Source organism: Pedobacter sp. WC2501, from assembly GCF_052682415.1.
Genome location: NZ_JBQZFI010000001.1, coordinates 1554566 through 1612236 on the forward strand (window position 1 = coordinate 1554566; position 57671 = coordinate 1612236).

The window sequence follows — 57671 nt, forward strand, 5'->3', positions numbered from 1 at the left end:
TGTAATCTCGTCGTAATGCGCTGTGGATTTTAAATCCGCCAAAGTCTAAACTTCAAAGACGGGATTGCAAATCCCAACTATCTGGATTTAAAGATGTCTCCATTTCGCTGCGCTCCAGTTGAAAGGACGATTCTCCTTATTACTGGTCAGAAAATACCCTTACTTTTGCTTCATGCAATTACAAGTACAAAACAGCCAGTCAGCTGACATCAATACCATTTTCGATTTTTATGATATGGCTATTGAACATCAAAAGAAAGTGTTTAACAAGCACTGGCAGGGCTTTAGCAGAGAAATGGTGCAAACAGAAATTGATGAACAACGCCAATATAAAATTCTTGTAGATGGAGAGGTAGCCTGTGTATTTGCCGTTACATTTAACGACCAATTAATTTGGGGAGAGCGGGATCACGAAGCGATTTATATCCATAGGATTGTAACCCATTCTGAATTTAGGGGTTATTCTTTCGTGAAGGAAATTATCAAATGGGCTAAAGATTACGCCGCAAATAATAACATTAAATTTATCAGAATGGACACCTGGGCCGATAATAAAAAACTGCTCGAATATTACACGGGTTGTGGTTTTGATTATGTTGGTGAAGTAAATATGGAAAAAACCGAAGGGTTGCCGAAACACTATGAAGGAATCAGTTTAAGTTTGTTTGAGATTGTGCTGTAGCGTATTGCAAGGTGCATCAACGATATTTTGTTCGTCGAGATTTGTAATCTCGTCGCACTGTTTTGTGGATTTCAAATCCACGAAGGTCTAGATTCCAAAGATGGAATTTCAAATTCAGATTGACGGGAAGAATGTTGTTCTAATCAGATCCTGAAATAAATTCAGCATGACGATCGTAAGAGGATGATTTCTATATTGGCAATCTGTCCTTTCGGTAAATCGTATTCTATTCCGTGGTTTTCCCTGTCTCGGTGACAACATTAATCCTTGCCTGCACATTATTCAACTCAATTTTCCAGCTTAACATATCGTCTACTTCTCCAATATGGATAAAGTTGTTTTTTTCTAAAATGGAATAAGAGGCCACATTGTCTTTAGTCGTGGTTGCATAAACCGATTTCACTTTAGGTTGCTCCCTGGCCCATTCTATTAATCGGCCAACAGCTTCAGTCATAAAGCCCTTGCCTCTAAATTCCTCATAAGTGCCATACCCTATTTCAATTTCGCCATTTGGATCTGGTTCGCCAACAAAACAAATATCACCTACCATTCTATGGTCTGGTTTGGATATGATGGTCCATAAAGTATGGTAGAGATAATCTTTGTCCTTATCGAAAACGTTAGGTAAAATTGTTTGTTCCAAAGCTTCCTGAAGTGAAGGAGAAATGTTTTTTTTGGTTGGTAGAAGGCCAAATTCTTGTTCTAAAGAGTGATCATCTTTGATATATTTTAAAAGCTGATCGTGCGTTAATGGTTTTAAAATGAGGCGTTCGGTTTCTATCATGCTTGAGTTGTTATATAGGATAATATAAAACTTTGGGTTTTGAATAAGCTAAATTTTACAATAAGCTTTTATAAAAAAACGTCTTGTTTTTTCGAAATACCTAATGTCATTAATAAACCTTTATTACCTGGCCTGATATGATGCCCAGTACACTTTTCTCATAAGCTTTAACCACTTTTTCCATGCTAACCGGAATTTCCCCGGGAAAAGAATCGAAATATGCAGGAGAATCTTCAACCACATTAGGGCTAATGGCATTTATACGAACGCCATTTTCAAGTTCTGGAGCTGCAGCCAAAACAAATGCATTTAAACCTCCATTTGTGGTGCTCAATGCTGATCCTGAAGCGACCGGATTTTCGGCCAATATCCCGGAAGTTAATGTGAATGAACCACCTTTAGTGATATAATGCTGACCGATAAGCACCAGGTTAATCTGTCCCAATAATTTATCCAATAAGCCACGCTTAAATACCTCACCCGTCATCTGATTTAAAGGCGCAAAGGGAGCTTTACCGCTCGTACTGATCAGGGCATCGAAAGCACCAATCTGCTCGAACATATTTTTAATCGATGTTTCATTGGTAATGTCAACCTGGACATCACCCTTGGTATTTCCTACACGGATGATCTCGTGTTTTTGCGTAAAAGCTTCGGCTACTTTTTTGCCCAGTGTGCCTGTTGCGCCTACAATTATTATTTTCATCTAAGCTGTTTAATGTGTAATTACTGAATTAGCATCGTTATTAAACATCAGGGGGTATTGAAATGTTTGTATGGTGCCAATCCTGCAATACCATTTCGGCTTCAAGGTCAGCAATTAATTGATCGATATGAGATTGCATTACATTTGGCATGCAGATGATGTGCGAATTTCCCTGTTCAGCTGCCAGCTGCCATTTTTTACAGATTGTTGCAGATGGGGTAGGGAAGTTTACAGTAATGGCATTCGCATTTCGCCACGCAGCAATACCAATCTCTTTAAGTCTGTTTTCTGTATAAGCTGCAATTGCTAAACTGTGCATGGCCCTGCTTTTCAAACCTGCTATACCCAAACGTTTAATGGTGTGCCATAAAAATAAGGGGCTATGGCCATTTCTCGATCCGGTAATGGTGGTGTCAATACTTCCGATGTAAGCCACCGAACGTGCAATCCGATCGCGGTTCGATTTTTTTGCCACCACGACTCCACAAGGCATGGGCGAGCCAAAAAACTTGTGGCCGCTAATGGCAATGCTGTCTGCCCCATCTTCAAAATCGAATGCGGGTCTGGGTTCAATTAATGCGCTATAGGTGCCAGAAAGTGCCGCGTCAGCATGAATATAATAATGTTGGATGGCCAGTTTTTTTAAGATGCCTTTAATTTTGGCCACATCATCACGTGCCTCTGTCATGGTGGTGCCAATATTGGCCATAATAATAACAGGCATGTGGCGGTTCATCCTTATGGTATGCTCAAGGTCTTCGTAATCGATTTCTCCGTTTTCCTGGGTGCGGATAACGATGTTTGACATATTGAGTAAATGCAGGTTCTTTTGTACACTATAATGCGTCGCTTCAGAATAATAAACCATTCCTTTCGAATGTAACTCGCGGGCAAGGTATAAGCCGTAGAGGTTACCTTCTGAGCCACCATTGGTAACGTAACCCCACCAGTTATCTGCAGGCGCACGAAAAAGTTCAGCAAAAAACTGAACTACTTCTTTTTCGAGTTCACGGGAGCCAACGCCATAGGTAGAAGTAACGAAAGGATCGCCAAGGTTGTTCATCGGATATTTTAAAAAATCAGAAAGTGCCTGGTAATCAAAATCTTTAGATACCGGATAACCTAAGAATAAATCGGTTTGTTCCTTAACCTTTTCTAAAAGGTTATCTAATACTTCTTGATCTTTTGCTGTTAATCTTGCTTCCATAAAATGATATAATCTGGAAACAAAACTAAATAAAACAAAATATAGTATTATTTATTGTTTTTGAATTGAAATATTATGTTGATTTATATTTTATTTTCGAAATTTAAAATTGATTTCGATGGTTAATTCTGCTCCAATAACGTATAAAATATGGCTACTGAAGGTTAAGGAGTGCTTGTCTTACCGCATTATCGGTTTGGTTTGCTGCTTTGTAGTAACCCACATCGCCCAGATAATAGCGACAAAGCAAAGCTTTGAGATCATTTAAAATCACATTTTTCGAATTGTACAGTTGAAAACGATCTATTGTGATGTTTTTGCGTTGAAGAAATCCGATAAAGTCCTTAAAGTCGTTATCGTTTATGGTGAAGATATTGATATTCTGTTCTACAAAACTGGCGCTGTACTTATTGGTAAGTACATTAAACACATAATCAGAAAGTATTTTCTTGCTCACTAAATTACTGTAAAACTTATTGTAGCCATTTGTATCTAATTTCACAAATATATCAGGCTGGATACCGCCAATTGGTTTAACTTTTTTGTTCGGCTGAATATTTACACCCTCATTTTTCTCAATAGAATCCTGAAAAGAGGTACGGTCTCCGGTAAGTTCTCCATCCATCATACGTTCATCCAATTCGTGTTTGTAGGCGTCGTAACCTTTTTTATAAGATTTTTGGATACTCCGGCCAGATGGAGTATAATATCTTGCAATGGTTAAGTTCAGTGCAGAGCCATCGCCAAAAGCAAATTGTTCTTGTACCAGGCCTTTTCCAAAAGAGCGGCGGCCAACAATAATCCCGCGGCCCAAATCCTGGATGGCTCCAGCTACAATCTCACTGGCTGATGCGGTATTTTCATTAATCAGTACAGCGAGTTTGCCATTTTGAAAGGCCCCTGTGCCGGTAGAGAAATAATCGGTACGAGGCTCATGTTTACCCTGTGTATATACAATGAGTTTGTTCTCGCCCAAAAATTGATCGGCCAGGCCCGTTGCTGCTGTAAAATAACCACCCCCGTTATCGCGCAGGTCAAGAATCAGTTTTTTCATGCCCTTTGCTTTCAGGTTATTGGCTGCAGCAGAAAAATCGTTGTCAGTATTGGCGCCAAACTTACTGATCCGAACATAACCAGTTTCGTTGTTAATCATATAGGCCGCATCAATACTGCTTACGTTTACTTTACCACGGGTAACCATAATGCGGTTACTTTGTGGCGCTCCCGGGTGTAAAAGCACTACACTCACACCAGTTCCGGATTTACCTTTAAAACGACCTGTAAGTTGATCTTTGGGTAGGTTTCGGCCACTTACTACTGCAGTATCAATACTCAGGATCTTATCGCCCAGTTTAATTCCCGCCTGGTACGCTGGCCCGTCTTTAACCACACCGGTAACCATCATAGTATCGTTAAGCATGTAATATTCTATGCCTACGCCTTCAAAATTTCCTTCCAGGTTATCGGTCATATCTTGCGCATCAGTCGGAGGCAGGTAAACACTATGTGGATCGAGTTGGTGTAAAACACTATCGATAGGTAAGTTTTGAAGCGAATCGGTATTGATGTCATCAACGTAATTGCCGTTGATGATGTGTAAGATTTCGTTTAATTTTTCGTCGCTGTTATTGGCTAATTGAGGACTTTTTTTAACGCCAAAGCCTTGATCTTTAATGAATTTTATGCCCAAAAACATCCCCACTATTAAAATTACAGAATAGCTTACAGCGATCAATATGTTGTTGCGGGTGTTTTTTTTCATTGGCGTTAACGCAAATTTATGAAAATTAGCGGGTTGATATATTTTTTAACTGCATTTTCATGTCTTTTGTTTATAATATTTAACATTAATTAATGCAATGAAGTGATTGGTTAAAATTTATGTCAGATTTTTTGAATTTATAGCGTAGTTTTTAAAAAGAATTTACCGAATTTTATCAAAATTAAATTTATGAATAGAGTTACCGAGCAAGAATCTAACTATGACCACATTGATCAGATGTCGGTGTTAGAAGTTTTGCAGGGCATTAATAACGAAGATAAAACTGTAGCGTTTGCAGTCGAAAAATCTTTGCCTCAAATCGAGAAATTAACATCGGCCATTGCCGGGCGAATGAAAAAAGGCGGTCGTCTCTTTTACATAGGTGCAGGTACAAGTGGTCGTTTAGGTGTTGTAGATGCTTCAGAATGCCCGCCTACTTATGGGGTTCCTTTTGATTGGGTTGTAGGGATTATTGCCGGCGGAGATACTGCGATTAGAAGGGCGGTAGAATTTGCTGAAGATGATGCCGAACAAGCCTGGAAAGATCTTAAGGAATTTGACATTAACGAAAAAGATTGTTTAGTTGGCCTGGCAGCTTCAGGTACTACGCCATATGTAATCGGTGGGCTAAACACAGCACGTAAGCATGGTATTTTAACCGGCTGCATTGTTTGTAATGCTGGCGGACCTATTGCTGCAGAATCGGATTTTCCGGTTGAAGTGGTGGTTGGCCCTGAATTTATTACCGGCTCCACGCGCATGAAATCCGGTACAGCGCAGAAAATGGTATTAAATATGCTAAGCACTACCGTTATGGTTCAGCTGGGGCGTGTAGTTGGCAATAAAATGGTCGATATGCAGCTAACTAACCATAAACTGGTAGACAGAGGTACACAAATGGTGGCCGACGAACTGAATATTGGCTACGATGAAGCTGCCCAATTGTTAACCCGTTATGGAAGTGTGCGAAAAGCTGTTGAAGCAGGGCACTAAGAAATGAGAGAAGTATAGATTGAGTGAATGAAAGAATTAGTGAGTGATAGCATGTAAGAGTAGCATTAATCATTACCTCATTCAAAATTCGCTCATTCAATAATTAAAAATTATGCACGAAATTGAGCCTTATTACCAGTGGAGAGATGATTATATTTCGGCAGAAGATGAGCGTTCGCCATTTTACAATACCGAATATTCGGAACTTTACTTCGATAAGCAGATTTATAACTTTTTACTGCACCCACAATGGGACGAGTTTGGTTCGAATACGTTATACATGAAGGTGTTATACGCTGATTACGACCGCAGTTATGCCATTATCGAATTTATCGGCGAGTGGAATGATGCCATTAACAACGATATTATGCTGATGAAGCGCGATATTTTAGAGCTGATGATGGATGAAGGCATTAATAAATTTATTCTGATCGGTGAAAATGTCCTGAATTTCCATGCCTCTGATGATAGTTATTACGAAGAATGGTTTCAGGAAGTAGAAGATGGCTGGATTGTTGGGGTGAATTTTCAGGAACATGTAATTACCGAGTTTCGCGATAATAACATCGATTATTACATTAACTTTGGTGGTGCATTTGATGACTTGCCCTGGCGAACATTAAAACCACTCCAGTTCTTCAAAAAAGTTGAAGAACTGCTGACAAAAAGATTAAACTAAATATTTATTTTTATATAGTTAAATACACAAAATTTAAAATGGAACAACAAAATTATCAATATCAGGACAACAGTGTTTTTGTACAGGAAAAATCTGTCTCTAAAAAATTCTTTGCAAACGTTTTCTTATGGATGTTTGTGGCGTTGAGTTTATCAACTGTAGCTGCCTATTTATTTGGTACGAATGCTGAATTAATGCAATATCTCCGCGTTATAAATCCTGAAACGGGAAAAGTAAGCAATACTATTTTTGGATACATTGCAATGTTTGCACCGCTTGGCTTGGTTTTATTAATGGGATTCGGATTAAGTAGATTGTCATATAGTGCGTTAGTTGGTGTGTTTGTTCTATATTCAGTTTTAACTGGTATAAGCTTAAGCTTTATTTTACTTGCCTATACTGCTGGTTCGGTGGTGAGCTGTTTTGCAGGAGCCGCAGGCATCTTTGGAATTATGGCATTTATGGGCTACACCACCAATATCGATCTAAGTAAATTTGGACCGATTTTAATGGTTGGCGTAATTGGTTTAGTGATTGCCAGTGTAATAAATATGTTTGTTCAAAGCGAACAATTCAGTTTGTTTATGGCATTCATTGGTATTGCAATATTTACGGCATTAACCGCTTATGATGTACAAAAAATAAAAAGAATTGGCGAAGGGATCGAAGCCAGCGGCGAACAGGTTCTTCAGATCGAATCTAAAAAAATGGCTATTGTAGCTGCCTTGTCTTTATACCTGGATTTCTTAAATATCTTCCTTTTCTTGCTTCGTATTTTCGGAAGCAGAAAGTAATCATTAACAGAACAATATTCTTAAGGCCGCGCAGTTTTGCGTGGCCTTTGTAATTTTATTTGGTGCCGAAGCGATAATTTTTGGAATTGATGTTGCTTTGTTGCATTTTTGTATGCTTATTAAGAAAGACGGAGGGATTAGACCCAACGAAGTCTTAGCAACCTGTAACCATACAAGGTGCTAAATTCTATTCTGCAAATAGCAGAAACAGATAAGTTTAGGATTACGATTCACGTACCAACTTTTTAAATAAGCTTTTTTTGAGATTTGAGATGGGAGACATGAGATTTGAGCGATAAGTTGTGCTTAATAATTCTCATATAGCATATCTCAATTCTCATATCTAACAATAAGAATGAGCATAAGAGAAGAATTAGAAAAACGTATTTTGGTGATTGATGGTGCAATGGGCACTATGATTCAGCGATATACCTTAACCGAGGAAGATTTTAGAGGGGAACGATTTAAAAACCATCCCTGTGATGTAAAAGGCAATAACGATTTGCTCAACATCACACGGCCGGATATTATTAAAACAATACACCTGGAGTATCTGGCCGCTGGTGCCGATATTATCGAAACCAATACGTTCAGTACGCAGCGCATTTCCATGGCCGATTACCAGATGGAAGACCTTTCTTACGAAATGAGTTTTGAAGGTGCATGCGTGGCAAAAGAAGCTGTAAACGAATTTATGGCTGCAAATCCAGACCGTAAATGTTTTGTTGCCGGTGCTATTGGCCCAACCAACCGGACCCTTTCCATGTCGCCAAATGTTAACGATCCTGGTTTTAGGGCAGTTTATTTTGATGAACTCGAAGCAGCTTATTACGAACAGGTGCGCGGTTTAGTAGATGGTGGTTCTGATGTGTTATTGATCGAAACCATTTTCGATACTTTGAATGCTAAAGTGGCTATTGTAGCCATTAAAAAATACGAAGAGGTAATTGGCCGTAAACTAGAGATCATGATTTCTGGTACCATTACCGATGCTTCCGGTAGAACACTTTCAGGTCAAACTGCCGAAGCTTTTTTGAACTCTGTAATGCATGCAAAACCATTAAGTATCGGTTTTAATTGTGCTTTGGGTGCTAAAGAAATGCGTCCGCATATTGAGGAGCTTGCTGCAAAAGCAGGCTGTTATGTTTCGGCCTATCCAAATGCGGGTTTACCAAATGAGTTTGGTGCTTATGATGAGCAACCGCACGAAACAGCACATTTGGTAGATGACTTTATTGCTTCCGGTTTTGTGAATATAGTAGGAGGTTGTTGTGGTACTACGCCAGATCATATTGGCTGTATTGCTAAAAATGCCCGAAAAGCAGAGCCCCGTAAAATACCGGTTCTTGAACCATACATGCGTTTAAGTGGATTGGAGCCTGTAACCATCACCCCGGATAGTATTTTTGTAAATATTGGTGAAAGAACCAATATTACCGGATCTCCAAAATTCTCCAAACTGATTTTGGGTGGCGATTACGAAGCCGCATTGGCCGTTGCTTTACAACAGGTTGAAGGCGGTGCACAGGTAATCGATGTAAACATGGATGAAGGGATGCTGGATTCGGAAGCGGCAATGACCAAATTCTTAAACCTCATAGCTTCTGAACCGGATATTGCCAAATTGCCGATCATGGTCGATTCATCTAAATGGTCGGTTATTGAAAATGGCTTAAAATGTTTGCAGGGAAAAGGAATCGTAAACTCGATTTCCTTAAAGGAAGGGGAAGATAAATTCCGCGAAAGTGCCCGCAAAATTATGCAATACGGCGCCGCGGTTGTGGTAATGGCTTTCGATGAACAAGGGCAGGCCGATAATTACGAGCGTAGGAAAGAAATCTGTAAAAGGAGTTATGATATTCTGGTACATGAAATCGGTTTCCCGCCAGAGGATATTATTTTCGACCCAAATATCTTAACCGTTGCAACCGGATTAGAAGAGCATAATAATTATGCCGTCGATTTTATAAATGCCACTCGTTGGATCAAAGAAAACCTGCCTTATGCCAAAGTGAGTGGTGGGGTTTCGAACATCTCATTCTCTTTTAGAGGAAATAATACTGTCCGCGAAGCGATGCACTCCGCATTTCTTTATCATGCCATTCAGGCCGGTTTAGATATGGGGATCGTAAACGCGGGAATGTTAGAGGTGTATCAGGAAATTCCGCCCGAATTGTTAGAGAGGGTAGAAGATGTGCTTTTAAACCGAAGAGACGATGCTACCGAGCGTTTGGTAGAATATGCCGATACCGTAAAGTCGAAAGGCAAAGAGGTGGTTAAAGACGAAGAGTGGAGAAAAGGTCCTGTTGAAGAAAGGTTATCCCACTCTTTAGTAAAAGGAATTGTGGAGTACCTGGATGATGATGTGGAGGAAGCCAGACAAAAATATGCCCGGCCGATTCAGGTAATCGAAGGACCATTGATGGACGGAATGAACATTGTAGGTGATTTATTTGGAGCCGGAAAAATGTTCCTGCCTCAGGTGGTAAAATCGGCGAGGGTAATGAAAAAAGCGGTAGCCTATTTATTGCCGTTTATCGAACAGGAAAAACTGGATAATCCCGATCAGGATCAGAGTTCATCTGCGGGAAGGGTCTTAATGGCCACCGTGAAAGGCGATGTGCACGATATTGGAAAAAATATTGTGGGCGTGGTGTTGGCCTGTAATAACTTCGAAATTGTAGATATGGGTGTGATGGTTCCGGCACAGGAAATCATCAAAAAAGCCAAAGAAATAAAAGCCGATATTATTGGTCTAAGCGGTTTAATTACACCATCATTGGATGAAATGGTTCACTTTGCCAAAGAAATGGAACGCGAAGGTTTTACCATTCCATTAATTATCGGTGGAGCTACAACTTCAAGAATCCATGCTGCGGTAAAAGTAGCACCGAATTATTCAGGCCCTGCCATCCATGTGTTAGATGCTTCCAGAAGTGTTACTGTTTGTAGTACTTTAATGAATCCTGATACGAGAGATGAATATATTGCAGGAATAAGAGCTGAGTATGATAAAGCCCGCGAAGCACATTTAAATAAGCGATCTGATAAGCGTTTTAAAACTTTAGAAGAAGCACGAGCGAATAAATTTAAGATCGATTTTCAACCCAACTTACCTGTTCCGGAATTTATAGGCACAAGGGTTTTTGATAATTATCCCTTAGAAGAACTGGTTCCTTACATCGATTGGACACCATTTTTCCATACCTGGGAGCTCCGCGGAAGTTATCCGAAAATTTTCGATGATAAAAATGTTGGTGATGAAGCAAAGAAACTTTTTGATGATGCACAGACTTTATTAAAACGAATCCTCGACGAAAAACTATTAACAGCCAGAGCTGTAATCGGCTTTTGGCCGGCAAATGCAGTAGGAGACGATATTGAGTTGAGAGTTGAGAGTGCTGAGTTGGGAGACTCCAAACTCCAGACTCCAGACTCCAAACTTGTCAAAATTCACACCCTCCGCCAGCAGGCCGAAAAAGTAGATGGGCAGCCTTATTATGCTTTATCTGATTTCATTGCGCCGAAAGAAAGTGGTATTCAGGATTATTTTGGTGGTTTTGCTGTAACTGCTGGTATCGGGATTGATGAACTGGTAAATGAGTTCGAATCCAATTACGATGATTATAACATTATCATGGCCAAAGCATTGGCCGATCGTTTAGCTGAAGCATTTGCTGAACGGATGCACGAACGTGTACGTAAAGAGTATTGGGGCTATGCACAGGATGAAAACTTAAGTAATCAGGAATTGATTAAGGAAGAATATGCAGGGATTCGTCCGGCGCCAGGTTATCCTGCCTGCCCTGAGCATACCGAAAAAGGCACTTTGTTCCAATTGCTTGATGCAGAGAATAAAATCGGATTACATTTAACCGAAAGTTATGCCATGTATCCAACAGCGGCAGTAAGCGGGTTTTATTTCGCACATCCGGATTCGAGGTATTTTGGATTGGGAAAAATTACCAAAGATCAGATTGAAGATTACGCCATCAGAAAGAATATGCCAATTGAAGAAGTGGAGCGGTGGTTAAGTCCAAATTTAGCATATTAACCCATCGCTTTGTCATCCTGATCCGATAGCTATCTGATGCAACGAAGGATCTTTAGGTGAAGAGCGTATAATTTTGATGTTAGCAGTCATCAAAAAATAGGAACTGCCATTGTGTTTGAGATGCTTCATTAGCATTCAGCATGACAACTAAACCAGGTTATGAAGATTACAGACCATATAAAAAACGCGAAGGGTAAAACCTTGTTCTCTTTTGAATTATTGCCGCCTGTTAAAGGGCAAAGCATCCAGTGGATTTATGATGCCATAGAGCCACTATTGGAGTTTAATCCCCCTTTTATCGATGTAACCTCGCTCCGCGAAGATTACATTTATAAAGAACAGGCAAATGGTTTGCTACAAAAGGTATCTTATCGTAAACGTCCGGGTACCATTGCCATCTGTGCGGCCATTATCCATAAATATAAAGTTGATGCAGTTCCGCATCTTATTTGCGGTGGATTTACCAAAGAAGAAACCGAAAATGCATTGATTGACCTACAGTTTTTGGGGATTGATAACGTTTTGGCTTTGCGTGGTGATGCCCGTAAGGCAGATGGGAATTTTGTGCCAACTCCAGGCGGACATTGTTACGCTACTGACCTGATCGAGCACATCAAGAACCATAACGAAGGTAAATTTCTGCACGAAGATGTGGAAACTTTTAAAAGTGATTTTTGTATCGGTGTCGCTGGTTATCCGGAAAAACATTTTGAGGCGCCTAATATGAGCACGGATTTCAAATACCTTAAAAAGAAGGTAGAGGCAGGTGCGGAGTTTATCGTAACGCAAATGTTCTTCGATAACCAGAAGTATTTCGATTTTGTAAAGAAATGCAGGGAAAATGATATTAACATTCCGATTATTCCGGGATTAAAGCCGATTAGTACCTTATCGCAGTTAAATGTGTTGCCTAAAATTTTTCACATCGATTTACCTGATGAATTGACCGATGCGCTATCTCACGCTAAAAACAATAATGAGGCAAAAGAAATTGGCACAGAAGCGATGATCAAACAGTGTAAAGAACTGATCGATTTCGGTGCTCCGGTGCTTCACTTTTATACGATGGGCCGCCCTGAGCAAACCAAAAAGATCGCAAAAGCTATTTTTTAACAAAAGGAGGCTGTCTCATAAATATAGAATTGTCATCCTGAGCTTGTCGAAGGGCCTGTTTTAAATGTCTTACAAGGTGTTTCGACGACCTGTCCCGATTCATCGGGAGGCTCAACGTGATAAATTCAATTGAATACAATTTATGAGACAGCCTCCTGGTCCAAACCATAATTGAAAGCCATCCTTGCTCTCGTAAACTTGCGGATAGTATTTGGTCGATATTTCAAATCTTACAGAACTTTAACCTTAAAATTATTGTTTTAAAGCTGAGCAGCTTTATATTTGTGAAAATGAAATTGAATGGTTTTAAATATGTGGTCGTTATCTGTGTTACTTTAGCCTTGTTTTTTAAGGTAAGTAATATGATCTCGTATTTAAGCTATTCTACCGATAATGTTGAAGTTTTATCTACAAACGATGACGCTACAGAGAAGGAAGAAAAGAAAGTAGAAACCGAATATGTAGTACAACAGATTGTATTTCATGAAACGTTATATTTTCCGCTTCAAACTTCAAAAAAGATACTTATTCCTGGTCATTTTTTCCAGTTGGCATACTTCCCTGAAGTTCTAACGCCACCACCCTCCGTATAAACATATTTTGGTGTTTAGTTTTTTCTGCAAGTCCTGTGGAATAAAGAGTCTATTTTAAAATTTCAAAATTAATATATATGAAACGAGCAATTTCATTTGCAGTGTTATTAGTCGCTGCTTCTTTAAAAATCAATGCACAGGAAGTTGTGCAAAATAATGTTAAGCCGGTAGAAAATGCCCTTATTCAAGTGACTAAGTTGCAGCCGGTAAGTTTTAATTACGATAAAGCCTGGGCCGAAAAACTAAAACTATCTGCCAAACCGCAGTATGGTTTTGTAGGCACTGAAGCTAAAGACGCTTTTCCTGAAATTGTTTCTGTACAGGCAAAAAGTTATGCATCAGGCAAAAATGCATTTAAAAATGCTACTATTACCAAGGTAGATTATGAGAGTTTAGTTCCGCTTTTGGTCGCCAGTATAAAAGAGCAACAAGAGCAAATAGAACAATTAAGGGCAGAAGTAAACAGTTTAAAATCCAGAAATACAAAGTAGTTATTTTAGTTTTATAGTTGATTCAGGTCGGAGTAATGTTCCGACCTTTTTTATTTTTATAAATAAAACGATCCGACCTAACGCTTAAATTTTTATTTTTATATAGTTAACCAAATATAAATCTACAATTAAAAACAATTCTTATGAAAAAGCTTATTCAATTATTCCTGTTTTGTACAGTGATGGCTGTGTTACCTTTGCAAAATACTAAGGCTGAAAGTAATTCCAGTAAATTTTTTAGCATTGGTTTAAATTTAAGTAATGGAACTGGTGATAACGGATCTATTTACCTGTATGGGCCTACTCCTGTTAGTGCTTATTTTGGTCCAAGTGGAGGTTCATATGGTCCGTTGACGGCCGGCACCTATACTGTTATTATTTATACTGCGGCCCCAGGTTCACGCACTTTTAGATTTAATGGTCAAGCGATTACCACCACTGCGGGGAGTGCGACATTTAATAATGTTAGCATTACTGCTACAGCTTTCGCTTCTGTTAATTAAATAAATATTTTCAACCTGAGTTCGATTAATCAGAATGCGAAAATTTGTGAAGATTGTTTGGTTTGATAATTAATAGCAGGCTTTTTGGGGAAGAATGAGTAGGCAATTAGCCCTGCGATTATATTTGAGATAAAGTTAGTGAATGACCTATGTCTTGAATGTTCTATCTGGCATATGTTTTTAAGCTCATCATTAACGGTTTCTATCACTGACCTTTTACGGAGCATAATCTTATCGTTCATGGTCATCAGGCTATTTTTCATATTGTTTCTGATACTGGTAACCAGATGTATATCACTGACGAACAGTATTTTGACCAACTGTTCGGAGATATATCCTTTGTCGGCGAAAAGCTTTCCGAATACAGCTTTTAAAAAGCTTTCGTTCTTCAGTGGTTCCCTATCATCCACATTGGCCTGTGTGATGGCAAAATTTAATATCTCGCCCTTGTCATTGATCACGATATGCAGTTTAAACCCATAGAACCAGCCCATTGTAGATTTCCCTACCTCCGCTATCCCCTTAAATACCTTGTTCCTTTTTATACGCTTATTGTTGCAGACCCGAATGGGAGTGGAATCCACAAATGAAATACCCGTACAGCGACCTAAACAGCAGGTTTTAAGGAAGATCGTCATTGGCATGAGCACGCTTTGGCTGAGTTCAACAAAGCGGTTATAGGACACGGTATTGGGGAATTCACTTTGCATATGCTTTTGGAGATAGAACAAATAGAAGTGTTTGAAGCACCTGAAGCCGCTTAGATGGAAGAGCAGGCAGATAGAGATTACTTCACTTTTAGACATGGATGCAGGACGCTTGGAAGGCTTGCCCAAAAGAAAAGGACTGGTGGTTTTATCAAAATCTTTGCAGAACTCATCTACAAGACAAAAAATATCACTAATTTTAGAGTAGTCAATCATCTGTTTTTATGTTTAAATATTTGAATGTCAGACACTTAAATATAAGCATAATTACTTTGATTGACTATTTTTTTCTCAAAATTATTAATCGAACTCAGGTTTTCAAGTTGGTCCGGATTTATAGTCCGGACCTTTGTGTTGTTTGACTTTTTTGGTTAAGGATTGCAGATCCCGGCTAACTTTAGTATGAAACCGGGATATTAATCTTATAATCCGTCATTCTCGCGCAGGCGGGAATCTTAATGCCTGTTACTTGCATTAGGATTCCCAATCAAGTTGGGAATGACGAACTATCGAAATAGCAATGTATTACTTATTACCCTTTAAGCAAATAACTTTTAAATCCTTCAAAATTCACACCTAACTGATCTGCATGTGTAGGCTTACTTTCCAAAGCTTTTACCTGCTCCGGGATTTCGATTTTAGCCGCAATATCTGCCGGGAAAATATCCGGGAATTTACAGGCGTGTGCAGTAGATAATAAAACGGCCGCACTTTCATCTGTTGGGTTTTCGTTTCTGTATTTTTCGATTGCCAAATACGCAATCGCTGTATGCGGACAGGCAACATAATTTAGTTTATTGTCAAGTTCTTTAATGCCTGCTAATGTTTCATCATCAGTAAAACGGTAAGAAGTAACCACATTTTTAATTGCCTTTATATCCTGATTAAACAAGTCCATAATGCGTACCCAATTGCTTGGGGCACCTACATCCATCGCATTTGAATAAGTTTGTGTAGATGGTTTCGTTTCATATACACCACTTTCTAAAAAGCGTGGAACGGTATCATTCACATTGGTAGCGGCGATAAACTGTTTAACAGGTAATCCTAATTTGTAGGCCAGTAAACCTGCGCCAATATTTCCGAAATTTCCACTTGGCACCGAAAATACGATATCTTTAAAACCTTGCTTTTTCAGTTGGGCGTAAGTATTGAAATAATAAAATGTTTGAGGAATTAATCTAGAAATATTAATCGAATTGGCTGACGTTAACCTGAATTTTGCATTCAGTTCATCATCTGCAAAAGCCTGTTTTACCAAAGCCTGGCAATCATCAAACGTTCCTTGTACCTCAATGGCTCTAATGTTTTCTCCGTTGGTAGTTAACTGTAACTCCTGTATCGGACTCACTTTTCCTTCTGGATAAAGGATGGTTACCCTGGTATTCGGAACACCTAAGAAACCTAAAGCTACTGCCCCGCCGGTATCACCCGAAGTCGCAACTAATACATCCAGCAGCTGTTCGCCATCTTTCAAAAAATAAGCCATTACACGGCTCATAAAACGGGCACCAAAATCTTTAAAGGCCAGAGATGGGCCATGGAACAATTCGAGTACAAAGGTTTTATCATCCAGTTTTACCGCCGGGGCTTCAAAATTGATCGCATCATCAATTAAAGCCTTTAAATCTTCAGCCGGAATTTCATCTTTTAATAGTGTTGAAGCTACTTTGTAAGCAATTTCCGGTAAAGAATACTTTTCAATATTTTCGATAAAATCGGCATCAAGCTGCGGGATTTCTACCGGCATGTATAAACCTTTATCTTGCGGCATGCTGTTAAAAACGGCTTCTTTAAAAGAAACGCGTAAATCTTTATTGTTGGTTGAGTATAGTTTCATTTTAAGGTGTAGGGTTTAGGGTGTAAGGTTTAGGGTTATGGCGCCGAGTACAACCCTACGCCCTAAACCTTTTACCTTACACCTTCTTTAAATTACTCTAGGTCCTTCCGCGTTAACCGGAGAAACAAAAGCTTTGCTGTTAATATTTATTTTATGTAAGTGTTGCTGTTGCGATTTGGTTATTTTTCTTGCTGTTTCTTCATCTTTGGTCAAGGCGAAAACAGAAGGGCCAGAGCCTGAAATTCCGAAACCGATTGCGCCATTTTCCATCGCCAGTTTTCTCATTTCTTCAAAACCAGGGATCAGGATTGAGCGTGTAGGCTCTACCAGGACATCTTTCATGCTTCTTCCAATTAAGTCGAAATCATTCATGAACAATCCACTTACTAATCCGGCTACATTTCCCCATTGGGTAACTGCATCCTTTAGGGCAACCTTACTGCGGATCATCTGGCGTGCATCTTTCGTCGGTACATCAACTTCCGGGTAAACAATGGCGGCATACATTCCGGCAGGCGTAGGTAAAGAAATTACATCAAGCGGTTCGTAACTTCTTACCAGTACAAAACCACCCAATAACGCAGGGGCAACATTATCTGCATGGCCGTAACCACAGGCAAGTTCTTCACCTTTCATGGCAAAGGGAACTAATTCAGTAGGTGTTAATAAATCGCCCATTAATTTATTAATGGCGAACAAACCTGCTACGGTACTGGCTGAGCTCGATCCCAGTCCACTGCCAATAGGCATTTTTTTGTGCAGTTCAATTTCAACACCAATATCTAAACGGTTAATGTGCTGCAGGTAATGCTGAACACTTGCGCTAACTGTATTTTTAGCGGCATCCAAAGGCAGGCGGCCATCATCACCTGTAATTCTTTTGATCACCACTCCGGGTGTGTCGGTAAAACGCATCTCAACTTCATCGCCCGGTTCGTTTACGGCAAAACCAAGTACGTCGAAACCGCACACTACATTTGCAACCGTTGCCGGAGCGAAAACTTTTATACTATTTTTCATTATTAATTGGCTTAGCTCGCGTTAAGCGGTTATTTGGTTTAAATGATATTTTAAATGCATCACGTAATCTTCAATAAAATAAGAAAGTGTATGCAGTTCTGTTTTTCCTTTTCCGGTATCGCAGTTATTCTGAAGCTTTCCTTCCGGAATGTTTTCAATTACCCGGCTAATCTGATTATTCAACAACTTCCAGAGCATTTTAACATCGGCGATATCTGTTTCCTGATAATTCTGATAAAGCACCCATTCATCCTGATGATAAACAATTTTAACACCCTGCTCATACTGGCCAATAATTAGCCGACGGATATTATTCGTCGTACTATCGATCAAATGACCTAATAATTCTTTTTTAGACCATTTTGAGGGTTGTGGTTTATCATTCCATGCTTCTTCCGTGATGCTTTCAAAATCAATCATTGCCTGATCAACCAGTTTTTGGATTTCATTTTTATATGCTAAAACCGGATTCATGGTATTAATTGTTTAAAGTACCTACGTTAATGATATCGGCAAAAACACCGGCTGCGGTAACTTCAGCACCTGCACCTGGGCCTTTAACCACCAATGGACGAGATTTATACCGGTCTGTAGTGAAAGAGATAATATTATCACTTCCAGATAGCATATAAAAAGGATGAGTATCATCCACCATCTGCAGGCTGATTTCTACATTGCCATCTTCCAGTTTACCGATATAGCGTAAAACCTTTCCCTCATTGGCTGCGGTATTCTTCAGGTTTTCGAAATAAGCAGCGTTCGCTTGCAGTTCTGAATAGAAATCCTCTACAGAGTTTGCATTTAAACAGGCTTCAGGTAAAATGTTATCGATTTTCACATCGCTGGCTTCCAATGGATAACCCGCATCGCGTGCCAGGATCAACATCTTACGCATAAAATCTTTTCCGTTCAGGTCATCACGTGGATCTGGTTCAGTATAACCCAGCTCCTGTGCTTCTTTTACCGTTTCGTAAAAACCGGCTTCACCCTTGAAATTATTGAAGATGTATGAAATGGTTCCTGATAAAATAGCCTCAATCCGGGCAACTTTATCGCCGCTCATCATTAATTCTTTTAGCGTACGTATAATAGGTAAACCAGCACCAACATTGGTTTCATAATAAAAATCGACACCGAATTTACGGGCGGTATCTTTGAATGATTTATATTGGGCATAATCTGCCGAATTTCCTTTTTTATTGCAGGTTACTACTGAAATGCTGCTCTCAAAAATACCCTGGTAAAATGCTATCGGAGATTCTGCTGCGGTGTTATCGACAAAAACACAGTTGGGTAAATTTAAAGCTTTCATTTTGGCTACAAAACCGGCTAACTCTGCTTTTTCACCATTCATATCTAGTTCAGTTTCCCAATTTTCGAGGGATAAGCCGTCTGCACTAAAGATCATCTTTCTTGTATTGCTAATGCCTGCAACCTTAACTTGTAAGTCATTATTGGCTGCCAGGAATGGCATTTGTTCTTTCAATTGGTTAAATAAAGTTTTACCAATGTTCCCTGTGCCCAGGCAGAAAACATTTAATGTTCTTTTCAGGTCGGTAAAAAAAGCATCGTGTACTGCATTTACGGCTTTCGATAAATCATCTTTGCTGATAATTACCGAGATGTTATATTCTGAAGAGCCCTGTGCAATAGCCCTAACATTAATACCATTACGGCCAAGTGCATTAAACAAACGACCACTCATGCCTGGCGTACGTTTCATGTTTTCACCAACAATAGCCAATACAGCTAAATTATTTTCAACTTCTGGTAGTTCCAGTTTTTTAGCATCTAACTCCAGTTCGAATTCTTTTTTGATCAAAGAAATGGCCTGTGAAGCATCCGTGGGTTTAACCGCGAAAGTAATACTATGTTCTGATGAAGATTGAGTAATCAACACCACATTAATCTGCTCGCGCGAAAGCAGTGAGAATAATCTTCCGCTAAAACCTGCCTTACCCACCATGCCACTTCCGGTTAGGTTGATAATGCTGATCTGATCAATAGAAGAAATTCCTTTTATAGGTAAGTTTGAAGTTTTTACATCACTTTTAATATAGGTGCCTGCAAAATCCGGTTCGAATGTGTTTTTAATCACAATCGGGATTTTTTTCATAAAAGCAGGGATCATGGTAGGCGGATAAATCACTTTGGCACCAAAATAACTTAGTTCCATGGCTTCAGTATAGCTTAGCTCTGGTAAAGAGAAGGCTTTTTTCACGATCCTCGGATCAGCCGTCATCATACCGTTTACATCCGTCCAGATTTCTATTTCCGTTGCATTTAAGGCTGCTCCCCAAACGGCTGCGGTATAGTCAGAGCCACCACGACCTAAGGTTGTTGCCCTGCCTGCCGCATTACTGGCAATAAAACCAGTTACAAAAAGGACCTTATCCTTATTTTCCTGGTAAAAATTGTTGATCAGCATTTCAGTTAACTCGGTATCAACTTTAGCCTGACCGAAGTTGCTGTCTGTTTTAATCAGTTCAGAACCATTTACATAAAGCGCATCACCGAAATTTTGAGAAGCAATGTGGCTGATCATAAAAGTAGAACAACGTTCTCCATAGCTTAAAATCTGGTCTTTGGTCTGCAAGCTCAGTTCACGCAGATTAGTCACTGCCTGTAGTAGATCTTCCAGTTCGTTAAAAAAGATTTTTAGGCGTGTAAACACAGGGTTCTGTGCAGCCGCTGGTAAAAGCATGCGGATTACAGCAAAGTGTTTTGCTTCGATTTCTTTTAAATGGGCATCGTAATCTTCACCCCGCTCGGCCATTTCGGCCATATCGGTAAGCAAATTGGTTACGCCGCTCATTGCCGATAATACAACTACCGGGCTGTTCTTCTGTTTTTCTTCGCCAACCAGGCGTAAGAGGGTTTTAATGTTCTCGGCCGAACCTACGGATGTGCCGCCGAATTTGAGTACTTTCATTAGTTTATATTGGGTTTAACTGTTTGTTGCTGCACCGATCTGTGGTTTAAAATGCTCGTTTGTACAGGTTTCATTCAGCATGGTTTAAAAAAAAAGCGTCCCGACTTTCATCGGGACGCTCTCTGTGTTTTATGTTTTTTCAATTTACAACAAATTAGCCCCGCTGGTTTATACCGGTGGTAATAATAATCGTTGTAATAATCGAAGTGTTAAAATTCATCTTGTCTTTGTGTACTTTGTACACCGTAAAGTAGGAGATTATTTTTTTAAAATGCAAATGTTTTTTCAATTTTATTTCGAAATTTCTATTAAAACGTTTAAGTAAATGAAATAGCGGCATTTTCTGAACCCGAAACCAGTATTGTTTTTACTGCGATGGCTCCAACTCCCCTCCTTTTTCCAAGGAGGGGTGCCCGTAGGGCGGGGTGGTTGATCAGTAAATTTTAATCATTAGAAAATATGCTGTAGTACTTCTTTAGATAGTGCAGCCCTGCTAACCGCTTTAGTCCCGATGGTGGTGCTGTTTTGTTGTTGGTGATATCGGGAGCTGCCGCTTTTATCAGGTTTATTTAATGCGGGTTGGTGCTACTATTGAAGTGCGTTGCCTTTCCGGCGTCTAATTATTCCCTTCCATTTTCCAAGGAGGCTGCCCGTAGGACGGGTGGTAAATTGATATTTTTTACCTAAGAACTTCAGTTCGGTTAATATTTATTTATACTGACCAATTTTAAGCCTGTGAAACTAGCGCGATCGTCATGCTGAATTTATTTTACAAGTAGAAATTGTGTTTTCAATTGTCTTGTAGCTACTACGTGGTCAGCATCTTTTCTGCTAGATAGACCCTGAAATAAATTCAGGGTGACGGCTATGAGCGAAAAATGTCTGCAGTATACCTTTAATGGAATATTAATAATCGAATTGGGGTTAAGAAGCATAACTTATACTCAATCCCTCAAAAGGAGGTGTGTATTCAGAAGAATTCAAGTAGTAAAACCATTTACCAGATTTGACTTAGTGTGTTTTTTTAAATTTTTTATAATCAGAAATACTTTTTAAATTATTGTAAATGAGATATTTAAGTCATAGTGTATTTGCTACAATATGTAAAAAATTATGTTTTAAAACTCGTTTTTGTGCAACATAAGTCTTTACCTTTGCTCCACTAACTAACTTATTGTTATGAGCAAAAAGAAACTGCAAACGCCAGATTTAAGCTATTTAAATCTAGGCGAGAACATTGCTGTAAAGTACCAGTTGTCTCCAAAAGAGTTGATTGATGAAGCATTATTAAATAAAGAAGGTACAATGGCGGCATCCGGAGCGCTGGCCATTGATACCGGTAAATTTACCGGACGTTCGCCAAAAGACAGGTTTATCGTGTGCGACGACGTAACCGAAGACCAGGTTTGGTGGGGTGATGTAAACATTAGGATCAGTCCTGAAAAATTCGACCAGTTATTCAACAAGTTGACCAATTACCTTGAATACAAAAAAATCTATGTGCGTGATGCTTCAGCGTGTGCTGATCCGGATTATGCAATATCCATTCGCATAATTACTGAAACAGCTTATCAGAATCTTTTTGCTCACAATTTATTCATCCGTCCTGATGAAGATGCTTTAATAAGCAGTCCAGAGTGGACGATTATTGCCGCTCCGGGCTTTCTAGCCAATCCAGCCGTTGATGGAACCCGTCAGGAGAATTTCTCCATCATCAATTTCACTAAAAAAATGATTTTGATCGGTGGAACCGGTTATACAGGCGAAATTAAAAAGGGAATCTTCTCTGTGCTGAATTTCATTCTTCCAGTATATAAGAATACACTTTCTATGCACTGTTCGGCCAATGTGGGCAAAGATGGAGATACCGCCATCTTCTTCGGATTATCTGGAACGGGTAAAACAACATTGTCTGCCGATCCAGAACGCGGTTTAATCGGAGATGATGAGCATGGCTGGGGTAACGATTCGGTATTCAACTTTGAGGGCGGCTGTTATGCTAAATGTGTTGATTTAACAGAAGAAAAAGAGCCTCAGATTTTTAAAGCCATTAAATTTGGCTCATTATTAGAAAACACCAACTTTTTCCCAGGAACAAAAGATGTTGATTACTCCAATATTGATAAAACAGAAAATACGCGTGTAGCTTATCCAATAGATTATATTGATAATGCTATCCTGCCCTCTGTTGCCGCAGTGCCGAAAAATATTTTTTTCTTAACTGCTGATGCATTTGGTGTATTGCCTCCTATATCCAAATTAAACGTAGAGCAGGCCATGTTCCACTTTATGAGTGGCTATACAGCAAAGGTAGCAGGAACTGAAACCGGGGTAACAGAACCTCAATTAACGTTTTCGGCTTGCTTCGGAAAAGCTTTTCTTCCATTGCATCCTTCAAAATACGCTGCTTTACTCGGCGAGAAAATGAAAAAGCACCAGGTACACGTTTGGCTGGTAAATACAGGATGGAGTGGGGGAGCTTATGGTGTTGGTAAAAGGATGAAATTAAGTTATACCCGGGCAATGATCAAAGCTGCATTAAACGGGGATTTAAATCACCACCATTATAAACAACATCATGTGTTTAAATTAATGATGCCCCTAATTTGTCCGGGTGTGCCAGATCATATTTTAGACCCTTCTAAAACATGGGGTAATCAGGAAGAATATTTTTTAAAAGCTTACCAACTGGCAGATGCCTTCTCAGAAAATTTTAAGCAGTTTGAACTGACAAAAGTACCAAAAAGCAGACACGAAGCGTTAAAATTATGTTAAATGCACTTTAAAATGCATTTTTTGAGCGAAAAATTTGCAATTCGATTTTTTTTTAGTTTTTATTGTGAAAGAATTGCCTCGGCTGGGGCAATTTTTTTGTTATATACCTATGATGAATTACCGAAACAAAATTCTAAGTAACGATTTAATTGCTTATTGATTTATTAATTTGTAATTTAAAATCAATTTATAAATTTGTTTTTCGCAACAATTTCGGATATGAAACGTTGAGTGTTGTACAAAAGAAAAAAAACAGCTAAAAATTAAAAACAAGAACTAAAACTAAAATTTCAAAAAAAATGGCAAACGCACCAAAACCAACAACTGTTAAAAAAGAGAGCTCTTCTAGTGCTTCAAATGTATTTGCAACATTCGTTATTCCAATTTGTATTATCATTGGATTCTGTGTTTGGAGATTCGTATTCGGAGAGGGAAGTAACTTTATCGATGGTGACAGAGAGAAATTACCATTAGCTGGTAACTATCTCGGAACAGCTTACAAAGGAGGCCCTATCGTAGCAATCTTAGTTGGATTACTATTAGTGGTAATTGTATTCTCTATCGAACGTTTCATCGTTATTGGTAAAGCAAGTGGAAAATCTAGCTTAGATACTTTCATCCGCAAAGTACAAGGTTTATTAAGCGCAGGTAACATCGAAGCTGCAAAAGCTGAGTGTGATAAACAACAAGGTTCAGTTGCTAACGTAATTAAATCTGGTTTGAAAAAATACAGCGAAGTTGAAGCTGATACCAACATGGATGTTGAGCAGTCAATTGTTGCAATCCAAAAAGAGGTTGAAGAAGCTACAGCTTTAGAAATGCCAATGTTAGAGCAAAACTTAACAGTTATTGCAACTTTGGTATCAATCGGTACATTGGTAGGTTTATTGGGTACAGTAACAGGTATGATCCGTGCATTCGCCGGTTTAGCAAACTCTGGTGCTCCAGATCAGTCAGCGTTAGCGGTAGGTATCTCTGAGGCATTGATCAATACTGCAACAGGTATCTTGGTATCTACTGTGGCAATTATCATGTACAACATCTTAACTTCTAAAATTGACAAGTTAACTTACGCAATCGATGAGGCTGGTTTCAGCATCGTTCAAACATACGCTAGTTCGCATAAATAAGAATTTTGAAAAAATTTTTACCGGCTTTATGGAAAACCGGAAAAAAGATCATCATTATTAAAAACTAGTAAAAAATATTATGCCTAGAATTAAAGTTAAAAGAACAAGTACAGTAACAGATATGACGGCCATGTGTGATGTGGCATCATTGTTACTTACTTTCTTCATCTTAACTGCTACAGCAAGGCAACCAGAACCACTAGCCGTTTCTACACCTTCCTCAACGTATGAGTTTAAGGTACCCGTAGAAAACAATGCGATTTTAACCATTGGGCAGGGGAAAGTTTTCTTTGAAGTAGCAGGGGTCAAAGTAAGAGCGAAAACATTAGAACTAATGGGCGAACAGTACAAAATATCGTTCACTCCGTTAGAAGTACAACGCTTTTCTTCGATAGGAAGTTTCGGTGTTCCGATCCAGAGTTTAAAATCTCTTATTGCCTTGAATGGGGCTGATCGTATGAAACCAGGGGTTCAACCTGGAATACCTTCAGATTCGACTGACAATCAGTTGAACGCATGGGTGTTAAATGCCCGTAGAGCAACTAAAGAGATTAATAATCAGGATATGCGTATCAGTATTAAAGGTGATGCCAAAGAAGAATATCCGGTAGTTAAAAAGATTATTGATGTACTTCAGAAACAAAGTGTAAACAAGTTTTTATTGGTTACCAACTCTGAAGCTAAAAAGAAATAAGAAATGGCAGAATTAAACACAGGCGGGAAGAAAGCCACCCCAAGGGTTGATATGACTCCGATGGTGGATCTAATGTTTCTTTTGGTAACATTCTTTATCTTAACAACAGTAATCTCTACGCCGCAAGCGATGGATATTGCAAAGCCAGATAAAAACGAAAAGTTACCTGAGAACAGATTGGAGCTGAAAGCAAGTAAAACAATGACTATTTTGTTGGGTAAAAGCGATAAAGTAGCATGGTACATGGGAGTAGCTGGCGAAAGTGCACCAACCATCGAATCTGGTTCACAAATCGAAGATGCTATTGTTAAAAATAGAAAAGCAGCTGATGCCTCTGGCGTTGCTGGAGACTTTGTTGTACTGGTAAAACCAACATCAGGTTCTACATTCCAAAATTTTGTAGATATGATGGATGAGTTGGAAATTCTTAAAGTTAAGGTTCGTCAAATCGACGATGATAACATCCTTGACAATGAGAAGCAGTTCATGAAAGAAAAAGGAATTTTATAATCAGTAAAACCAATTTTATGTCGAAGTTAGATATATTCAGAAAAGAATGGCTTGAAGTGGTTTTTGCAGATAAAAACAAAAACTATGGTGCGTACCAATTGCGTAAAAGTAATGGTGCAAATACCACCAAAGCCTTAATTATTGGATCTATTATCTTCCTTGTATTATTTTTCTCTCCAAAAATCTATAGCCTTATCAAAGGTTCAATGGATCAACAGGAAGATCAGGTAAAAGCACAGGAAGTAATTTTAGCTCCACCACCACCGGTAAATCCGGAAACACCTCCACCGCCACCGGTAGAGCCACCGCCACCAAAGATTGACCAGGTGAAAATGCCACCTCCAATTGTAAAACCGGATATCGAGGTTCGTGATGAACCACCTACAGTTGAAAAATTGAAGGAAGCTGATCCAGGTCAGAGAGATATCAAAGGTGATCCGACAGCTGATATTGTTATCGCTGAACCAGTGGGTGAAGGGCCAAAAAGAGAAGCTGCTGTTGCGGTTGATGATAATAAAGTTTACGACTTTGTTAGTATCGAGAAGCAACCAGAATTCCCTGGAGGTATTGCTAAATTTTATGGCTACTTAGGTAAAGCAATAAAATACCCGCCAATGGCACAGGAGAACAACGTTCAAGGTAAAGTGTTTTTATCTTTCGTTGTTGAAAAAGATGGTAAATTAACAGATATCACAGTTACCCGTGGTTTGGGTAGCGGAACTGATGAAGAAGCCATCCGTGTATTAAAAGCGAGTCCACGTTGGAACCCAGGTATTCAAAATGGTAAGCCTGTAAGGGTAAAATACAACATCAACGTTAACTTTACATTGAACTAATAGTAGATGTTAAATTTTGATATTTTTAAGCAAAAATCGCCTAAACAGCGGTTTTTGCTCATTTTAGGGCTTATCATGTTTGTGTTTTACGTGGTATTGGGTTTGGCATTCATATTTTATGAACCTATTGCACTTCGTTTAAGCACTATTCCGGAATGGGGGCGTATCGCAATCGGTATCTTCTTGATTATTTATGCTTTTGTAAGACTTTTAAGCCTGGGTAGGCGCGATTAATCATTTTGAATGAAAAATTTCCTTTTAATATTTTGTGTACTAGCTTTACTCGTATCCTGTAAACGTAAAAACAAGGCAGATGCAGTTAAAGAAACTAGAACAAGTGGTACCTTAAAAATATTGGTTGATGAAAGTGTTGGGCCGATAGTTCAAGATCAGATCGATATTTTTGGTTTAGATTACCCTGATGCAAAATTTGAGACTACAGTTAAACCTGAAGAAAAATTATTACCTTCATTCCTGAATGATAGCGTAAGGGTAATTGTTTTACCAAGGTTATTAACTAAAGCAGAAGAGAAGTATTATAATCAGCGTAATATTAAGATTCACTCTTCACGTTTTGCTATTGATGGTATTGCTTTAATTACAAATCAGGGCAATATCGATAGTACAATTAACGTTAATGAGGTGATTGATATCTTACAAGGGAAGAAATCAGATAAAAAACTGGTCTTTGATAACGCCTATTCTAGTACCTTTCAATATTTTAAGGAGTTGGCCCATATCAGCCAGTTTCCAGCTACAGGTGTTTATTCAAAAAATTCCAGCAAAGAAGTAATTAAACTTATTGCGGAAGATAAAAAATTTATTGGTATTTTAGGCGTGAATTGGATCACTGGAAAAGATACAGAGATGAGCGAATATCTTTCTAAGATAAAAGTATTGGGGGTAAAGAATGTAAAGGGGAAGGTAGGAGATGATCAGTTCTATAAACCAACTCAAGATAACTTGATTAACGGCGTTTATCCTTTCTTAAGAAATATAAATATTATAGATTGCGAAGGAAGAGATGGTTTAGGCACAGGATTTGCAACGTGGTTAAGAAGTCAAAGGGGACAACTGATTGTACTTAAATCCGGACTTGGCCCACATAAGTTAATGCCAAGACAAATTAACCTGACTAAAGGAAATTAAATTAAAATTTATAAATTGAACCACGAAGTAAATCTAAAGAGACACTTCATTTTTATTAAATAAAAAAAACAGAATATCCGATGAAAATTTTAAAGAAAGCAATAACCTTAAATGTAGGTTTGGTGTTGATGGGTTCTGCAGTTTTTGCTCAAGATTTAAATGACGCGAAAAAAGCCATCGACGCGGAGCAGTATCAAAAAGCATCATCAATGCTTAAATCATTGGTGAGTTCAAAAGCTTCAGATGGTGATAACTATTACAATCTTGGCTTGGTTTACTTAAAAACCGGTTATATCGACTCTGCAAGAGCTGTATTTACCAAAGGTATTACCGCAGATCCTAAAAACAATTTAAATTTAATTGGTTTAGGTGAAGCAGATATGTTGTCTAATAATCCAACCTCTGCGAAAACAAACTTCGACAAAGCTGTTGAACTTGATAAAAAGAATTACAAAACTTATTTGTATATCGGTAAAGCTTATTTAGCACAAGATAAACCTAGTGATGATGTATCAAAACCTGATTTCACTAATGCTTTAGCTAACATTACTAAAGCAGATGAATTAGATTCTAAAGATAAAGATGCTGAAGTTTTCCTGGCGCAAGGCGATGCTTATGCCTTACAAAAGAAAAATTCTGAGGCATTAGGTCCATACATGCGTGTTGGTGATATTGATCCTAACAACAGAAGAGCTAAAACGCAGATTGGTAAAATGTATAAAGAATCCAGGGCTTTTCCTGAAGGAGAAAAAGAGCTACAGGATGTAATTGCTGCTGATGCAAACTATGGTCCGGCTTATCGCGAGTTAGGTGAGTTATATTTACAATGGAGTAGCTTTGGTACAGATAAAGAAAAAGCAAAAAAAGGCATTGAGAATTACAAAAAGTACATGGATTTAACAGATAAGTCTTTGGAATCTCAATTGCGTTATGCTCAATTCTTATTTTATGCAAAAGATTTTCCAACTTTGGAGCAGGTAGCATCAGCTATACAAGCACCTGCTAACGATCCTAAGAGTGCTATCGTATCTAGGATGAAAGGTTGGGCGGCTTATGAGAATAAAAACTATCCTGCTGCACTTACGAGTATGAATGATTTCTTCGCTAAAGAGAAAGATCCTAACAAAATCCTTGCTTTCGATTATTTATATTTAGGTAAAGCTCAGTTAAAAGCTGGTCAGGATAGTTTAGCATTAATTAATATCACTAAAGCTGTAGAAAAAGATTCTACAAATGCTGATGCATTGGCTGAGGTTGCTAAAAGTTTTTACGATGCTAAAAAATATGCTAAATCATCTGAAATTTATGAGAAGGCTATAAAAGCTAATCCTAACGGAAAAGGAGCTTTATATAACTATTATTATAATGCAATGGCGAATTATTTCGATTATGCTGCGAAATTAACAGCTAAACAAAATCCTTCAAAAGATATCTTAGTAAGAGCTGATTCGTCAATTGCTAAAGTGACACAACTAGCTCCTGAAACTTACGACGCATACTTAACAAGAGCTCGTATTAATAGTTTATTGGATGATGAGAAAGAGCCAAAAGGTTTGATGCTTCCATTTTACGAGGAGTATATCAAAAAGATAACTGAAAAGCCTGAATTAGCTACAGCAAACGCTAAGAAACTTTCTGAAGCTTATGATACTATTGGTGGTTATTATTACTACAAAGACAAGGAAAAAGCTAAAGAATACTTTAATAAAAGTGTAGCTGTATATCCTACTGGAACTTTTGCAGCAGCTAAGTTAAAAGAATTGGCTGCCCCAGCTCCAAAAGGTAAAGGCAAATAATTCGAAAGTTAAATAATTTAGAAAAGGCAGAGTTTGGTTACTCTGCCTTTTTCTTTTACTTTTGCATCACAAAATAATAATTATGCAAGCGCAAAGTTCCTCTATAGATTTTTTACCAATTATATTTCAAGTAATTGTTGCTTTAGGGTTTGTGGTAACCACATTGGTTGCTACCCACTTTTTAGGGCCAAAACGCAAAACGAGTGATAAGTTAGAAACTTTTGAAGCGGGTATAAAATCTGTAGGTAATGCCCGTCAGCCTTTCTCTATCAAATATTTTGTAGTAGCCATCTTATTTGTACTGTTCGATGTAGAAGTGATCTTTATGTATCCATGGGCAGTTAATTTCCGTACATTACGGATGGATGGAATGATTGAAATGTTCATTTTCATGGGTACATTATTGCTGGGTTTCATCTACGTAATCAAGAAAAAAGTTTTAGACTGGAACTAGTCAATTCGCAGTTATCAGTTCACAATTGGCAGTTAATAGTTCCCGGTTTAAAGCTGTAAACTGAAAATTGCCAACTGAAAACTGAAATGTGTATCACTTACACTAACTTATGGCGATTTTAGTTATTTAGAAAGGTTCTAAATCGAGTAAAGCTAGTTTATTTGCCTTTAAAATATTGTAAATTTGTTGCTCATTCTGCAAAGGGATGAGCATTTTTTGTTTATAAACATGAGTGAAATTAATATAGTTGATGCGCCTCCAGGAATTGAAGGATCTGGCTTTTTTGCCACTTCCCTTGATAAAGTGATTGGTTTGGCCCGCTCAAATTCATTATGGCCATTACCTTTCGCAACTTCTTGTTGTGGAATTGAGTTTATGGCAACCATGGGTTCTCATTACGATTTAGGTCGTTTCGGTGCTGAACGTTTAAGCTTTTCTCCACGCCAGGCAGATGTTTTAATGGTTATGGGTACCATCGCTAAAAAGATGGCTCCTGTATTAAAACAGGTTTATATCCAAATGGCAGAGCCACGTTGGGTAATGGCGGTTGGTGCCTGTGCAAGTAGTGGCGGTATTTTCGATACTTATTCCGTATTGCAAGGTATTGATGAGGTTATCCCTGTGGATGTTTACGTTCCGGGTTGCCCGCCAAGACCTGAAGCTATTTTAGATGGTTTTCAGCGTATCCAGGATTTAGTGAAAAGCGAATCGGGCAGAAGAAGAAATTCTGATTATTACAAGGAACTTTTAGGTCAATACGGCATTAAATAATGGAAGAAACGACACTAAATAACGATATCCACGTTAAGCTGACTGAAAAGTTTGGCGAAAAAGTTACTGCCGTTTCTGAGCCTTATGGTTTACTAACCTTTGTAACTTATAAAGATGTGATCATCAATGTGCTTTCGCATCTTAAGGAAGAATTAAAATTCAATTTCCTTACTGATATTACTGCAGTTCACTATCCAGGTAAAGACCACGGTATTGCTGTTGTTTATCATCTGCATAACATGGTAGAGAAAGTTAGGGTCAGGATTAAGGTTTTCATTTCAGAGCAAAATCCAACTATCCCTACAGCGACAACCGTTTGGAAAGGTGCCAACTGGATGGAACGCGAAACTTACGATCTGTTCGGAGTTAAATTTGAAGGTCACCCGGATTTACGCCGTATTTTAAATATGGATGATTTAGGTGTTCACCCGATGTTGAAGCAATATCCATTGGAAGATCCGAACAGAGTAGATAAAAAAGACGAATTTTTTGGAAGGTAAACTATGAATCATAACCATCCGGTATTTACAGATAACGACCCGCAAAGTGAGCTGGTAACCCTAAACTTAGGTCCAACGCACCCTGCAACACACGGCGTTTTTCAAAACGTTTTGCAATTAGATGGTGAACGTATTGTAAGCGGCGTTTCTACCATCGGGTACATTCACCGTGCTTTCGAAAAGATTGCCGAGCATCGCCCATTTTATCAGATTACCCCACTTACAGACCGTTTAAACTATTGCTCTTCCCCTATTAACAATATGGGATGGCACATGACGGTTGAGAAGTTGTTAAATATCCAGATGCCAAAGCGTGTAGATTATCTTAGGGTAATCATTATGGAGCTTTCGCGTATTGCCGATCACATTATCTGTAACACGATTATTGGTCAGGATACCGGGGCAACCACCACTTTCTTATATCTTTTTCAGTTTCGTGAGCATATTTACGAAATCTTCGAGGAAGTTTGTGGTGCGCGTTTAACTACAAATATTGGACGTATTGGTGGTTTCGAAAGAGATTTCAATGATATCGCCTTTGCTAAAATCGATAAGTTTTTAAAAGAGTTCCCTAAAGCATTAAAAGAATTCGAAAATCTGTTAACACGTAACCGTATTTTTATTGACAGAACGGCTGGTGTTGCAGAGGTTACTCAAGAAAAGGCGTTAGAATATAGCTGGACTGGCCCACTTTTACGTGCGACTGGTGTAGATTATGATGTTCGCGTAAGTGATCCATATTCTTCTTATCAGGATTTCGATTTTGAGGTTCCTGTAGGCACAAGCGGTGATATTTACGACAGATATTTAGTGCGTAACGAGGAAATGTGGCAAAGTGTCCGCATTATCGAACAAGCGCTTGTGAAGTTAAAAACAGAACCAAAAGGTATTTTCCATGCCGATGTTCCTGAATTTTACCTTCCTCCGAAACAAGAAGTTTACAACAATATGGAAGCGTTAATCTATCACTTCAAAATTGTGATGGGTGAGATTGATGCCCCAAAAGCAGAAGTTTATCACGCTGTAGAAGGCGGAAATGGTGAATTAGGATTCTATCTGATTAATGATGGAGGCCGTACACCATATCGTTTACACTTCCGCAGACCAAGTTTTATAAACTACCAGATGTTTGCACCAATGAGCGAGGGCATGTTATTGTCTGATGCCATTATCAACATGAGTAGTATGAATATTATTGCAGGAGAATTAGATGCTTAAAGTAGAAGAACAAACACCTGTAGTGTTTTCATCAGAATTGCTGGCCAAATTTGATGAAGTTAAAGGCCGTTATCCGGCAGATAAAAGCAAATCAGCATTGTTGCCACTTTTGCACCTGGTACAGGCTGAATACCTTTGGGTAAGTACACCAGCGATGGATAAAGTTGCCGAATATTTAAATATTCAGCCAATTGAAGTTTATGAAGTGGCCACATTTTATACCATGTACTTTTTAAAACCACAAGGTAAATATGCTTTAGAGGTTTGTCGTACCGGCCCTTGTTGCCTGGTTGGTGCCGAAAAAATATTAAGCCACCTGGAAAACAAGTTAGGTGTTAAAGAAGGTGAAGTTACTGCCGATGGTTTATTCAGCTTTAGAGGAGTTGAATGTTTAGCTGCCTGTGGTTACGGACCGGTGTTGCAAATAAGCCCGGAATATACTTTCTACGAAAACCTGACTGAAGCAAGTGTAGATAAATTGATTGAAGATTTAAAGAATAAGATTTGAGAAACTAGATTTGAGATATGAGATCAGGCATTTGTCTAATATCTCATGTCTCACATCTCATATCTATAAATAATGAGCCGTAAATTATTACTTGAGCATATAAACGTACCGGGCATCAATACACTTGAAGTCTATCGCCAAAAAGGCGGGTATCGTGCTGTGGAAAAAGCCCTGAAGACTTTAACACCTGAAGAGATTGTTGAAGAGGTTAAAAAATCAGGCTTACGCGGTCGCGGAGGTGCGGGTTTCCCAACGGGGATGAAATGGAGCTTTTTGGCTAAACCAGAAGGTGTTGCACGTTATTTGGTGTGTAATGCTGATGAATCAGAGCCGGGGACTTTTAAAGACCGTTATTTAATGACTTATATTCCCCATGCTTTAATTGAGGGAATGATTGTTTCGAGTTTCGCTTTAGGTGCAAAGGTTTCTTACATCTATGTACGCGGCGAAATGATGCCGCAGATCCGCATTTTAGAAAAAGCAATTGCTGAAGCTAAAGCCGCAGGATGGTTGGGTAAAAATATTTTAGGAACAGGTTACGATTTAGAATTATATGTTCAGCCAGGTGGTGGCGCTTACATTTGCGGTGAAGAAACTGCTTTGTTAGAATCATTAGAAGGCAAAAGAGGTAATCCACGGATTAAACCACCATTTCCGGCAATTGCAGGTTTGTATGGTTGCCCTACCGTGGTTAACAATGTTGAATCAATTGCTGCAGTGGTACCGATTATCAACGATGGTGGCGATGAATATGCAAAAATCGGTATCGGTAGAAGTACAGGTACAAAATTAATATCGGCATCGGGTAATTTAGTAAAACCAGGTGTTTACGAAATCGAATTGGGTTTACCGGTAGAAGAATTTATTTATTCAGACGAGTATTGTGGCGGTATTGCCAATGGTAAACGTTTAAAGGCAACGGTTGCAGGTGGATCATCTGTACCTATCTTGCCTGCTAATTTAACCTTAAAATATGCCAACGGCGAACCTCGTTTAATGAGTTACGAATCATTATCTGAAGGTGGATTTGCTACTGGTACCATGATGGGGTCTGGCGGTTTTATTGCTTTTGATGAAGATCAGTGTATTGTTAGAAACACCTGGAATTTTTCTCGCTTTTATCACCATGAAAGCTGTGGACAATGTTCGCCTTGCCGTGAAGGTACCGGATGGATGGAAAAAGTATTACATAAAATTGAGCATGGCCATGGTAAAATGGAAGATGTAGATTTACTGTGGGATATCCAACGCAAAATTGAAGGAAATACGATTTGTCCGCTCGGTGATGCAGCAGCCTGGCCAGTGGCCAGTGCAATTCGTCACTTCAGAGATGAATTTGAATGGCACATTAAAGAACCGGTTAAAAGCCAGAGCCAAAACTACGGTATTGCTAATTACGCAACACCGATTGAAAAAGCTCCGGTAGCCGAAGAGAAATAAAATCATAAGGTCGCATTTGCGATCTTATAAAATAAGAATTTATAAAAAGCGCCCCGATTCGTGTTCTCACGAGAAGAAAGCGAAATGAACTGGTTCGTGGAGACACGAACCATGGCTTGAATAAAAAAGATTGCTTCATACCTCGTAATGACGTTAGAAGTATAAAAAATAAAAGAATATCATTAACCATGAGTGAAAAAGTTAAGGTTACGATAGATGGGATAACAGTAGAGGTTGATAACGGAACAACCATTCTGAATGCTGCAAGGCAGATCGGAGGTGATATTGTTCCGCCAGCTATGTGCTATTATTCTAAGTTAGAAGGAAGTGGTGGCAAATGCCGTACCTGTATCGTTAAGGTAACAAAAGGTTCGGAAAAAGATCCCCGCCCGATGCCTAAGTTGGTGGCTTCTTGCCGCACAACCGTAATGGATGGGATGGAAGTGCTTAACATTACTTCACCAGAAGTTTTGGAAGCACGCGCAGGTGTTGTAGAGATTTTATTGATTAACCACCCCTTAGACTGTCCTGTTTGTGACCAGGCAGGAGAGTGCGATTTGCAGAATTTGGGCTACGAACATGGCTTGCAAAAAACACGTTATGAGTTTGAACGCCGTACTTTCGAGCGTATCGATATAGGCGATAAGATCCAGTTGCACATGAATCGTTGTATTTTGTGTTACCGTTGTGTTTTTACTGCAGATCAGATTACTAATAAACGTGTTCATGGTATCTTAAACCGTGGCGATCACTCCGAAATTTCTACTTATATCACCCAGGCTGTTGATAACGATTTCTCTGGAAATGTAATCGATGTTTGCCCTGTAGGTGCTTTAACCGATAAAACTTTCCGTTTCAAAAACCGTGTTTGGTTTACCAAACCTGTTGATGCACACCGCGATTGCGATCACGAAAAATGCAACGGTAAAGTAACCCTTTGGTACAAGGGAGCAGATGTTTTACGTGTTACGGCCCGTAAAGATCAGTTTGGAGAAGTAGAAGAATTTATTTGCAATACTTGCCGCTTCGATAAAAAAGCAACTGCTGATTGGGTAATTGAACATCCAACGCACATTGATGATACTTCGGTAATCGCATCAAACCACTACGAAACATTAAAACCTTTGCACGTAATTCAGCCAAATGAGGCGTTACAGGCTGCGAATGAAATTGAATTACATAAAACAGTTAAATACTAATGGATAGCGCTTTTGTTATAGAAAAATTTATCCTGGTAGCTGTAATTTTCGGCATCAGTTTAGTTATTGCCATGTATTCTACTTATGCAGAACGTAAGGTTGCTGCATATTTACAAGATCGTTTAGGGCCAGATAGAGCTGGCCCATTTGGTATTTTACAACCATTGGCCGATGGCTTAAAAATGTTTATGAAAGAGGAAATTATTCCAACCTCATCAAATCGGTTTTTATTTATTGCTGGCCCTGGTTTGGCTTTACTCTGCGCCTGTATCGGTACTGCAGTTATTCCATGGGGTAGCCCTGTTTTAATTGCAGGCAAAACAGTTTCTTTACAAGTTGCGGATATCAATGTTGGTGTTTTATACATTTTCGGAGTCGTTTCTTTAGGCGTTTATGGTGTAATGATCGGTGGTTGGGCATCCAATAACAAATATTCTTTGTTGAGCGCCATCCGTGCAGCTTCTCAGAATATCAGTTATGAAATTGCAATGGGATTATCAATCATCGCTTTGCTTTTAATGACGAATACCTTAAGCTTAAAAGAAATCGTTGATCAGCAACATGGTTGGAGATGGAATGTTTTATATCAGCCGCTAGGTTTTTTAATCTTTATGGTTTGCTCATTTGCTGAAACCAACCGTGCGCCATTCGATTTACCTGAATGTGAAACAGAATTAATTGGTGGTTACCATACAGAATACTCTTCAATGAAATTAGGTTTTTACCTATTTGCTGAGTATATCAACATGTTTGTATCATCGGCGGTAATGGCAGCTTTATACTGGGGTGGTTATAATTACCCTGGCATGGATTCGATGGCAGTATGGTTAGGCCCAACCTGGGCACCACTTTTTGGTACAGCAGTTTTCTTCGCTAAAATATGTGCGTTCATCTTTTTCTTTATGTGGGTACGTTGGACAATTCCTCGTTTCCGTTATGATCAATTGATGAATTTAGGTTGGAAAGGTTTAATACCTTTGGCTATTGCCAATATTATAATAACAGGTGTTGTGATTGCGATTATTGAGAAGTTTTAATTATGGAATCATTAAGTAATAAGAAAAAAGTACTGGAACAAAAGCCATTGAGCTTTATGGAAAGGATGTACCTGCCAGCAATTGCTAAAGGTATGGGCATTACCATCAGTCACTTATTTAAAAAAGAGGCTACTATAAGATATCCTGAAGTAGAACGCGAATTCTCCACCAACTTTAGGGGGATGCATTCGCTAAAACGCGATGAGAATGGTAAGGAACGTTGTACTGCATGTGGTTTATGTGCCTTATCTTGTCCGGCTGAAGCCATTACCATGATTGCCGCTGAACGCAAACCTGAGGAGAAAGATTTATACCGCGAAGAAAAATATGCAGCAACTTACGAAATCAATATGTTACGCTGCATTTTCTGTGGATTATGTGAAGAAGCTTGCCCTAAAGAAGCAATTTACTTAGATGGACCGATTGTACCTGCTGATTATTTACGTAAGGATTTTATTTACGGAAAAGATAAGCTTGTAGAAGCGCCATTGGAAATGAAAAAATAATTATTGTCATCCTGAGCCTGTCGAAGGATTAAATAAGAAACGCCATTAGGCCTCGGTTCGTGTCTTCACGAAACGAAAGATAATTAATGGTTTGTGGAGACACAAACCATGGAACATAAATAAATAAACAATTAATGAGTACACAAGTATTCTATTTCGTAGCCACATTAAGTATCATCTTTTCGCTGCTGGTGATTTTTGCAAAAAATCCAATCCACAGTGTATTGTACTTAATCCTTACCTTTTTTACTTTCACTGTTCACTATGTGCTTTTAAACGCGCAGTTTTTGGCCGTAGTAAACTTTATTGTTTACATGGGCGCAATTATGGTACTCTTCCTTTTTGTACTGATGCTGCTTAACCTGAACAACGAAACCGAACCAAGTAAATCTCCATTGATCAAAATTGTAGGCGTAATTGCCGGTGGGTGTTTGGTCGTAACTTTAATTGGTTCTTTAAAATCGGCAAGTATTACCAGTCCATTAATTTTGAAAAACCCAGGATTAGGGTTGGTTGAAAATTTAGGTAAGGAGCTTTTTGGGCCATTCTTATTGCCATTCGAATTGTCATCTCTACTACTATTGGCCGCAATGGTTGGAGCTGTTTTATTATCTAAAAGAGATGAGGTAGAAGCATAATGGAAAATTTAACATCACAACTTCAGGGCGTTCCGCTAAACCACTACATCTATTTAAGTGCCATTATTTTTTCTATTGGCGTAATAGGTGTACTTACCCGTAGAAATGCCATCGTAATTTTTATGTCGGTTGAGCTGATGCTTAATGCCGTTAACTTACTTTTAACTGCGTTCTCTGTGCATAGCAACGACCCATCTGGACAGGTTTTCGTGTTCTTCATTATGGCTTTAGCAGCTGCAGAAGTTGCCGTAGGCTTAGCGATTATTGTAATGGTTTACCGCAATACGAAATCGATAGATATTAATGTTTTAAATCGCCTTAAGTGGTAAATATATAATAAGAATGACAATAGAACAATTGATTTGGTTGGTTCCGTTACTTCCTTTTTTAGGGTTTGTAATTAATGGACTAGGCAGAAACTCTTTATCTAAAGGACTTGTTGGCATCATTGGAAGCGGGGTAATCTTAGCCTCCTTTGTTATCAGTGTAGTTATTTTCTTTAGTTTACAAGGCGATACACAAAGATCTCACGAAGTATTTTTATTCGATTGGATTAGCGCAGGCGCATTACACATTCCATTATCTTTCCTGGTTGATCCATTAAGTTCAATCATGCTTTTGATCATTACTGGAATTGGTTTCCTGATCCATTTATATTCAACCAGCTATATGCATGATGATGCAGGGTTTGGTAAGTTTTTCGCTTACCTAAACCTCTTTGTATTCTTCATGCTTTTATTGGTATTGGGTTCAAACTATATCGTGATGTTTATCGGTTGGGAGGGTGTAGGTTTATGCTCATACCTGTTAATCGGTTTCTGGTATACTAACAATGCTTATGCTTCAGCAGCTAAAAAAGCTTTTGTAATGAACCGCATCGGTGATTTAGGCTTTTTACTAGGAGTATTCTTAATCTTTACCACTTTTGGTAGTGTAGAATTTGCTAAAGTTTTCCCTCAGGCTGCAAATATGTTGCCTGGTAATGATACGCTGGTTTTAATCACCATTTTGTTATTTATTGGTGCCTGTGGTAAATCGGCTCAGTTGCCATTATTTACCTGGTTACCTGATGCCATGGCCGGACCAACGCCAGTTTCAGCTTTAATCCACGCAGCAACCATGGTTACCGCTGGTATCTATATGATTGCGCGTTCAAGCGTATTGTTCGATCTTGCGCCGCTTACTCAGCACATTATTGCTATTGTAGGTGCTGCAACTGCTTTAGTTGCAGCAATTATCGCCTTAACACAAACTGATATTAAAAAAGTATTGGCTTATTCAACGGTGTCTCAATTGGGATATATGTTTTTGGGTCTTGGCGTTGGCGCTTATACAGGTTCGTTTTTCCATGTATTAACCCATGCATTCTTTAAAGCTTTATTATTCTTGGGTGCAGGTTCAGTTATCCATGCCATGCACCATGATCAGGATATGCGCCACATGGGTGGATTAAGGGGAAAACTTAAAACTACTTTTGCAACCATGATGATCGGTACTATTGCTATTGCAGGTTTACCACCGTTCTCGGGTTTCTTCTCAAAGGATGAAATTTTAGCACATGCTTTCCAGGCGAGTCCGATTTTATGGGGAGTAGGGGTATTAACCGCATTCTTAACCGCATTCTATATGTTCAGAATGATGTTTTTAACCTTTTCTGGTAAATACCGTGGAACACATCACGAAGAAAGCCACATACACGAATCGCCAGCAGCGATGACTTTACCTTTAATCATCTTAGCTGTACTTGCTGCAATTGGTGGAGCAATTAATTTTCCTCATGTTTTTGGTGGAAACGAGTGGTTAGCACATTGGCTAGCGGGAGCAGGTGTTGCACAACACGAATTAGATTTAAGCCATACTACAGAATATTCGTTAATGGGTGTTTCGGTAGCAGCAGCTGTAATAGCTTTATTATTTGCTTACACCAGATATGTAAAAGGAGCACGCGTTCCTGTTGCTGATGAAGCGCCACGTTCGCCATTGGCAAAATTATCTTATAATAAATTCTACCTTGATGAGATTTATGATTTCATCATCACTAAACCTTTAGATGCATTGTCGAAATTCTTTTATAGGATTATCGATAATAAATTTATCGATGGAATTGTGAACGGACTAGGATGGAGCACAAACGAAGCGAGTAAAGGTGTACGTTTGTTACAGAGTGGAAACGTAGGTTTCTATATATTTATGATGGTATTTGGTATCATCGCATTGCTTGCATATACATTTTATTACATATAAAAAGGGTTCAAAATTAAATAATGGAACAACTTTTACTACTTATATTTATTCCGCTTGTAGGTGCAATTGTTACTGCATTTGCTGGTAAGTCGGCTAAAATCGTTTCTACCGTATTTTCGGTGGCTTCTTTGGTGCTGGCTTTGGTTATCGCCTGTAATTTCATTCCAAATGCAAGTACCCAGTTTGAGGTTAACCTGCCATGGATTGCTGATCTGGGCATTAATTTCCACGCGGGCATTGATGGCATTAGCCTATTGGTGGTATTGCTAACCAATTTATTGGTGCCGATCATCATCTTATCCAGCTATAAACACGATTATAAAAATCCTGCTGCATTTTATGCCCTGATTTTATTCATGCAAACTGGTTTATTATTGGTATTTACCGCATTGGATGCTTTCTTGTTTTATATCGGATGGGAAGCCGCATTAATACCAATTTATTTCATCTGTGCAATATGGGGTGGAAAAGATCGTATCCGCATCAACATGAAGTTTTTTGTGTACACTATTGCCGGATCATTATTTATGTTGATGGGGATTATTTACCTGTATCTTCAAAACCCTGCACACAATTTTGATATTCAAGCCTTTTACGCTTTAAACTTAGATAGTGCTCAACAAGGATGGATTTTCTGGGCGTTCTTTATCGCTTTTGCCATTAAGATGCCGATTTTTCCTTTCCATACATGGCAGCCCGATACTTATACTGCGGCACCTGCACAAGGAACCATGTTGTTATCAGGTATCATGTTGAAAATGGGTATTTATGGTGTAATCAGGTGGTTATTGCCAATTGTACCAACAGGAGTCCATGACTGGGGGCAATTAGTTATTATTTTATCGATCATTGGTATTGTTTATGCCTCGCTAATTGCTTTTACACAGAAGGATGCGAAACGTTTGGTAGCCTATTCATCAATTGCACACGTTGGATTGATCGCAGCAGGTATCTTCGCTTTTAACCAGCAAGGTATGCAGGGCGCTATGGTGCAGATGTTGAGTCATGGTATTAACGTAGTAGGCTTATTCTTCGTTTTAGATATCATCTTTAGCCGGGTAAAAACAAATAAAATTGAAGAGTTGGGCGGAATTGCGAAGGTAGCACCTCAATTAGCCATTGCATTTTTAATTATCGTGTTAGGAACAGTTGCTTTACCGGGAACAAACGGATTTATTGGTGAGTTTTTATTACTGATGGGTGTTTACAATTATGGCATCTGGGCAGCAGCAATCGCTGGTTTGACCATCATCTTCGGTGCAGTTTACATGTTACGCATGTACCAAAATGTGATGCTCGGCGAAACCAATAGCTTAACCATCACTTTTACCGATATTAAAGGAACTGAAAAATTGGTTCTTTATACCATTTGTGCACTGATTATTGTTTTGGGTGTTTATCCAAAACCAATTTTGCATTTAACAGAGGCATCTGTACAACATTTATTAGAACAGGTAAATCAAAAATTAAACACAGTAAATTAAGCAATGAATATTATTATAACCATTAGTATAACAGCTTTTATAGTGCTTTATGCAGGTTTGTTTAAGGCAAATAAAGCATTACTACCACTTACCGTTGTTGGCTTACTTACTGCACTGGGGTTTACTTTCTGCGCCTGGAACGGCAATGCTGTTCATTTCGGAATGATGCAGACGGATAATTTTGCCCTGGCCTTTTCTGGGATCTGTATTATCGGTACACTTTTAATCTTTTTATTAACACAGAACTATTTTCACAGCAAAAGCGATAACATTGCCGAATATTATACCTTAATTCTTTTCGCACTTGCGGGAATGATTATGATGGTATCCTATAAAAATATGGCCATGTTATTTGTGGGCTTAGAAATCATGTCGGTGAGTTTATACATCCTGGCGGGTATCCGTAAAAAGGATTTTGCCTCTAATGAAGCTTCTTTAAAGTATTTCCTGATGGGTGCTTTCTCCACAGGCTTTCTGTTGTTTGGTATTACCTTAATTTATGGCGCTTCAGGCTCATTTGATTTAGATAAAATACAAGCTTATTTGGTAAACAGTCAGACAGTTTCTCCAATATTTTATCCTGGTGTTATCCTGATGATGATTGGTTTATGTTTCAAGGTTGGTGCTGCCCCTTTCCACTTCTGGACTCCAGATGTATATGAAGGTGCGCCGTCTTTAATCACCACTTTTATGAGTACAGTGGTTAAAACTGCGGGTTTTGCTGCATTCCTACGATTATTTGCAGGCGCATTTGCGCCACTTCACGATTTTTGGGTTGCGCCACTTATGGTGATCGTTTGTTTAACCTTATTTATTGGAAACGTAACCGCACTGTTCCAGAAGAACTTCAAGCGTATGTTGGCATACTCAAGTATTTCCCATGCGGGTTACCTGTTGTTTTCGCTGATTGTACTGACCAAAAATTCTGGTAATAATGTGTTGGTTTATGCAGCTGCTTATACATTCGCATCAATTATCGCTTTTGCGGTATTAATATTAGTGAAACAAAAAACGGGTAGCGATAGCTTCGAAAGTTTCAATGGTTTGGCTAAACGGAATCCATTAGTAGCCTTATGTTTAACTGTAGCCATGCTTTCATTGGCAGGTATTCCGCTTACTGCGGGCTTTATCGGGAAATATTTAATGTTCTTGAATGTAATGACCGAATATAAAACCCTTCTTGTTGCATTTGCGATTTTAAATGCGCTGGTTGGCTTCTATTATTATTTTAGGGTAATTGTAGCCATGTGGTTTAAAGATGGTGCAGAAACAGAACTTTCAACCCCGGTACAGTACAAGGTTGTTTTATTGGTTTCTGTTGCAATTACATTGGTATTGGGTATTTATCCTGCAATTATTTTAAACCTAATATAGGTATGCTGTTGTTTAATAATTATTTGTAGTTTTACGAATAATTGAATATGCACGATTTTTGGAATAACCTGCATCAGCTACTTGATCCCGAGAAATTATTGAGGGAGGGCGGATTCTATCTAGTCGTATTTGTTATCTATGCAGAAACTGGCCTGTTTTTTGGTTTTTTTCTTCCCGGTGATTATTTATTGTTTTTAGCGGGAATGTTTGTGGCGACAGGTAAGCTTGATGTGAACATTGCGGTACTTTTAGCTGGTTTATGTATAGCGGCCATTTCCGGGAATTTTACCGGCTATTGGTTCGGGCGTAAAACTGGCCCGGTATTATACACCAGAAAAGACAGTTTCTTTTTTAAGAAGAGATATTTAAAAGCTGCAAAAGAGTATTATCAAAAACAAGGTGCCTTTGCATTAATAATGGGAAGATTTGTACCTATTGTTAGGACTTTTGCACCGATTTTTGCAGGGGTTGTAAAACTAGATTTTAAAAAATTTGCTTTATATAATGTCTTGGGTGGAGTACTTTGGATCTGTTCCTTAACTTTGCTGGGTTATTTTTTAGGTAGAAGATTTGAAAAAGAAATAAACGATTATTTATTATATATTATTATTGGCTTTATCCTTATTACAACTATACCATTATTAATTACCTTTGTAAAAAGTAAAGTAGTGAGTGGCCCTGAAGAGGATAAAACAGATTTAAATTAAAAATGGCAAAAGACGATCATCACGCATGGCATAGCGTATCTCCTGGTTCAAACCTTCCAGAGGTTGTAAATGCAATTATTGAAATTCCTAAAGGTTCAAAAGCAAAATACGAAATAGATAAAGAATCAGGTCTGATTAAATTAGATAGGGTTCTTTTTTCGTCAGTAATGTATCCTGCAAATTATGGCTTTATTCCACAAACTTATTGTGATGATAAAGATCCATTAGATATTTTAGTGCTTTGTTCAGTGGATGTATATCCAATGACATTGATTGAGGCTAAAGTAGTAGGTGTAATGCACATGGTAGATAATGGAGAGCAGGATGATAAAATCATTGCAGTTGCTGCTCACGATATGTCTGTAAATTACATCAACGATTTAGATGAATTGCCTCCGCATCAAATGAAAGAGATTGTTCGTTTCTTTCAGGATTATAAAGCATTAGAAGATAAAAATGTAACTATCGAACATTTACTTGGTGTTCGTTATGCGCATAAAGTAATTAAAGAAAGCATAGAACTTTATAACACAACATTTAGAGAATTGGCTTAATGGATTTACCCACGGTATGTTTGTTTTTAAATTTTGAGTTAAGTGCAATCCTGCCCACAAACGTAGTTTTGGTTGCTTTACAAGAACCTGATACAGGTTCTGTTGGCTGGCGATTAATCTTTGCATTATTTTTGGTGTTACTTAATGGTTTTTTTGTTGCTGCAGAGTTTGCAATTGTAAAAGTCCGCGCATCACAAATCGAGATTAAGGCAAAAACAGGCAGCCGTGTTGGCAAAATGGCCAAAGGGATTATTCATAATCTCGATGGATATTTGGCGGCCACACAGCTAGGTATAACGCTTGCATCTCTTGGCCTTGGTTGGGTAGGTGAAGGCGTTATGCATACCATCTTTAAAAATCTTTTCGATAGCTTACAATGGGGCTTAAGCGATGCTTCAATCCATACTGCATCAACAATCGTTGCTTTTTCGCTCATTACCATTATGCACATTGTATTTGGTGAGCTCGCTCCGAAATCATTCGCTATCCAAAGACCTGTAGCTACAACGCTTTTCGTTTCTATACCGCTTCAAATATTTTATGTGGTGTTTAAGCCATTCATTTGGACGCTAAATAGCCTTGCTGCCATTATACTTAAGCCATTTGGCATTGATACCTCCGCAGGGCACGAATCTATCCACAGTACTGAAGAATTACATTACCTGCTCGATCAGGGTAAAGAAAGCGGTGCATTAGATAATAATGAACATGAGCTGATTAAAAACGTATTCGATTTTAATGAGCGCGTGGTTAAGAATATCATGGTGCCTAGAACCAAGATTTCGGGTATTGAACTAACTTCTCCAAAAGAGGAAGTAATTGATACCATTATTAAGGAAGGATATTCGCGTTTGCCTGTTTATGATGAGATTATGGATAAAATTGTCGGGATTATCCATGCAAAAGACATTCTACCACTAGTTGCAGCAGGTAACCAGCACTGGACATTAAATGATATCATACGTAAACCTTATTTCGTTACAGAAACTAAAAAGATTAACGATCTGATGAGCGAATTGCAAAGCAATCGGATACAGATTGCTATTGTATTAGATGAGTTTGGCGGTACAGCGGGTATGGTTACCTTAGAAGATATTGTAGAAGAACTTGTAGGAGAAATACAGGATGAATATGACGAAGAAAAACCACTTGTAGAAAAGGTTTCTGATAATGAATTTATCGTAAATGCTTTCGCTACTGTATATGATGTAAATGAACACCTGCCTCACGATTTACCAGAGGATGAAGATTTTGATACAGTTGGTGGATTGGTTTCTCACGTCTTCGAACGTATTCCCGAGGTAGGTGAAAGTAATGAATCATACGGTTATCTGTTTACCATCCTTAAAAAGACAGAACAGAACATCGAAACCATTAAATTAGAATTGGTAATCAATAAAGCAGATATGGTTGATAATCATTAATTTCAACTATGCATATTTTTTATACACCAGATATAACCCAAAATACCTATACGCTTAACGAAGAAGAGAGTAAACATTGCGTTAGGGTGCTTCGCCTTACTATAGGCTCTATCGTTAACCTGGTTGATGGGAAAGGTGGTTTTTATACTGCTGAAATCACTTCCGATAATCCGAAAAAAGTTTCTTTATCCATTTTAAAAGTAGAAACTGAGTTTCATAAAAGAAGTCATTACCTACATATTGCTGTTGCACCAACTAAAAATATAGACCGTATCGAATGGTTTTTAGAAAAAGCCACAGAATTGGGTATTGATGAGGTTACGCCGATTATTACCGATCGGTCGGAGCGTAGGGTAGTTAAAGAGGACCGCCTCAATAAAGTAATTACTTCTGCCGTAAAACAATCCATTAAAGCTTATCATCCCAAATTAAACGATGCCATTACTTTTGATGCTTTTTTAAAAGAACCATTTGACGGCAATAAATTAATTGCACACTGTGTCGATAACGGTGAAAAGCAATATATTTCCAATCTTATAACTCCTCATCAAAAATATTTGGTTCTTATTGGTCCCGAAGGCGATTTCACACCTGATGAAGTTAATTTAGCTTTGAACAAAGGCTTTAAAGCATTAACTTTAGGTGATAACAGATTACGCACAGAAACTGCTGCTTTATCTGTTTGTTTTGAAATCAATTACCTTAACCGATAATCAATTTGAAGTTTTCAGTTTTTAGTTTTCTGTTTTCCAGGTTTCAGCTTTGGTCTTTAAGCTTTGGTCTTTTAGCTTTCAGCTTTGTGTTTTTCGCTTTCATTCCACCTACTTACCGTATGGCTAAATTAAAGTATAGCGGTGGTGGCGATTGGTATGCTGACAGAACAGCTTTGCCCAATTTAATTGCGTACTGTAATACCAATCTGAAGACTAATTTTTATGCTGAAGAAAGCATCGTAGAAGTAGGTTCAAAAGAGATTTTCAATTATCCTTTTATTTATATGACTGGCCATGGAAACGTCGTTTTTAGTGATCAGGAAATCAAAAATTTAAGACAATACCTCACTGGTGGAGGATTTCTGCATATAGACGATAACTATGGCTTAGACAAATTTATCAGGCCACAGATGAAAAAGGTATTTCCGGAACTTAGTTTTGTCGAATTACCCGCCAATCACGCCATTTATAATCAGAAGTTTAAGTTTCCGGGAGGCTTGCCAAAAATCCATGAGCACGATAATAAACGTCCGCAAGGATTTGCTTTGATTTACAAGGGAAGAGTAGTTTGTTATTACACCTATGAGTGCGATTTGGGCAACGGTTGGGAAGACTTTGGCACTTATCCTGAGGATACCCAGGAAACGCGGACAAAAGCACTTAAAATGGGCGCTAATTTAGTTCAGTATGCTTTAACTCAATAAGCTTATGTATAAAGTAAAAGTAAACGATCAGTTCTTATTTGAGGTTGAGAATAAGGATTCAGCTTTTTTAGTAAATGGAGAACAGGTTCAATTCGATCTGAGTTCAATAGCAAATAATAGTACGCATGTTATATACCAGAATAAATCTTTTAATACAGAGCTGGTTGAACTAAACAAAGCAGATAAAACCTGTAAAATAAAGGTTAATGGTAATATTTATCAGATCAGCATTGAAGATCAGTTTGATGTTTTATTAAAACAACTTGGTCTGGATAATTTATCGGCTAATAAGGTTTTAGAAATTAAAGCACCTATGCCAGGTTTAGTGCTAAAGGTTTTGGTTGAAGAAAACGCTGAAGTAAAGAAAGGCGATAACCTTTTGGTGCTGGAAGCCATGAAAATGGAAAACATCCTAAAATCATCAACGGATGGTACGGTAAAGAAAGTTTTGATTAAACAGGGGGATAAAGTAGAGAAAAACCAGATCTTAGTTCAATTTAAGTAGACAGTTTTTTTGCCATACGGGATTATTAGTGCCGTCACCCTGATCCGATAGCTATCGGATTTATTTCAGGATCCTTTAAGCAGGAAAGATGCTGAAATAAATTCAGCATGACGATCTGTCTAAAAGTAGGGGAGTGCAACGCAGTCGAGAACCACAAAGTGCTCAGCGAAGCTAAATCTGTGTATATAGATATCTCCATTCCTCTACGCTCCACTCGATAGCTATCGGATCGAGATGAAGATTTTTCTTTGAATCCGTCAAACTTAAATTATCTAACAAAAGTATGAAAGCATAAAAAAGTCCCGATTTATCCGGGACTTTTCTTTTTATCTACCTCTACTTACCCTGTAAGGTTTTTGAGGAGGGTTTTTAAAACTTCTTTTGCCGGCAGTACTAATTTCTGGAGCACCGAGCATGGTCATTGCACAACGGAAGCCCACTTCAGCAGATGATTCATCTTGTTGCATAAAGCGACGTGTTGCCGGGTTTAACCAATAAGCCATATCATTCCAGGAGCCACCTTTATAAACTCTTGATTTATCGTTTACAAGCGTCACACCTTCTTCATTAAGTAAAGTGTTTTGTCTATCACGATAACCTCTTTGATCGGCTTGATAACTGGTTGAGGCTACTGGGGATTGTGGATCAGTTGATTTTGAAATCGAATCAGAACGTTTTGCCTGTGCCTGTTTTTCAGCCCAGGTTTGTTTTCTTCCAGAGTAAGCATTTTCCTTAATCGGATTCCCATATTTATCTAACGCAATTTTACCGCTTTGAGAATCTTCTAACTTTTTATTGGTGAAATAATTACCCCGGTAAGGGTTAAAGGCATCCGCATCAGTAAATGTTGCTGTTCTGTAAACATCATTCACCCATTCATTCACGTTTCCTGCCATATTATATAGACCGAAATCGTTAGGTGTGTATTGAATAACCGGAACGGTCAAATCTCCTTTATCGTTTAGCGAACCGCCAACACCCATATAATCACCAGGAGCTCTTTTAAAGTTGGCCTGAATCATACCTCTGGTTTTCTTTTTAGCGGAACTAACACCTAAACCATTCCAAGGGTAGATTTTATTCTGATTGATATTCTCGTATTCCGTATTACCAATTAAACCTAAAGCAGCATATTCCCATTCTGCTTCTGTTGGTAAGCGGTAAGGTTGCATAATTACACCATCTTCAAGCGTTGCAGTTCGTCTCGGTTGGTTATTTCTTCCGCCTGTTGCAGCTGTTGCTGCTCCAGCAGTTGCTGTAGCAGCACCTGATTTGGTATTATAATCGACCGGGGCATTTTTGCCTTTGTCCTCATACTGGCCATTTAAATAGGCATCAGTATTAAACGGTTTGTCTGGTTTTGGAGCCGCTGCAGCTGTAGTAGCGGCATTCCCTTTTCCGTTGCCAGCTAAAGTTTTATAATCAGTTAAGATTCCCTTTTCACGCAGAATAAATTCGTTGGCTCTTGAAGTTCTCCATTCACAATAACGTGATGCCTGCTCCCATGAAACACCGACAACAGGATAGTCACGGTAAGCCGGGTGCCTTAGGTAATTATCAACATAAGGTTCGTTATAAGATAATGCACGGCGCCATACTAAAGTATCAGGAAGTTCATTGTAATAAAACTCACGATCTTCAGGATAGTTGTATCTGATCCAGTGTAAGTATTCTAACCAATCGGTATTCGATACTTCAGTTTCATCCATGTAAAAGGATGGAACAGTAACCTGTCTTTTATAATTGTAAATATTTGGCTCAACACCAGGTACATCAATGGCACTGCCACCAACAACTAAAACCCCGCCTTCAATTGGAATTAAACCAGGCCCTGGCGCTCTTTTATATTGGGTAGCCACAGCAAAAGCACCAGATTGGTTGTTTTTACTTTTCCTATTGGCATAAGGAATACCTGTTTTGCTAGAACTCTCGCTTTTTGAGCTACAACCCGAAAGCAAGGCGGCTAATGATAAACAAGTAAAAGAATATAGTAATAGTTTTTTCATATAGTATATCGGAGAATATCGTTCCTATAAGGATTCAATCGATAAAATTAAACAATTATAAATGAATATATAAATAATATGAGAATAAAATATTGATTATATTTCAAAGCTTTAACGTATCATTTTTTATAATATAGTGTCTTTCTTATTTTTAAACGAAATTCTTGCTAAATAATTATAAATAAGCGAGATAAAATTTTTAAACTATAATTATGTATTGTTTTAGTAGTCAATTAAGATCTGTTTTACAAGTGAAATTACATATTGTAATTTGATTAAAATTGGAGATAAAATTTAGCTTACTTAAGTGAGGCTTGATTGTTATAATAATAGGGAATTAAATATACTACATTAACATTTTGATAAGGATTATCAATGTTTGTTTATTGCTTTGTTGCGAATAAATCGGGTGAATAAGTTAAATAAAGATATGGAATCGGAAAAATATGTATTAGATTAGCTTTACTAAATGGCTATTGGTTTTATAGTTACAGTTTTGCAGTAACACCCGTATGTAAAAAATCGTAGGTTTAATTAGTAAATAATCATAGAATTCGTATTTTGGTGAAATATAAGTTTTGGTTTTACGTTACAGATATATTCTCCAGTTATTGCTAAATACCAAGATCTAAAATTACGTACCTTTAAAGGATGAATTTCAAGTACATCAGTAAACTTGCTTTTTCTGCACTCTCTATGGCCTTTGTGTTTGGTAAAACAAACGCGCAGGTAACTATAGGCAATACCCAAACAAATGGTAGCGAGGCAAACAACATTGTAACAGCAGTTCCATTTCTGCTCATTACGCCCGATGCCCGTGCCGGTGCAATGGGTGATGCTGGCGTAGCCGTAGCTGGTGATGTAAATTCAGCCAGTATTAATGCTTCTAAACTTGCTTTTCTAGATAAACCTTATGGCTTTTCAGTGTCATATAGTCCATGGTTAAAAAGTTTGGTGCCCGATATTAATCTCGCTTATTTAAGTGGATTTTATAAATTGGATGACCGTAACACCATTGGCGCTTCTTTAAGATATTTTTCTCTGGGCTCCATTCAGCTTACAGATATTAACCAGCAGGATCTTGGGATCTCCAATCCAAATGAATTGGCTTTTGATGTTTCTTTTGCCCGTAATTTTGGTAAAGAGTTTTCACTGGGAACTTCATTAAGGTATATTTATTCAAATCTGGCTTCCGGTCAGTTTTCTTCTACGGGGCAGGTACATAGTGGAAATGCAGTAGCAGTTGATGTTTCTGGTTTGTATAAAACAGCTACAACGTTGTTTGGTAAACAGGCCATTCTTTCTGCTGGTGCTAATATTTCCAACATCGGAACAAAAATGAGCTATTCCGATGGGGGGGAGAATTTCTTTTTACCTACCAATTTTAAAATCGGAGGTGCATCTACATTTACTGTAGACGATTTGAGTACTTTAACCTTTGCGCTTGATTTTAACAAATTGCTGGTACCAACCCAGCCTATATACGATTCAAACAATAACATTGTAAGTGGAAAAGATCCGAACCGTTCGGTACCTGCCGGAATTTTTGGCTCATTTAGTGATGCACCGGGTGGTTTTAGCGAAGAATTGAAGGAAGTCGGAATCTCAACAGGCCTTGAATACTGGTACAATCAACAGTTTGCGGTTCGCGCAGGCTACAACTATCAGAGCCCAATGAAAGGTGATAGCCGCTATTTTACCTTAGGACTTGGTTTAAAATACAATGTTTTTAACATTGATTTCTCTTATTTAATTGCAAATGCACAGACTAGTCCACTTGCAAATACCCTTCGTTTTGGTCTATTGTTTAACTTTGGCGAAAATAAAAGCAAAAGATAAAAAAGATTAAAGCAAATAAACATGAAAATTAGAGTAGGTTTCGGATTTGATGTACATCAATTAAAAGATCAGCATCCTTTTGTTGTTGGTGGTGTTACATTAGATCATCACAAGGGTGCTTTCGGACATTCGGATGCTGATGTTTTACTCCATGCCATTTGCGACGCACTTTTAGGGGCGGCCAATTTACGTGATATCGGTTTTCATTTTAAAAATACAGATGACAGATGGAAAGGTATCAGTAGCTTAATCCTGCTGAAAGAGACGGTTAAATTACTGGCTGAAAAGGGATGGCGTATTGGTAATATTGATGCCATGCTTTGTTTAGAAGCACCAAAAATTAATCCACATATTCCTGCCATGCAACAAAACATTGCTGATGCCATTGGGATTTCTACCGAAGATATCTCAATAAAAGCAACCACCAACGAGCAAATGGGCTTTATCGGTCGAGAAGAGGGCGTTGTTTCTTATGCGGTTTGCTTAATCGAAAAGTAAAAACTTCTGTTTTTAGATAGTGCAGGAGTTTGGTTAAATATCTTTCCATTAATAATAATGTTATTATTATGGATAAGGTGGTAGCCAAAGAAGTCAAGTTTTTTATAACACATTGGCTATTAAACTTGACTTCTTTTAAAAGATCGGAGGTGTATTAGGCTATCTAAAAAACTACTGCCAGCCTATTCCATGTTCCGGTAATAAGCGTAGTTAATAAACCTCTGAAGGGAAATGGATTCTGGTTAAATATCTTTCCTTTAATAATAATGTTATTATATGAATGAATTGGGTAGCCAAAGAAGTCAAGTTTTTTATAACACATTGGCTATTAAAACTTGACTTCTTTTAGAGGATCGATTGTATTAGGCTATCTGTTCCTTAACATTTCCTGTTCTTTTTATTGTACCCCAGGTTTCCAGTTCGCCTTTTATTGCTTTTCTGAACGAACGGAAGAGCACAACATACATTAATTGTCTCCAGAAAAAACGCTGAGGGAAAATGTAAAGTAAATTGGTATACTTTTCTTTCTCCATCCGGAAAGCAATCGCAGCAAAGATCATGTCGACAATGATGAAGATAATGTAATAGAAGAGTACCTGGCCAAAACCATTATGAAGGCTTAAAATTCCCGAAAATCCGGTTAGCGTTAAATTATTAATGGCGCTTAGTGAAAAAATACCGCTGATTAAAGAAATGAGCATAAAAAGATCGGCAAGCGGCGAAAATAATGGTAAAATAATCTGATAGATCAAGATATTTGGCATTCCTACCATTCCAAAATAGCCATACTTCTTGTTAAGCAATGTTTTTCTGTTTTTCCAAAAACTTTGCATTACCCCAAAACTCCAGCGGAAACGTTGTTTTAGCAGCATATTTACTGTCTCTGGCGCTTCTGTATAGGCAATTGCACCATCACAGTTTTTAACTTTGTAACCTGCCCTTAAAATGCGCATGGTTAAATCACAATCTTCAGCGAGGGTATCGATCGTAAAACCACCGACTTCAAGGATGACATTTTTTCTAAAGGCACCTATTGCCCCTGGCACAACAGTAATCGTATTTAATAAATCGAAGGCCCTTCTATCCATATTTTGAGCTGTGATATATTCGATTGATTGCCATTTAGTAATGATGTTGTTGGCATTTCCAACTTTTACAGTTCCGGCTACAGCAGCTATTTTATCGTTATAGAAATAGCGCATGAGTTCAGTAACCGCATCGTCTTTTAATTGCGTATCGGCATCTATACAGACTACAAATTCAGAAGTAGCCTTTGATATCCCATAATTTAATGCAGATGCTTTACCTCCATTTTCTTTACGGAAAACCTTTACCATAGGGTGATTGCCAAAGTGTTCATTAATGATATCAAAGGTTTTATCTTTTGAGCCGTCATCTACAAAAATCAGTTCAAAATCAGGGTAAGTGGTTTTTAAAAGACTGTTAATGGTTTGAACTGCAGTAACTTCTTCATTGTAAGCCGGAATGATAATGCTTACCTTTTCTGTAGGATGCTGGATTAATTTACTCACATTGTGTTTTGCTCTTTTTCGCTGTCTGATGGCTAAATAAGCGATAAATATGGTCCTTAAGATCGCAAGAACAATTGCAACAGAAAATATTATGTTTAAAATCATGTTTCCGTAGTAAAAGAAATTGATGAAAAAGTAATCACCAGAGCCAGAAAAGCCACTGTTTGCGGTAGATTTTACTGCGGGCATGAGTTCTGATCTTTTTTTGCCCATTAAATCGCCAACCGTGGTAAATGTATAACCCTTTTCTTTAAAGAATTTTATAATACGGGGTAAAGCCGCAACAGTCGCTTCACGGTTTCCGCCGGCATCATGCAATAAAAGAATATTACCATTATCCTGTTGCTTCACTACTTCATTAAATATCTGATCGGCAGTTTTACCCGGCTGCCAATCTTCGGGATCGATATATTCACCGATATTGATGTAATTCTCTTTGCGGCTTTGAGCAACGGGTAAGATTTCAGAAATGTTTTGTGGCTCGGCATCGGCATTAAACGGAGCGCGGAAAAGGATTGTGCTGTGTCCGGTAACGGCCTCAATTAACCTACGGGTTGCATTCAGCTCAAATTTTACGCGTGTTGGGCCAATAGCCGACATATCCGGATGAAAAAAGGTATGGTTTCCAATTTCGTAACCATCATTATATTCCTGCCTTAACAATTCCATGTTCTTTTCAGCCATAATGCCAACCACAAAGAAACAGCCGGGTACTTTTTCCTTTTTCAAAATATTCAACACCTGTGGGGTATAAACAGGATCGGGACCATCATCAAAAGTTAAAGCGATTTTTTTGTCGGCCTCTCCGAATCTTTTAATTACGTATTGTTCCGGAAGTCTGATATACTTTTGATTGGCAATGGAGAAATTTTCTTTATTTAAAGTAAATCTTACGCTGCCCGGTGTAGGAGTAGAAATGAGATCCAGTATTTCTCCATCACCTAAATAGGAAATTCCGCCCATATTTAACGAAGCAATTTTGCGTAAATCGAAGGGCTTTTTCTTTAGTGTGTCCAGACTAAGATCATTAGAAATAAATGACCATAAACGTTTATCTTCTGAACCTAAACGCCATAAGGCTATACCCGCAATATCCCAATCATCAGCTTTTCGGATCAAATTAAAATAGGTTGCTGCGTCGGTAAAGTAAACTTCATGTTTAATCCCACTGCCATCGTTGTACGTGTAGTTTAAATTGGCAGAAGCTGGATCGTAGTTTATTTTACTTTTATAATTAACAGCCGTTGTCATGGCCTGCTCGTAAGTAACCGGTTGCCCAATTCTATTTTTTGGCCAATCATAACCGTAGCAAGCTAAGGCAAGGATTACTTTACCGGCATCAACTTTACTACAAATATCATCAAGTTTTTCTTCTACCCATTCTTGATGGGAAATATCGCCTGCATTACTTTGTTCGGTATGCTGATCATAAGCCATTACTACAAGGTAATCGTTGTAATTTTGAAGGATTTCTGGCTTATAATCGTCGTTTTCGGGTGAAATATCCTGAGAAACAATCAGTTTTTTGGCATGAAACTGAGTATATAGATTCTTCATAAAAGCATTAAAACCATCGTTATTTTGGAGGTTTAGTTCTTCAAAATCTATGTTGATCCCACTATAGCCATATTTTTTGGTAATTGCTATTAGATCGTTGATCAGTTTTTGCTGAGCAGGTTGATCATTTAATAATCTTCTTACTGCTGCACCATCCCAATGGTCTTTATTGTAATTTGAAACAACTGCAAGAGCCGATTTTTTGCCGGCATGTATTACTTTTAACGCCGCTGTATCTGCCTTATCTACAATAGAATCACCATTTAAAAAGAACGATTCTGTCGCTACCATATCTAAATGACTAATATTGCGTTTTAAATCTGATATAGATGCGTCTTTACTTCCTGCCCAACTCACGTAAAAGGCCATATTGATGCGCTTATTGTTGCCACGATGGGTTAAAATGCGGTGTTCACGATCTTTTTTGATCTTTTGCAGCTTAGATTTTTCGATGGTGAAATCTTTATACCGTTGCGATTTTTTTAACTTCTCTAATTGTTTTTGTGTTAATGGCGTATTTGTATTGATAAAAGGCAAATTGGGTGCCTGTACTGAAGACAGTGTGTACGCTACGCAGATGATTGCGATAATGAAGACTAAAAAAAAACTACGGCTTACCCATGTAAATGCATGCCAGCGTCTTTTAGTCTCAGTTTGAAATATTTGTTTTCCGGACATTTTTCTTTTCTGATTTATTAATCAAATGTCACTAACGAGTATGAAGATTGGATGAATGATTTAAAATTAAGCGCTGCGAGATTAGATCGTTAGTTCTTCTCTAAGATACTAATTTATTGGTCTGTTTATCAGTTGAAAAATGAACTTTCGGATAGGAGGTACGATGGCTGAAGCGTACAAGCGCAGCAAAGGAATAAACGATGTTTCTTACACGGTACTTGCGCTCCTAAAACCATTTTCACAAAAAAAAATGTGCCTACGCTATCGGATAAAAGGTTTTTAGGAAATGTACAGTTCTGTGCTTATGGAGGACTGCAGCCCCGCTATCCCTACTTCCGATAGAAAAAATCGGCATTCGTACTATCGGGTTTAGATGATTCCTGTTCTTGCTAATATGAGGGGTTTCCCTTCCAAAGGCTCAGCCAGTTTAGCCCTTGGCGGAGCGGTACCCTGCAGGCCCGGAGGTACGACGGCCGAAGCGTACAAGCATAGCAAAGGAACAAACGATGTTTCTTGCACAGTCCTTGCGCTCCTAAAACCATTTTTCATAAAGCAATAATTGGACTCTCTTTTAATATAAAGTCACAAAAAAGCCGACAATTACAAAAATGTCAGCTAATTTTATCTATTCAGTATGATGGATACTGAAGCAAGTTCAGCATTAAGATTTTCCTTTTACTCTTCTAAATAACCAAACCTGCCTTGGTTATAATCTTCAATGGCCTGATGGATTTCGGCTTCAGTATTCATTAAAAATGGACCGTACTGAGCAACTGGTTCGTTGATTGGTTCTCCGCTCAAAACTAAAATTACACTGTTTTCTAAAGCTTCGATGTTAATTTCTGTGCCTTGGTTGCTGAAGTGGACAAAATTATCTGCTATTGCAGTTTCCGATGCGTTTATTTTAATCGAGCCTTCAATCACCATAAATCCCGTATTAAAATTCTCAGGGAAGTTAAACGTAACTTCGCCACCCTTCTTTAGCCGGGCATTATACACTTCAATAGGACTAAAAGTGTTTGCATTGCCTTTTATGCCTTTATAATTACCTGCAATAATTTCAACTTTTCCTCCATTCTCCGGTAAATCAAAATGAGCCATATCTGCCTGCTTAATTGCCTGATATCTTGGTTTACCCATTTTATCCTTCGCAGGAAGATTAACCCAAAGCTGAACCATTTGAAATGGGCCGCCATTCAGGCTGTATTGTTCTTCGTGATATTCTTTGTGTAATATGCCGCTCGCGGCAGTCATCCATTGTACATCGCCGGGATAAATTACTCCACTGTTTCCAGAGCTATCGTGATGGGCAACCGCGCCGTGATAGGCAATCGTTACCGTTTCGAAGCCCCGATGGGGGTGAACACCAACGCCCCGCGGTTCTTTCCTCGCTGAAAATTCGATCTTTGAGCCATAATCCATCAGGAAAAAAGGACTCATATTGATTTGATATCCGCTTGGAAAAAAATTGTGTACCCTAAACCCATCGCCAACCATATGTGGCGCCGGAGCTTTTAGTACTTTTTCTATTTGTTTTGTTTCCATTACCTTTTATAGTTAGATAAGGCATGGGGCTAAGCGCATAGTGCCGCCATACGCTTAGCTCTACGCGCTACGCTTGTTTCACAAACTGTAATTCGCCTAAAATGCGAACTTCTTCACTTACCATTACGCCACCAGTTTCTAGTGCAGCATTCCATGTTAAACCGAATTCAGAACGGTTAATTTTTCCACTTAAGGTAAAACCTGCTTTGGTATTTCCCCATGGATCGGTAGCAATGCCACCAAATTCTGCGGTTAATTTTACAGGTTTAGTTTCGCCTTTAATGGT

The 57671-nt window shown here is 38.4% G+C and carries 52 protein-coding genes and 1 riboswitch (1 of these 53 cut by a window edge); of the genes, 39 read left to right on the forward strand and 13 right to left on the reverse strand.

The features are described from left to right. Positions 1–172 precede the first annotated feature (172 nt). Entirely contained in the window at positions 173–682 is a 510-nt protein-coding gene (locus tag ACUN24_RS06710) for a GNAT family N-acetyltransferase (RefSeq protein ID WP_445561799.1), read from the forward strand. 226 nt (positions 683–908) lie between these two features. Here the strand turns inward: ACUN24_RS06710 and ACUN24_RS06715 are convergent, their stop codons facing one another. The 4 genes from ACUN24_RS06715 to ACUN24_RS06730 all read right to left on the reverse strand — a co-directional run bounded on the left by ACUN24_RS06715 (position 909) and on the right by ACUN24_RS06730 (position 5141). After that, positions 909–1466, reverse strand: a complete 558-nt coding sequence (locus tag ACUN24_RS06715; protein WP_445561800.1) for a GNAT family N-acetyltransferase — start codon at positions 1464–1466, stop codon at positions 909–911. A 109-nt stretch (positions 1467–1575) separates the two neighbouring features. Continuing rightward, positions 1576–2172 (reverse strand): short chain dehydrogenase, encoded by a 597-nt coding sequence (locus tag ACUN24_RS06720; RefSeq protein ID WP_445561801.1) that lies wholly within the window; start codon positions 2170–2172, stop codon positions 1576–1578. Between the two features lie 40 nt (positions 2173–2212). Continuing rightward, the gene (locus ACUN24_RS06725; protein ID WP_445561802.1) at positions 2213–3379 is read right to left on the reverse strand and encodes a histidine decarboxylase; all 1167 of its coding nucleotides are present in this window, start codon (positions 3377–3379) and stop codon (positions 2213–2215) included. 154 nt (positions 3380–3533) lie between these two features. Further along, entirely contained in the window at positions 3534–5141 is a 1608-nt protein-coding gene (locus ACUN24_RS06730) for a S41 family peptidase (protein WP_445561803.1), read from the reverse strand. Positions 5142–5330: 189 nt separating this feature from the next. Here ACUN24_RS06730 and murQ point away from each other — a divergent pair, with 189 nt between their 5' ends. The 8 genes from murQ (at position 5331) to ACUN24_RS06770 (ending at position 14361) form a co-directional block, all read left to right on the forward strand. Further along, on the forward strand, positions 5331–6134 hold the full coding sequence (gene murQ / locus ACUN24_RS06735) for an N-acetylmuramic acid 6-phosphate etherase (RefSeq protein ID WP_445561804.1): 804 nt from the start codon (positions 5331–5333) through the stop codon (positions 6132–6134). Between the two features lie 112 nt (positions 6135–6246). Beyond that, positions 6247–6813 carry a hypothetical protein gene (locus ACUN24_RS06740; RefSeq protein ID WP_131533209.1) on the forward strand — a complete coding sequence of 189 codons (567 nt, stop codon included), beginning with the start codon at positions 6247–6249 and terminating at the stop codon, positions 6811–6813. A 38-nt stretch (positions 6814–6851) separates the two neighbouring features. Then, positions 6852–7607, forward strand: coding sequence for a Bax inhibitor-1/YccA family protein (locus ACUN24_RS06745; protein ID WP_445561805.1), 756 nt, complete (start codon positions 6852–6854; stop codon positions 7605–7607). A gap of 113 nt (positions 7608–7720) precedes the next feature. After that, a riboswitch (SAM riboswitch) is annotated at positions 7721–7825 on the forward strand. Between the two features lie 137 nt (positions 7826–7962). Continuing rightward, on the forward strand, positions 7963–11661 hold the full coding sequence (metH, locus tag ACUN24_RS06750; protein WP_445561806.1) for a methionine synthase: 3699 nt from the start codon (positions 7963–7965) through the stop codon (positions 11659–11661). Positions 11662–11820: 159 nt separating this feature from the next. Beyond that, entirely contained in the window at positions 11821–12774 is a 954-nt protein-coding gene (metF, locus tag ACUN24_RS06755; protein ID WP_121284300.1) for a methylenetetrahydrofolate reductase [NAD(P)H], read from the forward strand. A gap of 290 nt (positions 12775–13064) precedes the next feature. Next, a complete protein-coding gene (locus ACUN24_RS06760) occupies positions 13065–13367 on the forward strand; it encodes a hypothetical protein (RefSeq protein WP_445561807.1) in 303 nt (100 codons plus the stop codon). A 77-nt stretch (positions 13368–13444) separates the two neighbouring features. After that, positions 13445–13858: a tail fiber domain-containing protein gene (locus tag ACUN24_RS06765; RefSeq protein WP_445561808.1), complete on the forward strand. Its 414-nt coding sequence runs from the start codon at positions 13445–13447 to the stop codon at positions 13856–13858. Between the two features lie 143 nt (positions 13859–14001). Next, positions 14002–14361 carry a hypothetical protein gene (locus tag ACUN24_RS06770; protein ID WP_445561809.1) on the forward strand — a complete coding sequence of 120 codons (360 nt, stop codon included), beginning with the start codon at positions 14002–14004 and terminating at the stop codon, positions 14359–14361. A gap of 29 nt (positions 14362–14390) precedes the next feature. Here ACUN24_RS06770 and ACUN24_RS06775 read toward each other — a convergent pair whose 3' ends face one another. The 5 genes from ACUN24_RS06775 to thrA all read right to left on the reverse strand — a co-directional run bounded on the left by ACUN24_RS06775 (position 14391) and on the right by thrA (position 20860). Continuing rightward, the gene (locus ACUN24_RS06775; RefSeq protein ID WP_445561810.1) at positions 14391–15284 is read right to left on the reverse strand and encodes an IS982 family transposase; all 894 of its coding nucleotides are present in this window, start codon (positions 15282–15284) and stop codon (positions 14391–14393) included. 316 nt (positions 15285–15600) lie between these two features. Beyond that, the gene (gene thrC / locus ACUN24_RS06780) at positions 15601–16908 is read right to left on the reverse strand and encodes a threonine synthase (protein ID WP_445561811.1); all 1308 of its coding nucleotides are present in this window, start codon (positions 16906–16908) and stop codon (positions 15601–15603) included. 87 nt (positions 16909–16995) lie between these two features. Beyond that, the gene (locus tag ACUN24_RS06785) at positions 16996–17928 is read right to left on the reverse strand and encodes a homoserine kinase (RefSeq protein ID WP_445561812.1); all 933 of its coding nucleotides are present in this window, start codon (positions 17926–17928) and stop codon (positions 16996–16998) included. Between the two features lie 21 nt (positions 17929–17949). Next, on the reverse strand, positions 17950–18402 hold the full coding sequence (locus ACUN24_RS06790; RefSeq protein ID WP_445561813.1) for a DinB family protein: 453 nt from the start codon (positions 18400–18402) through the stop codon (positions 17950–17952). A 4-nt stretch (positions 18403–18406) separates the two neighbouring features. Next, a complete protein-coding gene (thrA, locus tag ACUN24_RS06795) occupies positions 18407–20860 on the reverse strand; it encodes a bifunctional aspartate kinase/homoserine dehydrogenase I (protein ID WP_445561814.1) in 2454 nt (817 codons plus the stop codon). 1179 nt (positions 20861–22039) lie between these two features. On the opposite strand from thrA, the gene pckA reads away from it, so the two are divergent. The 28 genes from pckA (at position 22040) to ACUN24_RS06935 (ending at position 47730) form a co-directional block, all read left to right on the forward strand. Continuing rightward, positions 22040–23635 (forward strand): phosphoenolpyruvate carboxykinase (ATP), encoded by a 1596-nt coding sequence (gene pckA / locus ACUN24_RS06800; protein WP_445561815.1) that lies wholly within the window; start codon positions 22040–22042, stop codon positions 23633–23635. A 299-nt stretch (positions 23636–23934) separates the two neighbouring features. Beyond that, positions 23935–24765: a MotA/TolQ/ExbB proton channel family protein gene (locus ACUN24_RS06805; RefSeq protein ID WP_315420948.1), complete on the forward strand. Its 831-nt coding sequence runs from the start codon at positions 23935–23937 to the stop codon at positions 24763–24765. A gap of 79 nt (positions 24766–24844) precedes the next feature. Continuing rightward, entirely contained in the window at positions 24845–25459 is a 615-nt protein-coding gene (locus ACUN24_RS06810) for a biopolymer transporter ExbD (protein WP_193421228.1), read from the forward strand. A 3-nt stretch (positions 25460–25462) separates the two neighbouring features. Beyond that, positions 25463–25969 carry an ExbD/TolR family protein gene (locus ACUN24_RS06815; protein WP_025146312.1) on the forward strand — a complete coding sequence of 169 codons (507 nt, stop codon included), beginning with the start codon at positions 25463–25465 and terminating at the stop codon, positions 25967–25969. Positions 25970–25986: 17 nt separating this feature from the next. Then, complete coding sequence (locus tag ACUN24_RS06820; protein WP_121284286.1) at positions 25987–26805, forward strand: energy transducer TonB; 819 nt, start codon at positions 25987–25989, stop codon at positions 26803–26805. A gap of 6 nt (positions 26806–26811) precedes the next feature. Beyond that, positions 26812–27039 carry a hypothetical protein gene (locus tag ACUN24_RS06825; RefSeq protein WP_219076126.1) on the forward strand — a complete coding sequence of 76 codons (228 nt, stop codon included), beginning with the start codon at positions 26812–26814 and terminating at the stop codon, positions 27037–27039. Between the two features lie 9 nt (positions 27040–27048). After that, the gene (locus ACUN24_RS06830; RefSeq protein WP_445561816.1) at positions 27049–27954 is read left to right on the forward strand and encodes a PstS family phosphate ABC transporter substrate-binding protein; all 906 of its coding nucleotides are present in this window, start codon (positions 27049–27051) and stop codon (positions 27952–27954) included. 80 nt (positions 27955–28034) lie between these two features. Continuing rightward, a complete protein-coding gene (locus ACUN24_RS06835; protein ID WP_445561817.1) occupies positions 28035–29750 on the forward strand; it encodes a tetratricopeptide repeat protein in 1716 nt (571 codons plus the stop codon). An 82-nt stretch (positions 29751–29832) separates the two neighbouring features. Next, entirely contained in the window at positions 29833–30204 is a 372-nt protein-coding gene (locus ACUN24_RS06840; RefSeq protein ID WP_057931428.1) for an NADH-quinone oxidoreductase subunit A, read from the forward strand. A gap of 228 nt (positions 30205–30432) precedes the next feature. Continuing rightward, complete coding sequence (locus ACUN24_RS06845) at positions 30433–30975, forward strand: NADH-quinone oxidoreductase subunit B (RefSeq protein ID WP_057931427.1); 543 nt, start codon at positions 30433–30435, stop codon at positions 30973–30975. Further along, positions 30975–31475, forward strand: a complete 501-nt coding sequence (locus tag ACUN24_RS06850; protein ID WP_132398859.1) for an NADH-quinone oxidoreductase subunit C — start codon at positions 30975–30977, stop codon at positions 31473–31475. Before ACUN24_RS06845 ends, ACUN24_RS06850 begins: the two co-directional genes overlap by 1 nt. Positions 31476–31478: 3 nt before the next feature. Further along, the gene (locus ACUN24_RS06855; RefSeq protein ID WP_445561818.1) at positions 31479–32693 is read left to right on the forward strand and encodes an NADH-quinone oxidoreductase subunit D; all 1215 of its coding nucleotides are present in this window, start codon (positions 31479–31481) and stop codon (positions 32691–32693) included. Next, positions 32686–33201 (forward strand): complex I 24 kDa subunit family protein, encoded by a 516-nt coding sequence (locus tag ACUN24_RS06860; protein ID WP_132398861.1) that lies wholly within the window; start codon positions 32686–32688, stop codon positions 33199–33201. The genes ACUN24_RS06855 and ACUN24_RS06860 overlap by 8 nt, the downstream gene beginning before the upstream one ends. 72 nt (positions 33202–33273) lie before the next feature. Next, positions 33274–34641, forward strand: a complete 1368-nt coding sequence (gene nuoF / locus ACUN24_RS06865; RefSeq protein ID WP_219076122.1) for an NADH-quinone oxidoreductase subunit NuoF — start codon at positions 33274–33276, stop codon at positions 34639–34641. 188 nt (positions 34642–34829) lie between these two features. Further along, positions 34830–35840, forward strand: a complete 1011-nt coding sequence (locus ACUN24_RS06870) for a 2Fe-2S iron-sulfur cluster-binding protein (protein ID WP_121284277.1) — start codon at positions 34830–34832, stop codon at positions 35838–35840. Further along, entirely contained in the window at positions 35840–36877 is a 1038-nt protein-coding gene (nuoH, locus tag ACUN24_RS06875; protein WP_132398863.1) for an NADH-quinone oxidoreductase subunit NuoH, read from the forward strand. Before ACUN24_RS06870 ends, nuoH begins: the two co-directional genes overlap by 1 nt. Before the next feature lie 2 nt (positions 36878–36879). Then, positions 36880–37383 (forward strand): NuoI/complex I 23 kDa subunit family protein, encoded by a 504-nt coding sequence (locus ACUN24_RS06880; protein ID WP_025146332.1) that lies wholly within the window; start codon positions 36880–36882, stop codon positions 37381–37383. Between the two features lie 134 nt (positions 37384–37517). Next, complete coding sequence (locus ACUN24_RS06885; RefSeq protein ID WP_055908796.1) at positions 37518–38021, forward strand: NADH-quinone oxidoreductase subunit J family protein; 504 nt, start codon at positions 37518–37520, stop codon at positions 38019–38021. Further along, on the forward strand, positions 38021–38350 hold the full coding sequence (gene nuoK / locus ACUN24_RS06890) for an NADH-quinone oxidoreductase subunit NuoK (protein ID WP_055908793.1): 330 nt from the start codon (positions 38021–38023) through the stop codon (positions 38348–38350). The genes ACUN24_RS06885 and nuoK overlap by 1 nt, the downstream gene beginning before the upstream one ends. Before the next feature lie 13 nt (positions 38351–38363). Next, positions 38364–40265, forward strand: coding sequence for an NADH-quinone oxidoreductase subunit L (gene nuoL, locus ACUN24_RS06895; protein ID WP_445561819.1), 1902 nt, complete (start codon positions 38364–38366; stop codon positions 40263–40265). 20 nt (positions 40266–40285) lie between these two features. After that, positions 40286–41749 (forward strand): complex I subunit 4 family protein, encoded by a 1464-nt coding sequence (locus tag ACUN24_RS06900; protein WP_445561820.1) that lies wholly within the window; start codon positions 40286–40288, stop codon positions 41747–41749. Between the two features lie 3 nt (positions 41750–41752). Then, positions 41753–43123, forward strand: a complete 1371-nt coding sequence (locus ACUN24_RS06905; protein WP_445561821.1) for an NADH-quinone oxidoreductase subunit N — start codon at positions 41753–41755, stop codon at positions 43121–43123. A gap of 47 nt (positions 43124–43170) precedes the next feature. Then, the gene (locus ACUN24_RS06910) at positions 43171–43830 is read left to right on the forward strand and encodes a DedA family protein (protein ID WP_445561822.1); all 660 of its coding nucleotides are present in this window, start codon (positions 43171–43173) and stop codon (positions 43828–43830) included. Positions 43831–43832: 2 nt separating this feature from the next. Beyond that, complete coding sequence (locus tag ACUN24_RS06915; protein WP_055908779.1) at positions 43833–44384, forward strand: inorganic diphosphatase; 552 nt, start codon at positions 43833–43835, stop codon at positions 44382–44384. Next, on the forward strand, positions 44384–45808 hold the full coding sequence (locus tag ACUN24_RS06920; RefSeq protein WP_445561823.1) for a hemolysin family protein: 1425 nt from the start codon (positions 44384–44386) through the stop codon (positions 45806–45808). The genes ACUN24_RS06915 and ACUN24_RS06920 overlap by 1 nt, the downstream gene beginning before the upstream one ends. An 8-nt stretch (positions 45809–45816) precedes the next feature. Beyond that, entirely contained in the window at positions 45817–46521 is a 705-nt protein-coding gene (locus ACUN24_RS06925) for a 16S rRNA (uracil(1498)-N(3))-methyltransferase (RefSeq protein ID WP_445561824.1), read from the forward strand. A 119-nt stretch (positions 46522–46640) separates the two neighbouring features. Beyond that, on the forward strand, positions 46641–47225 hold the full coding sequence (locus ACUN24_RS06930) for a DUF4159 domain-containing protein (protein ID WP_227256210.1): 585 nt from the start codon (positions 46641–46643) through the stop codon (positions 47223–47225). 4 nt (positions 47226–47229) lie between these two features. After that, positions 47230–47730 carry a biotin/lipoyl-containing protein gene (locus ACUN24_RS06935; RefSeq protein ID WP_445561825.1) on the forward strand — a complete coding sequence of 167 codons (501 nt, stop codon included), beginning with the start codon at positions 47230–47232 and terminating at the stop codon, positions 47728–47730. A 326-nt stretch (positions 47731–48056) separates the two neighbouring features. Here ACUN24_RS06935 and ACUN24_RS06940 read toward each other — a convergent pair whose 3' ends face one another. After that, entirely contained in the window at positions 48057–49736 is a 1680-nt protein-coding gene (locus tag ACUN24_RS06940) for an SUMF1/EgtB/PvdO family nonheme iron enzyme (RefSeq protein WP_445561826.1), read from the reverse strand. 651 nt (positions 49737–50387) lie between these two features. Here ACUN24_RS06940 and porV point away from each other — a divergent pair. Together porV and ispF are read left to right on the forward strand one after the other, a co-directional pair. Beyond that, a complete protein-coding gene (porV, locus tag ACUN24_RS06945; RefSeq protein WP_445561827.1) occupies positions 50388–51575 on the forward strand; it encodes a type IX secretion system outer membrane channel protein PorV in 1188 nt (395 codons plus the stop codon). A gap of 21 nt (positions 51576–51596) precedes the next feature. Further along, the gene (gene ispF / locus ACUN24_RS06950; protein WP_090504226.1) at positions 51597–52073 is read left to right on the forward strand and encodes a 2-C-methyl-D-erythritol 2,4-cyclodiphosphate synthase; all 477 of its coding nucleotides are present in this window, start codon (positions 51597–51599) and stop codon (positions 52071–52073) included. Between the two features lie 362 nt (positions 52074–52435). On the opposite strand, the gene ACUN24_RS06955 is transcribed toward ispF, so the two are convergent. The 3 genes from ACUN24_RS06955 to ACUN24_RS06965 form a co-directional block, all read right to left on the reverse strand. Further along, positions 52436–55840 (reverse strand): glycosyltransferase, encoded by a 3405-nt coding sequence (locus tag ACUN24_RS06955; RefSeq protein WP_445561828.1) that lies wholly within the window; start codon positions 55838–55840, stop codon positions 52436–52438. Positions 55841–56515: 675 nt separating this feature from the next. Beyond that, complete coding sequence (locus ACUN24_RS06960; protein ID WP_445561829.1) at positions 56516–57385, reverse strand: pirin family protein; 870 nt, start codon at positions 57383–57385, stop codon at positions 56516–56518. 67 nt (positions 57386–57452) lie between these two features. Further along, positions 57453–57671, reverse strand: the 3' portion of a protein-coding gene (locus tag ACUN24_RS06965) for a YceI family protein (protein WP_445561830.1). Its footprint extends 312 nt past the window's final position; the window shows 219 of its 531 coding nt (coding positions 313–531); its start codon lies off the right edge, out of view — the gene reads right to left on this strand; its stop codon occupies positions 57453–57455.

Excerpts from the sequence above, each read along its gene's own strand:
- ACUN24_RS06900 (WP_445561820.1), top strand. The coding sequence starts at position 40,286 with ATGGAACAACTTTTACTACTTATATTTATTCCGCTTGTAGGTGCAATT.
- ACUN24_RS06870 (WP_121284277.1), top strand. The coding sequence starts at position 34,830 with ATGAGTGAAAAAGTTAAGGTTACGATAGATGGGATAACAGTAGAGGTT.
- ACUN24_RS06955 (WP_445561828.1), bottom strand. The coding sequence starts at position 55,840 with ATGTCCGGAAAACAAATATTTCAAACTGAGACTAAAAGACGCTGGCAT.
- ACUN24_RS06835 (WP_445561817.1), top strand. The coding sequence starts at position 28,035 with ATGAAAATTTTAAAGAAAGCAATAACCTTAAATGTAGGTTTGGTGTTG.
- thrA (WP_445561814.1), bottom strand. The coding sequence starts at position 20,860 with ATGAAAGTACTCAAATTCGGCGGCACATCCGTAGGTTCGGCCGAGAAC.
- ACUN24_RS06885 (WP_055908796.1), top strand. The coding sequence starts at position 37,518 with ATGAGTACACAAGTATTCTATTTCGTAGCCACATTAAGTATCATCTTT.
- pckA (WP_445561815.1), top strand. The coding sequence starts at position 22,040 with ATGAGCAAAAAGAAACTGCAAACGCCAGATTTAAGCTATTTAAATCTA.
- ACUN24_RS06910 (WP_445561822.1), top strand. The coding sequence starts at position 43,171 with ATGCACGATTTTTGGAATAACCTGCATCAGCTACTTGATCCCGAGAAA.
- ACUN24_RS06730 (WP_445561803.1), bottom strand. The coding sequence starts at position 5,141 with ATGAAAAAAAACACCCGCAACAACATATTGATCGCTGTAAGCTATTCT.
- ACUN24_RS06740 (WP_131533209.1), top strand. The coding sequence starts at position 6,247 with ATGCACGAAATTGAGCCTTATTACCAGTGGAGAGATGATTATATTTCG.
- porV (WP_445561827.1), top strand. The coding sequence starts at position 50,388 with ATGAATTTCAAGTACATCAGTAAACTTGCTTTTTCTGCACTCTCTATG.
- metH (WP_445561806.1), top strand. The coding sequence starts at position 7,963 with ATGAGCATAAGAGAAGAATTAGAAAAACGTATTTTGGTGATTGATGGT.
- ispF (WP_090504226.1), top strand. The coding sequence starts at position 51,597 with ATGAAAATTAGAGTAGGTTTCGGATTTGATGTACATCAATTAAAAGAT.
- ACUN24_RS06715 (WP_445561800.1), bottom strand. The coding sequence starts at position 1,466 with ATGATAGAAACCGAACGCCTCATTTTAAAACCATTAACGCACGATCAG.
- ACUN24_RS06920 (WP_445561823.1), top strand. The coding sequence starts at position 44,384 with ATGGATTTACCCACGGTATGTTTGTTTTTAAATTTTGAGTTAAGTGCA.
- ACUN24_RS06830 (WP_445561816.1), top strand. The coding sequence starts at position 27,049 with ATGAAAAATTTCCTTTTAATATTTTGTGTACTAGCTTTACTCGTATCC.
- murQ (WP_445561804.1), top strand. The coding sequence starts at position 5,331 with ATGAATAGAGTTACCGAGCAAGAATCTAACTATGACCACATTGATCAG.
- ACUN24_RS06760 (WP_445561807.1), top strand. The coding sequence starts at position 13,065 with ATGAAATTGAATGGTTTTAAATATGTGGTCGTTATCTGTGTTACTTTA.
- ACUN24_RS06905 (WP_445561821.1), top strand. The coding sequence starts at position 41,753 with ATGAATATTATTATAACCATTAGTATAACAGCTTTTATAGTGCTTTAT.
- ACUN24_RS06810 (WP_193421228.1), top strand. The coding sequence starts at position 24,845 with ATGCCTAGAATTAAAGTTAAAAGAACAAGTACAGTAACAGATATGACG.
- ACUN24_RS06930 (WP_227256210.1), top strand. The coding sequence starts at position 46,641 with ATGGCTAAATTAAAGTATAGCGGTGGTGGCGATTGGTATGCTGACAGA.
- ACUN24_RS06745 (WP_445561805.1), top strand. The coding sequence starts at position 6,852 with ATGGAACAACAAAATTATCAATATCAGGACAACAGTGTTTTTGTACAG.
- ACUN24_RS06840 (WP_057931428.1), top strand. The coding sequence starts at position 29,833 with ATGCAAGCGCAAAGTTCCTCTATAGATTTTTTACCAATTATATTTCAA.
- ACUN24_RS06855 (WP_445561818.1), top strand. The coding sequence starts at position 31,479 with ATGAATCATAACCATCCGGTATTTACAGATAACGACCCGCAAAGTGAG.
- ACUN24_RS06825 (WP_219076126.1), top strand. The coding sequence starts at position 26,812 with ATGTTAAATTTTGATATTTTTAAGCAAAAATCGCCTAAACAGCGGTTT.
- nuoF (WP_219076122.1), top strand. The coding sequence starts at position 33,274 with ATGAGCCGTAAATTATTACTTGAGCATATAAACGTACCGGGCATCAAT.
- ACUN24_RS06960 (WP_445561829.1), bottom strand. The coding sequence starts at position 57,385 with ATGGAAACAAAACAAATAGAAAAAGTACTAAAAGCTCCGGCGCCACAT.
- ACUN24_RS06860 (WP_132398861.1), top strand. The coding sequence starts at position 32,686 with ATGCTTAAAGTAGAAGAACAAACACCTGTAGTGTTTTCATCAGAATTG.
- ACUN24_RS06785 (WP_445561812.1), bottom strand. The coding sequence starts at position 17,928 with ATGAAAAATAGTATAAAAGTTTTCGCTCCGGCAACGGTTGCAAATGTA.
- ACUN24_RS06805 (WP_315420948.1), top strand. The coding sequence starts at position 23,935 with ATGGCAAACGCACCAAAACCAACAACTGTTAAAAAAGAGAGCTCTTCT.
- ACUN24_RS06710 (WP_445561799.1), top strand. The coding sequence starts at position 173 with ATGCAATTACAAGTACAAAACAGCCAGTCAGCTGACATCAATACCATT.
- ACUN24_RS06915 (WP_055908779.1), top strand. The coding sequence starts at position 43,833 with ATGGCAAAAGACGATCATCACGCATGGCATAGCGTATCTCCTGGTTCA.
- ACUN24_RS06765 (WP_445561808.1), top strand. The coding sequence starts at position 13,445 with ATGAAACGAGCAATTTCATTTGCAGTGTTATTAGTCGCTGCTTCTTTA.
- ACUN24_RS06850 (WP_132398859.1), top strand. The coding sequence starts at position 30,975 with ATGGAAGAAACGACACTAAATAACGATATCCACGTTAAGCTGACTGAA.
- ACUN24_RS06790 (WP_445561813.1), bottom strand. The coding sequence starts at position 18,402 with ATGAATCCGGTTTTAGCATATAAAAATGAAATCCAAAAACTGGTTGAT.
- ACUN24_RS06820 (WP_121284286.1), top strand. The coding sequence starts at position 25,987 with ATGTCGAAGTTAGATATATTCAGAAAAGAATGGCTTGAAGTGGTTTTT.
- ACUN24_RS06775 (WP_445561810.1), bottom strand. The coding sequence starts at position 15,284 with ATGATTGACTACTCTAAAATTAGTGATATTTTTTGTCTTGTAGATGAG.
- thrC (WP_445561811.1), bottom strand. The coding sequence starts at position 16,908 with ATGAAACTATACTCAACCAACAATAAAGATTTACGCGTTTCTTTTAAA.
- metF (WP_121284300.1), top strand. The coding sequence starts at position 11,821 with ATGAAGATTACAGACCATATAAAAAACGCGAAGGGTAAAACCTTGTTC.
- ACUN24_RS06880 (WP_025146332.1), top strand. The coding sequence starts at position 36,880 with ATGGAATCATTAAGTAATAAGAAAAAAGTACTGGAACAAAAGCCATTG.
- ACUN24_RS06940 (WP_445561826.1), bottom strand. The coding sequence starts at position 49,736 with ATGAAAAAACTATTACTATATTCTTTTACTTGTTTATCATTAGCCGCC.
- ACUN24_RS06725 (WP_445561802.1), bottom strand. The coding sequence starts at position 3,379 with ATGGAAGCAAGATTAACAGCAAAAGATCAAGAAGTATTAGATAACCTT.
- ACUN24_RS06815 (WP_025146312.1), top strand. The coding sequence starts at position 25,463 with ATGGCAGAATTAAACACAGGCGGGAAGAAAGCCACCCCAAGGGTTGAT.
- ACUN24_RS06845 (WP_057931427.1), top strand. The coding sequence starts at position 30,433 with ATGAGTGAAATTAATATAGTTGATGCGCCTCCAGGAATTGAAGGATCT.
- ACUN24_RS06935 (WP_445561825.1), top strand. The coding sequence starts at position 47,230 with ATGTATAAAGTAAAAGTAAACGATCAGTTCTTATTTGAGGTTGAGAAT.
- nuoL (WP_445561819.1), top strand. The coding sequence starts at position 38,364 with ATGACAATAGAACAATTGATTTGGTTGGTTCCGTTACTTCCTTTTTTA.
- nuoK (WP_055908793.1), top strand. The coding sequence starts at position 38,021 with ATGGAAAATTTAACATCACAACTTCAGGGCGTTCCGCTAAACCACTAC.
- ACUN24_RS06925 (WP_445561824.1), top strand. The coding sequence starts at position 45,817 with ATGCATATTTTTTATACACCAGATATAACCCAAAATACCTATACGCTT.
- nuoH (WP_132398863.1), top strand. The coding sequence starts at position 35,840 with ATGGATAGCGCTTTTGTTATAGAAAAATTTATCCTGGTAGCTGTAATT.
- ACUN24_RS06770 (WP_445561809.1), top strand. The coding sequence starts at position 14,002 with ATGAAAAAGCTTATTCAATTATTCCTGTTTTGTACAGTGATGGCTGTG.
- ACUN24_RS06720 (WP_445561801.1), bottom strand. The coding sequence starts at position 2,172 with ATGAAAATAATAATTGTAGGCGCAACAGGCACACTGGGCAAAAAAGTA.